Annotated in this window: 52 protein-coding genes, 1 tRNA gene and 1 riboswitch (1 of these 54 cut by a window edge); of the genes, 24 read left to right on the forward strand and 29 right to left on the reverse strand. The window is 57.3% G+C overall.

The genetic code is table 11. The features are described 5' to 3' along the window. Positions 1–141: 141 nt before the first annotated feature. On the reverse strand, positions 142–900 hold the full coding sequence (locus ABUA09_RS00005; protein ID WP_208319056.1) for a helix-turn-helix domain-containing protein: 759 nt from the start codon (positions 898–900) through the stop codon (positions 142–144). 300 nt (positions 901–1,200) lie between these two features. Between ABUA09_RS00005 and ABUA09_RS00010 the strand changes: the two genes are divergently transcribed. The 3 genes from ABUA09_RS00010 (at position 1,201) to ABUA09_RS00020 (ending at position 4,030) form a co-directional block, all read left to right on the forward strand. Then, positions 1,201–1,398, forward strand: coding sequence for a DUF6514 family protein (locus ABUA09_RS00010; RefSeq protein ID WP_147586249.1), 198 nt, complete (start codon positions 1,201–1,203; stop codon positions 1,396–1,398). Between the two features lie 132 nt (positions 1,399–1,530). Then, complete coding sequence (locus ABUA09_RS00015) at positions 1,531–3,369, forward strand: TIGR03960 family B12-binding radical SAM protein (protein WP_279202506.1); 1,839 nt, start codon at positions 1,531–1,533, stop codon at positions 3,367–3,369. Further along, positions 3,362–4,030: a TIGR03936 family radical SAM-associated protein gene (locus ABUA09_RS00020; RefSeq protein WP_279202507.1), complete on the forward strand. Its 669-nt coding sequence runs from the start codon at positions 3,362–3,364 to the stop codon at positions 4,028–4,030. The genes ABUA09_RS00015 and ABUA09_RS00020 overlap by 8 nt, the downstream gene beginning before the upstream one ends. 38 nt (positions 4,031–4,068) lie before the next feature. Here the strand turns inward: ABUA09_RS00020 and ABUA09_RS00025 are convergent, their stop codons facing one another. From ABUA09_RS00025 to ABUA09_RS00035, 3 genes are read right to left on the reverse strand one after another with little or no spacing between them, the layout of a single operon-like run. Beyond that, the gene (locus tag ABUA09_RS00025) at positions 4,069–4,698 is read right to left on the reverse strand and encodes a peptidoglycan-binding domain-containing protein (RefSeq protein WP_052082577.1); all 630 of its coding nucleotides are present in this window, start codon (positions 4,696–4,698) and stop codon (positions 4,069–4,071) included. Next, complete coding sequence (locus ABUA09_RS00030; protein WP_033117105.1) at positions 4,698–5,918, reverse strand: peptidoglycan-binding domain-containing protein; 1,221 nt, start codon at positions 5,916–5,918, stop codon at positions 4,698–4,700. The genes ABUA09_RS00025 and ABUA09_RS00030 overlap by 1 nt, the downstream gene beginning before the upstream one ends. Before the next feature lie 12 nt (positions 5,919–5,930). Continuing rightward, a complete protein-coding gene (locus ABUA09_RS00035; protein ID WP_279202508.1) occupies positions 5,931–6,320 on the reverse strand; it encodes a spore cortex-lytic protein in 390 nt (129 codons plus the stop codon). A 111-nt stretch (positions 6,321–6,431) separates the two neighbouring features. Between ABUA09_RS00035 and ABUA09_RS00040 the strand changes: the two genes are divergently transcribed. The 3 genes from ABUA09_RS00040 (at position 6,432) to ABUA09_RS00050 (ending at position 8,087) form a co-directional block, all read left to right on the forward strand. Further along, positions 6,432–7,577 (forward strand): hypothetical protein, encoded by a 1,146-nt coding sequence (locus ABUA09_RS00040; RefSeq protein ID WP_058117601.1) that lies wholly within the window; start codon positions 6,432–6,434, stop codon positions 7,575–7,577. Positions 7,578–7,675: 98 nt separating this feature from the next. Continuing rightward, the gene (locus ABUA09_RS00045; protein ID WP_081959824.1) at positions 7,676–7,858 is read left to right on the forward strand and encodes a hypothetical protein; all 183 of its coding nucleotides are present in this window, start codon (positions 7,676–7,678) and stop codon (positions 7,856–7,858) included. Positions 7,859–8,010: 152 nt separating this feature from the next. Next, positions 8,011–8,087: transfer RNA gene (locus ABUA09_RS00050), tRNA-Arg, on the forward strand. Positions 8,088–8,388: 301 nt separating this feature from the next. On the opposite strand, the gene ABUA09_RS00055 is transcribed toward ABUA09_RS00050, so the two are convergent. From ABUA09_RS00055 to ABUA09_RS00100, 10 genes are all read right to left on the reverse strand, one after another. After that, positions 8,389–10,359 (reverse strand): MATE family efflux transporter, encoded by a 1,971-nt coding sequence (locus tag ABUA09_RS00055; protein WP_349948978.1) that lies wholly within the window; start codon positions 10,357–10,359, stop codon positions 8,389–8,391. Between the two features lie 660 nt (positions 10,360–11,019). Continuing rightward, a complete protein-coding gene (locus ABUA09_RS00060; protein ID WP_349948979.1) occupies positions 11,020–12,456 on the reverse strand; it encodes a sigma-54 interaction domain-containing protein in 1,437 nt (478 codons plus the stop codon). Between the two features lie 144 nt (positions 12,457–12,600). Further along, complete coding sequence (locus ABUA09_RS00065; protein WP_033117144.1) at positions 12,601–13,740, reverse strand: acyl-CoA dehydrogenase family protein; 1,140 nt, start codon at positions 13,738–13,740, stop codon at positions 12,601–12,603. Positions 13,741–13,762: 22 nt separating this feature from the next. Further along, positions 13,763–15,001 (reverse strand): CaiB/BaiF CoA transferase family protein, encoded by a 1,239-nt coding sequence (locus tag ABUA09_RS00070; RefSeq protein WP_033117145.1) that lies wholly within the window; start codon positions 14,999–15,001, stop codon positions 13,763–13,765. 104 nt (positions 15,002–15,105) lie between these two features. Beyond that, complete coding sequence (locus ABUA09_RS00075; protein WP_349948980.1) at positions 15,106–16,422, reverse strand: GntP family permease; 1,317 nt, start codon at positions 16,420–16,422, stop codon at positions 15,106–15,108. Between the two features lie 51 nt (positions 16,423–16,473). Further along, positions 16,474–17,280: an enoyl-CoA hydratase-related protein gene (locus ABUA09_RS00080; RefSeq protein WP_349948981.1), complete on the reverse strand. Its 807-nt coding sequence runs from the start codon at positions 17,278–17,280 to the stop codon at positions 16,474–16,476. Positions 17,281–17,843: 563 nt separating this feature from the next. Then, the gene (locus ABUA09_RS00085) at positions 17,844–17,996 is read right to left on the reverse strand and encodes a hypothetical protein (RefSeq protein ID WP_156113737.1); all 153 of its coding nucleotides are present in this window, start codon (positions 17,994–17,996) and stop codon (positions 17,844–17,846) included. Positions 17,997–18,063: 67 nt separating this feature from the next. Then, a complete protein-coding gene (locus ABUA09_RS00090; RefSeq protein ID WP_158453370.1) occupies positions 18,064–18,219 on the reverse strand; it encodes a hypothetical protein in 156 nt (51 codons plus the stop codon). Positions 18,220–18,458: 239 nt separating this feature from the next. Further along, on the reverse strand, positions 18,459–19,766 hold the full coding sequence (locus tag ABUA09_RS00095; protein ID WP_349948982.1) for a LysM peptidoglycan-binding domain-containing protein: 1,308 nt from the start codon (positions 19,764–19,766) through the stop codon (positions 18,459–18,461). 3 nt (positions 19,767–19,769) lie between these two features. Further along, the gene (locus tag ABUA09_RS00100; RefSeq protein WP_349948983.1) at positions 19,770–20,510 is read right to left on the reverse strand and encodes an N-acetylmuramoyl-L-alanine amidase; all 741 of its coding nucleotides are present in this window, start codon (positions 20,508–20,510) and stop codon (positions 19,770–19,772) included. Positions 20,511–20,677: 167 nt separating this feature from the next. On the opposite strand from ABUA09_RS00100, the gene ABUA09_RS00105 reads away from it, so the two are divergent. Further along, positions 20,678–21,493 carry a helix-turn-helix domain-containing protein gene (locus tag ABUA09_RS00105; RefSeq protein ID WP_033117151.1) on the forward strand — a complete coding sequence of 272 codons (816 nt, stop codon included), beginning with the start codon at positions 20,678–20,680 and terminating at the stop codon, positions 21,491–21,493. 46 nt (positions 21,494–21,539) lie between these two features. Here the strand turns inward: ABUA09_RS00105 and ABUA09_RS00110 are convergent, their stop codons facing one another. The 14 genes from ABUA09_RS00110 to ylxM form a co-directional block, all read right to left on the reverse strand. Further along, entirely contained in the window at positions 21,540–22,736 is a 1,197-nt protein-coding gene (locus tag ABUA09_RS00110) for an MFS transporter (protein ID WP_349948984.1), read from the reverse strand. Further along, positions 22,733–23,296 (reverse strand): ArsR/SmtB family transcription factor, encoded by a 564-nt coding sequence (locus tag ABUA09_RS00115; protein WP_075703758.1) that lies wholly within the window; start codon positions 23,294–23,296, stop codon positions 22,733–22,735. Before ABUA09_RS00115 ends, ABUA09_RS00110 begins: the two co-directional genes overlap by 4 nt. A gap of 227 nt (positions 23,297–23,523) precedes the next feature. Then, positions 23,524–24,681, reverse strand: coding sequence for an esterase/lipase family protein (locus tag ABUA09_RS00120; RefSeq protein ID WP_052082600.1), 1,158 nt, complete (start codon positions 24,679–24,681; stop codon positions 23,524–23,526). Positions 24,682–24,932: 251 nt separating this feature from the next. After that, positions 24,933–25,787, reverse strand: a complete 855-nt coding sequence (gene rsmA / locus ABUA09_RS00125; protein ID WP_058117611.1) for a 16S rRNA (adenine(1518)-N(6)/adenine(1519)-N(6))-dimethyltransferase RsmA — start codon at positions 25,785–25,787, stop codon at positions 24,933–24,935. A 161-nt stretch (positions 25,788–25,948) separates the two neighbouring features. Further along, a complete protein-coding gene (locus tag ABUA09_RS00130; protein WP_058117612.1) occupies positions 25,949–27,184 on the reverse strand; it encodes a zinc ribbon domain-containing protein in 1,236 nt (411 codons plus the stop codon). Beyond that, entirely contained in the window at positions 27,175–27,696 is a 522-nt protein-coding gene (locus ABUA09_RS00135; protein ID WP_279203096.1) for a GNAT family N-acetyltransferase, read from the reverse strand. Before ABUA09_RS00135 ends, ABUA09_RS00130 begins: the two co-directional genes overlap by 10 nt. Positions 27,697–27,802: 106 nt before the next feature. Then, positions 27,803–28,639, reverse strand: a complete 837-nt coding sequence (locus tag ABUA09_RS00140) for a DegV family protein (protein WP_058117613.1) — start codon at positions 28,637–28,639, stop codon at positions 27,803–27,805. Positions 28,640–28,843: 204 nt separating this feature from the next. Further along, positions 28,844–29,743 carry a G5 and 3D domain-containing protein gene (locus tag ABUA09_RS00145; RefSeq protein WP_279203094.1) on the reverse strand — a complete coding sequence of 300 codons (900 nt, stop codon included), beginning with the start codon at positions 29,741–29,743 and terminating at the stop codon, positions 28,844–28,846. 458 nt (positions 29,744–30,201) lie between these two features. Beyond that, positions 30,202–30,963 carry a tRNA (guanosine(37)-N1)-methyltransferase TrmD gene (trmD, locus tag ABUA09_RS00150; protein WP_279203092.1) on the reverse strand — a complete coding sequence of 254 codons (762 nt, stop codon included), beginning with the start codon at positions 30,961–30,963 and terminating at the stop codon, positions 30,202–30,204. After that, positions 30,956–31,459, reverse strand: a complete 504-nt coding sequence (rimM, locus tag ABUA09_RS00155; protein ID WP_058117616.1) for a ribosome maturation factor RimM — start codon at positions 31,457–31,459, stop codon at positions 30,956–30,958. Before rimM ends, trmD begins: the two co-directional genes overlap by 8 nt. A gap of 51 nt (positions 31,460–31,510) precedes the next feature. Next, a complete protein-coding gene (locus ABUA09_RS00160; RefSeq protein WP_033117161.1) occupies positions 31,511–31,741 on the reverse strand; it encodes a KH domain-containing protein in 231 nt (76 codons plus the stop codon). Positions 31,742–31,752: 11 nt separating this feature from the next. Further along, positions 31,753–31,989 carry a 30S ribosomal protein S16 gene (gene rpsP / locus ABUA09_RS00165; protein WP_033117162.1) on the reverse strand — a complete coding sequence of 79 codons (237 nt, stop codon included), beginning with the start codon at positions 31,987–31,989 and terminating at the stop codon, positions 31,753–31,755. 67 nt (positions 31,990–32,056) lie between these two features. After that, positions 32,057–33,415: a signal recognition particle protein gene (gene ffh / locus ABUA09_RS00170; RefSeq protein ID WP_208319072.1), complete on the reverse strand. Its 1,359-nt coding sequence runs from the start codon at positions 33,413–33,415 to the stop codon at positions 32,057–32,059. Between the two features lie 4 nt (positions 33,416–33,419). After that, positions 33,420–33,788 (reverse strand): YlxM family DNA-binding protein, encoded by a 369-nt coding sequence (ylxM, locus tag ABUA09_RS00175; RefSeq protein ID WP_227151565.1) that lies wholly within the window; start codon positions 33,786–33,788, stop codon positions 33,420–33,422. Positions 33,789–33,975: 187 nt separating this feature from the next. Between ylxM and ABUA09_RS00180 the strand changes: the two genes are divergently transcribed. The 8 genes from ABUA09_RS00180 to ABUA09_RS00215 all read left to right on the forward strand — a co-directional run bounded on the left by ABUA09_RS00180 (position 33,976) and on the right by ABUA09_RS00215 (position 48,287). Beyond that, the gene (locus tag ABUA09_RS00180) at positions 33,976–41,175 is read left to right on the forward strand and encodes a GH36-type glycosyl hydrolase domain-containing protein (protein WP_349948985.1); all 7,200 of its coding nucleotides are present in this window, start codon (positions 33,976–33,978) and stop codon (positions 41,173–41,175) included. Between the two features lie 99 nt (positions 41,176–41,274). Beyond that, positions 41,275–42,561 (forward strand): EF-P 5-aminopentanol modification-associated protein YfmF, encoded by a 1,287-nt coding sequence (yfmF, locus tag ABUA09_RS00185; RefSeq protein WP_033117166.1) that lies wholly within the window; start codon positions 41,275–41,277, stop codon positions 42,559–42,561. 3 nt (positions 42,562–42,564) lie between these two features. Beyond that, positions 42,565–43,845 (forward strand): EF-P 5-aminopentanol modification-associated protein YfmH, encoded by a 1,281-nt coding sequence (gene yfmH, locus ABUA09_RS00190; RefSeq protein ID WP_195607589.1) that lies wholly within the window; start codon positions 42,565–42,567, stop codon positions 43,843–43,845. Then, the gene (lgt, locus tag ABUA09_RS00195) at positions 43,842–44,780 is read left to right on the forward strand and encodes a prolipoprotein diacylglyceryl transferase (RefSeq protein WP_058117622.1); all 939 of its coding nucleotides are present in this window, start codon (positions 43,842–43,844) and stop codon (positions 44,778–44,780) included. Before yfmH ends, lgt begins: the two co-directional genes overlap by 4 nt. Beyond that, positions 44,761–45,603 carry a bifunctional methylenetetrahydrofolate dehydrogenase/methenyltetrahydrofolate cyclohydrolase FolD gene (gene folD / locus ABUA09_RS00200; RefSeq protein ID WP_033117169.1) on the forward strand — a complete coding sequence of 281 codons (843 nt, stop codon included), beginning with the start codon at positions 44,761–44,763 and terminating at the stop codon, positions 45,601–45,603. Before lgt ends, folD begins: the two co-directional genes overlap by 20 nt. 60 nt (positions 45,604–45,663) lie before the next feature. After that, entirely contained in the window at positions 45,664–46,035 is a 372-nt protein-coding gene (locus ABUA09_RS00205) for a DUF2500 domain-containing protein (protein WP_334249479.1), read from the forward strand. An 87-nt stretch (positions 46,036–46,122) separates the two neighbouring features. Further along, a complete protein-coding gene (locus tag ABUA09_RS00210; RefSeq protein WP_349948986.1) occupies positions 46,123–47,397 on the forward strand; it encodes a replication-associated recombination protein A in 1,275 nt (424 codons plus the stop codon). Between the two features lie 41 nt (positions 47,398–47,438). Then, entirely contained in the window at positions 47,439–48,287 is an 849-nt protein-coding gene (locus tag ABUA09_RS00215) for a YwqG family protein (RefSeq protein ID WP_058117623.1), read from the forward strand. 52 nt (positions 48,288–48,339) lie between these two features. Here the strand turns inward: ABUA09_RS00215 and ABUA09_RS00220 are convergent, their stop codons facing one another. Next, complete coding sequence (locus ABUA09_RS00220) at positions 48,340–49,272, reverse strand: S1 RNA-binding domain-containing protein (RefSeq protein ID WP_227151560.1); 933 nt, start codon at positions 49,270–49,272, stop codon at positions 48,340–48,342. 203 nt (positions 49,273–49,475) lie between these two features. Between ABUA09_RS00220 and ABUA09_RS00225 the strand changes: the two genes are divergently transcribed. The 9 genes from ABUA09_RS00225 to cbiE all read left to right on the forward strand — a co-directional run. Beyond that, a complete protein-coding gene (locus ABUA09_RS00225) occupies positions 49,476–49,670 on the forward strand; it encodes a DUF951 domain-containing protein (protein ID WP_033117172.1) in 195 nt (64 codons plus the stop codon). Further along, positions 49,667–50,734: a histidinol-phosphate transaminase gene (gene hisC / locus ABUA09_RS00230; protein WP_279204165.1), complete on the forward strand. Its 1,068-nt coding sequence runs from the start codon at positions 49,667–49,669 to the stop codon at positions 50,732–50,734. Before ABUA09_RS00225 ends, hisC begins: the two co-directional genes overlap by 4 nt. Positions 50,735–50,736: 2 nt before the next feature. Continuing rightward, entirely contained in the window at positions 50,737–51,609 is an 873-nt protein-coding gene (locus ABUA09_RS00235) for a B12-binding domain-containing radical SAM protein (protein WP_033117174.1), read from the forward strand. Positions 51,610–51,694: 85 nt separating this feature from the next. Then, a riboswitch (cobalamin riboswitch) is annotated at positions 51,695–51,889 on the forward strand. Positions 51,890–51,980: 91 nt separating this feature from the next. Further along, positions 51,981–53,120, forward strand: a complete 1,140-nt coding sequence (gene cbiD / locus ABUA09_RS00240; protein WP_058117626.1) for a cobalt-precorrin-5B (C(1))-methyltransferase CbiD — start codon at positions 51,981–51,983, stop codon at positions 53,118–53,120. Positions 53,121–53,151: 31 nt separating this feature from the next. Continuing rightward, positions 53,152–53,910, forward strand: coding sequence for a precorrin-4 C(11)-methyltransferase (gene cobM / locus ABUA09_RS00245; RefSeq protein ID WP_195614243.1), 759 nt, complete (start codon positions 53,152–53,154; stop codon positions 53,908–53,910). Next, positions 53,907–54,941, forward strand: coding sequence for a cobalamin biosynthesis protein (locus tag ABUA09_RS00250; RefSeq protein ID WP_195614242.1), 1,035 nt, complete (start codon positions 53,907–53,909; stop codon positions 54,939–54,941). Before cobM ends, ABUA09_RS00250 begins: the two co-directional genes overlap by 4 nt. Next, positions 54,938–55,675 carry a precorrin-3B C(17)-methyltransferase gene (gene cobJ / locus ABUA09_RS00255; RefSeq protein WP_195607584.1) on the forward strand — a complete coding sequence of 246 codons (738 nt, stop codon included), beginning with the start codon at positions 54,938–54,940 and terminating at the stop codon, positions 55,673–55,675. Before ABUA09_RS00250 ends, cobJ begins: the two co-directional genes overlap by 4 nt. 23 nt (positions 55,676–55,698) lie before the next feature. Continuing rightward, positions 55,699–56,445, forward strand: coding sequence for a precorrin-6A reductase (gene cobK / locus ABUA09_RS00260; RefSeq protein ID WP_033117179.1), 747 nt, complete (start codon positions 55,699–55,701; stop codon positions 56,443–56,445). Then, positions 56,442–56,665 carry the 5' portion of a precorrin-6y C5,15-methyltransferase (decarboxylating) subunit CbiE gene (gene cbiE / locus ABUA09_RS00265; RefSeq protein WP_082636029.1) on the forward strand. Its footprint extends 988 nt past the window's final position, so the window shows 224 of its 1,212 coding nt (coding positions 1–224); it begins with the start codon at positions 56,442–56,444; the stop codon falls past the right edge of the window. Before cobK ends, cbiE begins: the two co-directional genes overlap by 4 nt.

Here is a 56,665-nt window from a genome sequence, read left to right on the forward strand (position 1 = left end):
GTCTACACAGTGCTTTTTACTCTGTTTCGCTTAAAATTTTCTTGCATCACCTACTTGACTTCATACCATTGGACTTTCGAGAGCAGTATAGCACAAATCAGACGAATCGCAACGCTTGGATATCAGACAGCCAGAAGAAGCCTATTCCCAGCGGTAGTTCCGGACCGCACCCAGGATCGTTCCAAGGCACAAAAACTCGTCATGTGCCCCAACTGTGAGTGTTTTGAACTCCGTATTCAGAGACATCAGTTTACACGTGCCCCGCCTGCAGCAGAACTTCCGGAGAAAACCCTCCTGATTCAGAGAGAAGACGCCGAGCTGATTCTGCTCTGCGGCTTTGTGCGTTACGGCCAAGAGGGTACCTGGGGAATAGGCGGGCTCCAGAGCGGTATCCACCACCGTGATCACATAGTCGGCCTCTCGTGTGATGGTACAGACAGGCGCAGATAGGGTGCGGAAGGAGAGACTGTCCATATAAAAGCCGCGTTCACCCCAGGCCACAGGCGTATAACACAGCAGCCTCCGCTCGAGCAGGGAGTTTTTCTGCTTGGAGGACTGGCGGGCAAGCGCACGTGTGATCCATTCGATTGTCTGCTTATTATGCTCGTCAAGTTGGCGAAAAAGATCAAAAAGCTCGCCCTCGCGCTCGGACAGCATCAAAAGTCCCTGCGATTCCACATAAGCGCCTATGCTGCAGCCGACAGGGATCTCGTCGTCGATCAGATAGTGGGAAGGCACATGAAACAATGTACTGAGCCGATCAATGATTTTCAGAGAGGGACTCAGCGTCTGGCCGGAAAAGATCTTATTCAAGGTCCCTACCGGAAGGCTGGTACGCTGGGCGATCTCTAAAGTCGTAAGTTTTTCTTTATGCTTAAGGTAGCTCAACTTTTTTGACAAAGACATTCTGTCACCTGATTCAATGGGAATTGACCAGAGATGGTAAAATACACGATAAAAAGTGTAAATCCTTTCTATTTTCTTGACAAACAAATAAAAATACAGCATATTGGGGGAGCGGCAACGAGATCCACAAAATAGAGGGTCCCAGTGCTGTAAAACGTATTGCAATACGAGAGCCGGACTCACTTATCACTTATCTAAAGTATAGCACATTTATGAGAGACTGTGTTTGCTTACGCCAAAATAAGTAATGAGCAAGACGTTTTTAGTAAAAGGAGAGAGAGAAAGTTGAAGAGGATGAATCCGAGCTTCCGCGTATGCCAAGAGAGTGCCGCCGGTATCCCCATGTTCGGAATCCGGTGTGGGGACGGCACCCACGCCAGAGGAATATCCACGGACTATCAGGAGGTGTACCGACTGGCCCAGACCTGCAACCGGTGCCGGCTCTCCCCGGTCCATTTAATGGATGTGGTTGAGGATTTTCGCCGTTCCTGAGGGAGATATTCCGCCAAAAATCGGAAAAGGACTGTTTTAAGAGAATTTGGGCTTGCCAATCCTTCGCGCAGAGGTTAAAATATTAGACTGCACATAATGAGAGTGAACGCGCGAAGTGAGCGGAGGATTGGAATGGACCGGACGATGGAGATGATCCTTTCCCGGGTGCAGAAGCCTGCACGCTATACCGGGGGGGAGTACAATGCGGTGGTAAAGGACCGCAAACAGGTTGATACCCGTGTAGCGCTCTGCTTCCCGGACACCTATGAGATCGGTATGTCCAATCTGGGGATACGGATTCTCTATGGCCTGATGAATGAACTGGAGGGCGTCTGGTGTGAGCGAGTGTTCGCCCCATGGGGGGACATGGAGGATGAGATGCGCCGCGAAGGGCTGCCGCTCTATGGCCTGGAGAGCGGAGATCCCATCGCAGACTTCGACGTCATTGGTTTTTCACTGGGCTATGAGATGGCCTATACCAATGTCCTCAATATGTTGGACTTGGCTGGGCTGCCTCTGCGGTCTGAGGACAGAGACGAGGACATGCCCCTGATTATAGCGGGAGGGACATGCGCCTATAATCCGGAGCCGCTGGCTCCCTTTGTCGATATCTTTTCCCTGGGAGAGGGGGAAGATGTGACCGTGGAGCTCATCGCCCTCTCACGGCGGGCACGCCGCGAGGGCTGGCAGCGCTGTGAGCTCCTGGCAGCCGCTGCACGGATTCCGGGCCTCTACGTCCCCTCCCTTTATCGCGTCACCTATCGGGAGGACGGCGCGGTGTCGTCCGTTACGCCGCTGGAAGGCGCGCCGGAGCTGGTCACCAAACGGATCGTCCAGGATCTGAACCAATCCTATTTTCCAGTCAAAACCATTGTCCCCTCTACGGAGATCGTACACGACAGGGTGATGCTGGAGGTGTTTCGGGGCTGTATCCGGGGCTGCCGGTTCTGCCAAGCGGGGTATGCGTACCGGCCTGTACGGTCAAAGGACCCCGCGCTTCTGGTGGAGCAGGGGATCGCGGCCTGTAAGGATTCAGGCTATCAGGAGATGACGCTTTCAAGCCTGTCCACCAGTGATTATCGCCCCTTGGAACGCCTCTGCGACGGCCTTCTGGAATGGTGTGAACCCAACTTGGTTTCGATGTCGCTCCCCTCTCTGCGGGCGGACAATTTTTCTATGGGGCTCATGGAGCGGCTCCAGCATGTCCGCAAGAGTGGTCTCACCTTCGCGCCGGAGGCGGGCACACAGCGCCTGCGGGACGCCATCAACAAAAATGTCACAGAGGCGGATCTGATAAAATCCTGCCGGACGGCGTTTTCCGGCGGCTGGAACTCGGTAAAGCTGTACTTTATGCTTGGACTCCCCACCGAGACGGACGAGGATGTGCTGGGGATCGCGGAGCTGGCAAAAAAAGTGCTCCAGCTCTGGCGTGAAACGGCGCCCGACAAGCGCAGGGGCTGCCGGATTACTGTGTCCACGGCCTGCTTCGTGCCCAAACCTCATACTGCTTTTCAGTGGGAACCCCAGGTGACACGGGAGGAATACCTCCGTCGGGTGAAGCTTCTTCGGGACAATATGCGGGACAAATCCATCGTCTATCACTGGCATGACCCGGACACCTCCTTTCTGGAGGCGGTTTTCTCCCGGGGGGACCGCAGGCTGGCCGACGCACTGGAAGCGGCATGGCGGGATGGGGCTAAATTTGACTCCTGGAGCGAGTACTTCTCCTTGGACCGCTGGATGTGTGCCTTTGAGGCCTGCGGTCTGGACCCGGCGTTCTATGCAAATCGCGCGCGGGAGAAGGATGAGGTGCTGCCCTGGTCACGGGTCTCCACCGGTGTGCGTCCAGAGTTCCTGTGGAAGGAGAGGGAGGCGGCTTATCAGGCCGTGATCACCCCGGATTGCCGCAGGCAGTGCACCGGCTGCGGGGCAAATCTTCTGTTGGAGAAGGGGAGGGTGTGCGATGCCTGACCAGCGGATTCAGTTTGTCAAAACGGGGCGGGCCTGCTATATTTCTCACCTGGACCTGATGCGGACCTTCCAGCGGGCTTTCCTGCGGGCGGGAATCCATATCCGCCATACGGAGGGCTTCAACCCGCACGCATATGTATCCATTCCACTTCCGCTCTCCGTGGGCTTTTCCAGCCAGTGTGAGATTCTGGAGTTCGGGCTTCCGGAGGGGGCGGACATGGAGGCGGTGCCTTGGCGGCTCACCAGGGTGCTTCCGGAGGGAATTACGGTCACTAAATGTTATGACGCGGAGCGACCCTACAAGGAATTGTGTTATGTCAACTATATCATCACTCTGGAGTATGATGCCGGCGCTCCGGTGGGGGCGGAAAACACGATCCGGGCGCTGCTGGGCCGAGAGAGCCTGGTGGTCAGCAAAAAATCCAAGAAGGCCAAGAGCGGGCAGACACAGGTGGACCTCATTCCGCTGATTCAGCGGGTGGATTACGAGGGGCGACGGGATTCCATCGTGCTGGACACCATTCTGCGCGCCCAGAATCCGGGACTAAATCCGGCGTTGATTGTGGCGGCGATCCGGGAACAATGCCCGGAAATGGCGCCCGATTATGTCAGCTATCACCGCAAGCAAGTGCTGGATAGAGATCTGAGGCCTTATGAATAAGAAGACAGCCGGGCGTTGCCGTCCGGCTGTCTTCTTATTTATAAACAGGAGCCTCCCGGTTCGAAGGGTTCCCAGGGGAAGCCGCCCCGGGGGATGACGGAACCGCCTGAGGGCGTCTGAGGGGCTGTGGGACACAGTGCTCCGTGAATATCGCGGTAGAGAAAAACATCGTAGAGCCGTGTGAGCGCGTTCCAAGTCTGTTTTTCCATCGTGCCGGTCTCCGGAAGGCCCGCGCGCCCTTGGAGCCATATCACATTGCGGACAGAAGCCCCTGTGTGCAGCGCGTTGACAGGGGCGGGCTCGATCTCTTCAATCACTTGGGAAAGCGCCAAGAACATGGCCTGAACGAGACACATGTGGACACAGCACTGGCCTGCCCGCACTTCAAAGGCCTGCTCCCGGAAAGCGCGGACGGGCCGTGGCGGCATGACGGAGGGGAGTGCGCTCCGGTAGGCGGCGGCAATGGCATCCCATGTGTCGTTGTCCACCCGACCTGTGATGGGCATCCCGGCGGACTGTTGGAAGCGCATGACCGCTTCCAAGGTCACTTCACCGAAAACACCGTCCGGGATGGGGCAGGGGAGGCCGGGCGCACAGCGGGAAAGCGTCCGCAGCATGGTTTGAAGGCTCCGAATCGGGAGCCCCAGATAATCTCGTTCCGGACGCATCAGCGATCACTCCTCTCCGTATCCCGGTCGCCCAGCCCCAACTCACGACCGGGATATTGGGTCTGGCGGGTACTTAGGGCGAAGACTTCCGGGGCGTTTCCCAACCCCTGAAGCTCGGCGGGAAACAGGATATCCTGGGATAGGACAGTGGTGTCGATCCCGTCATAGGCATTGTAGAGACTGTTCCAGGTCTCAGCATTCACCCGACCCGTGGCAGGCAACCCCTGAGAGACCTGGAACGCCTGGACAGCCTGCTCTGTCTGGGGGCCGAAAATGCCATCCAAAGTTAAAAATGGAATGGAAGAATCAAACTGGGCCAAAATGGAGAGAAGGTATTGCAAAAGCAGAACGGATTCTCCTCCGGGTCCGTTGGCATCAGCGCCATCAACCGAAAAGTTGAATCCAAAGAACCGCTGCCCCTCGCTGACCAGTTCAGAGAGCCCGGATACACCCACATAGAGGAACACCAACTTATACCAAGTGACCTTCCCCACCACACCGTCCACCGGAAGGTTGAAAATCTGCTGAAACTGCCGGACAGCACGTTCCGTCTGGGGACCGAAAATGGCATCCACCGGAGAGATCTTGGGAATAGCGGGATAATTTTGGCTGATGCGGTTGAGTTCAGCTTGGATTACGCCGACCTCAGGGCCCCGCGAGCCCAGGCGGAGCGGAGTACCCGGGTAAGAGGTACGGACATCTTGTACCGGGGCATCCATGACAAGCTCGATATCGTCTCCGTAATAACGGCGCAGAATGGATACGCTGTCCAGCCCCTGGAGGGCGAGCTCCTGGCTGCCCCATTGGGAGAGGCCGTCACAGGTGGTAGTGGTCCCGTTGCAGAATTTGGCCGACAGAGGTTCTGCATAGCCCTGGCGGCGGATGTAGTCGTCGAAAAGCTCATCCACGATGCGTTCAATGTTCTCAAAAATATTTCTGCCCCGGATAAATTTTTGATCCATAGCAGTTGTTGAGGTAATCTGAAAGGGATAGCCGCGGCTGGGGTAGTATTCGGTATAGACCCGATTCAGGGCGAACGAGACCTGGGCTAAAATATTGGCCCGGAGCGCGGATGGTTCCCATGTGGGGTAGATTTCACTGGAGGCCACATTTTTGATATAGTCCGGGAAGGTGACGGTGACGTTTTCCGCATTCTGCCCGGGCGCGCCCAAATGGACGGTGATATATCTGGGGATATAAGGGGTGATCGTAACGGGCATGATAGTTCTCCTTTACAGCGGCTGGGAGGTAAGGTGGACAATGCGGGTCATATCCCGCTGTTCCGGGAACTCGGGCAACGGGAGCAGCTCGGCATCCTGCAAGGTCTCCACGCCGGAAAAAATTTGGACGTTCTCCATATGCAGCATCTGAAAATCAGGATGCTCCACCCAGAGGTCGCATAGGGTATAGGGCGCTGCGGTGCCCGGATGCTCACTCTCTGCGGCAGGAGGCGTGGGGAGTGTAACGGGCTGGGTATGACCGCTCTCATCGGTGACCCGCAGGGCGACAAGCAGATGCTTCCCACCTGCGGAGGGATGGGTGACGGCAACGGTGGCTCCGGTGACGGGGATCTGTGCCCGGGACGTATAGGCCCGGACGACGACGGTTCCTTGTTCTGCCACGGCGATTCCTCCTTCTGATAATCCAGTTTATGCAAATGAGAAGGAAGGATTGCAAGAAATGCGGTAATTTGATATACTATTCCACACGGAACCCAAGATAAGGAGCTTGTTATGAAAAAAAGAGTCATTGCGGTGGTGGCGGCCTCCGCCGTTACGTTGTGTACGGCGGTGACGATCGCCGTAGGGGGGACTGCTGGGGACCCGATGCTGTCAAAAAGCTATATCGATGGGGCGTATACAGTTCAAACGATTTCCAAGGCGGAAGAGAAGATCACGTTGCGCCACGACACGCTGTATCAGAGCGCCGAGGAAACACTGAAGGCCAAAAATGATGATTACCTGACCCGTGGGGGGCTGGTTACAGGAGATGGGACTTATCAGGCGGCATTCTCTGATCTACGGGTAAAGGAGGGAGATACGGTCCGAATCGAGACGGGCTCCGGATTCTTGCTCTTGGCGGGAGATGTGGAGCTGAGCTGTACTGGAAACAAGACCATAGATCTCTCTAACGGCTGGGAGAAGGGAAACGGCGCGCTAACAGCCGGACGGCGCTATCTGGTGGTGGAGGATACAGTGGCGGTCCTCACGGTAACCTCACCTACGGCGGTTCTATCACTGGAGGGGTATTATACGCTTACGGAGAGCAGCGCCACCGATTATAACGCCTTGGCGGACGGGCTCAAAGCGCTGGGACTTTTCAAAGGCAGTGATACAGGATACGGCTTCGGCTATGATTTGGAGGCCAAACCCACTCGCATCCAAGCGCTTATCATGTTCTTGCGTCTCATTGGAGAGGAGCAGGCGGCGCTCTCCACGACCGCTGCCTGCCCGTTTACCGATGTGCCCGCCTGGTGCCAGCCTTATGTGGCCTATGCCTATGAACAGGGTCTCACAAAAGGGGTGGATGACGCGGCCATGCTTTTTGGAACGGCAGATTACGTGACAGCGGGACAGTATGTCACCTTTATCCTCCGGGCGTTGGGCTATCAGGACTCCGGAGACACCCCCGACTTTACGTGGGATACTGCCTTGCAGCGGGGAATGGACTTGGGGATTCTGACGGCCGGAGAATACAAAATGTTGATGGAAGAGCCGTTCCTGCGGGCACAGGTGGCCTATCTTTCTTACTTTGCGCTGGAGCATACCTACAAGGACCGTGCGGAGACCTTGCAGACGCAGTTGACCACCAGCGGCGTCTTGGATGCCGCCGACGTTGCGGCGGTGCGTGGAGGCATAGACGTATCACGCCTCACCTAATTTATAGGCGCGCCTGAACCAACTATCTCCTGATGCATAAGATGGGGTGAGGCCGGAAAACAACCGGTCCACCATTTTTAATCAGGAGGTACTTCGTTATGGGGTGCAATAACGGTTGTGGCTGGGGCGGCGGTAGCTGCCTGTGGATTCTCGTCATCATTATTGTCCTGTGCTGCTGCTGCGGCGGCTGGGGCGGCAATTGGGGCAGCGGTTGCAATAATGGCTGTGGCTGCAACAGCGGCTGCGGTTGTAACGGCGGCTGTGGCTGTAACGCTTGCTGAGCCGGGACATACCATAGAGCGGAAAGAGGGCGGGACTTGTGTCCCGCCCTCTTTCGAAAAAATACGAGGTTTCAAAAAAAGTTCTTGCATTCTTTACGCGAATGTGGTAATATAATCTAGCTGTCAGGAATACAAAGAGTCCAAAACAGTATGCGGCTGTAGCTCAGCTGGATAGAGTGACTGGCTACGAACCAGTAGGTCGGGGGTTCGAATCCCTTCAGCCGTACCACAAAAAGCCGTGAAATCATTGGTTTCACGGCTTTTTTATAATCTCTTTAGAAAGTTAGCGGGGCCGCAGCTCACCCGTTTCCGCGCCATTTTGCAAAAAGGCTCCCCGCCCGGTTCGCATCCAGGCAACACGCACGAGGTGGTTCGCATCCCTTTTGTGCAGTTTATCAAGGTAGTTTGTCGCTTGAGCGATCGATGGGTTTGGGCTGGAGTTCCTGTTGTCATCCATTCAAATCTAAAATATGTGTAAAGCAAAAGATACGCCCACTTCTGGGCGTATCTTTAATATTTATAATGAAGCTTTAATACGTACCCATCCGATTGATATAGTCACAAATCAAATTTGCGGCAGCGTCCTCACCAATCGAGGCATCAATGCACAATTCGTAGCCGTGCGGGTCTCCCCATTCCTGACCGGAAACACTTTTATAATAGGAAGCCCTGGCATTGTCAGAGCGAACGATGCTTTTTCGCGCAGCGTCTGGGCTGTCTCCGTACATTTCCATTACTTTATTTGCACGGTAATCCTTGGGGGCATAGATAAAGACGCGCACTACATTCTGATAATTCCGTAACACATAATCCGCCGAACGACCAATAATAACACAGGCCCCCGCGTCTGCAATCTGGCGGATCGCCTTGCCCTGTGCCGAAATCGCACGCTCAACAGGATCGGACGAGAGGTAAAGTTCGCGCATCACGACATTTTCATCCGAATTGATCCCGGAGATAAATTCCCTTGCCAAGCCACTTTCTTGGGCGGCAATCGCCACAAGCTCTTTATAATAACACGGAACATTCAGCTTTTTAGCGACCAGTTGACCGATCTGCTTTCCAGCAGAGCCGTGTTCCCTGGCAATCGTGATGATCACCCCCCGACGGGAGAACTGGATTTCCGCCACAGACTCTTTCTTCCTGCTTTCGTGTGACAGTTCTTTCCACACATGGACCATGACAGTAGCAGTGACCAAAATAGCCAGTATATCGGCAATGGGCGCAGCCCAAAAGATGCCTGTAACGCCCAAAGCAACCGGGATCAACAGGGATAGTACGATCAGCAGCGCATCACGCAAAATAGACAGCGGAGCAGCAGCTTTGGCTTTGCCGATGGATTGCAGGAAGATAGCGCATACTTTCTGGACACAGGTAAACAGGATTAGGGCCAGATAAATTCTTAGACACAGCACGGCAAACTCGAAATAGGCCGGGTCATTTGCCGCCCCAAACATACGGATAAACACGCCGGGGAGAAGTTCGAACAGCGCGGTGAAGATCAGACCAACAATGGCGGTCCACTTTATCATCAATTTCAACAGTTGCCGTACACGGTCGTAATTTTTCGCGCCGTAGTTATAACCGACTATCGGCTGTGCGCCGGCAGCAATACCAATCGCAATATTCAGCACGATCTGGAAAAGTTTCATAATGACAACAAATGCCGCCAGAGGAATATCCGCACCGTAGATCGATTGAGCGCCATATTTTACCAATAGGATATTATTCACTACTGTGATGATCACAATGGACAACTGGGCCAAAAGGCTGGATGTTCCCAGCGCCATGACCGACCTCAAAAGGGACGCCTTCGGCTTAAAGCTGGCAGCACTCATTTTAAAGGTCTTTGGGTGCCTCAAATATGCAGCACAGATAAGGAAACTGATAAACTGGCCGAGGATAGTTGCCCATGCTGCGCCCTTGATGCCCATGTCCAGCACAAAAATTGCCAAAGGATCACCAATAATATTGATGATCGCGCCGGTGAGCATCGCCGCCATAGCATATTTGGGGCTGCCATCTGTCCGGATTATGGACGCAAGAGTATTCTGCGTCATAGCAAGGGGCATCATAGCAAAAATAATCATTCCATAGTCATGAGCCATTTGAATATTGGCATCTGTTGCGCCAATCAGCCGGAGCAATCCATCTCCCCACAGGTAGGCAATGGCAATCACGGCCAAGCCGGAAAGAAAGGAACTTAAAATAGCTCCGCCAGCGCTTCTGTGAATTTCTTTTGTCTCACCACGCCCCAGAGAAACACTCAGAGCAGCGGCGGCTCCATCACCAAAGAATAGGCTCAGGCCCCAGCCGATTACCGTAATTAGGGAAATTACGCCAGTAGCGGCGTTGCCAAGATACCCAACGCCGTTTCCAACAAATATCTGATCCACGATATTGTAAAGGCATGAGATCATGGGGGAACAGATACACGGGATTGCGAATTTTCGCAAAAGGGTTCCTACTTTTTCTGTTCCAAGATAATTACTGTTTTCCATGATGACCTCCTTGGTTTAGGCAAAAAAACAGCACACGCAAACGCATGTGCTGTAAGTAAACAACTAACAACACGCTGCGCATCCGTACCGTAATCAGACTTACGCGCAAATGCGCTGCATGTGTCGTCAATTGCCTATTAGATTTATCAAAGTATAACACAGTCTTGTAAACTGTTCAAAGCACTTTTTGCATAAAGTTTGACACATATATGTGTAGTGCATTTTTAACAAACCATTCGGAGGCAAATTACTTTTTCTTTATCGCGAAAACGCAAGAAAAAAGCGGCAGGACCGGAAAACGTTTCGCCGCAGGCCCTTGGGGCGCGCATCCTTTTTGTCGTCACAAAACAGCTCGTCACAAGCGACATAACGCTTGCGACGAGCTGTTTTATATCATGGGAAAGCCGAGCACGCATTCGTTTTGCCGCTTACGAGTCCTCTTCGCCCAGCAGAGCCCGCTGCGCTGGGCTCCGGTTTGGCTTGGGAGTGGACCTGGGCACCTGTCTCTTTTTTGGCAGGGCAGAACAGGCCGGAGCAGGTGTGATAGTACTTGCTCCGCGCTGTTTCCCCTGGCGGTGAAATCATGCAGAAATGCCCCTGCATCACAATAGCCGGCAGAAGGTCGGACACGGCAGGCAGGCGGGTGGGGAACGAATCGAGTCACTCCGGGAGCAGTTTGGAAGTCTGCCTGTGGGGGATTGCCGCCGGATCGATGCCCAGCTTGTTCATTTTTTTATAGAGTGCGCTGCGGTGGATTCCCAGTTCTTCCGCTGTGCGCTGGCAGTTGCCTCCTTTATCGCGTAAAACGGCTAGAATGACTTCACGTTCATAGTCATTCATCAACTCGGCCAACTGCTTCCTGGAATCCATGAGCAGGGAGTCTTTCGGCAGGGACATTTTACCGGGCAGATCTGTTAAGTCAATGGTGAAGCCATCACAGGTAGCATAGGCGCCTTTGATCACGTTATCAAGCTCGCGCACGTTGCCGGGCCACTGGTAGCTGACAAAGCAACGCTTCACCTCCGGGGAGAGAACGGTTGTACGCTGAAATTCCTGGTTGAGCTGAGAGAGAAAATGGTTGGACAGATCCAGAATATCTCCCCGGCGTTCACGCAGAGAAGGTATTTCGATGTTGATGACGTTGAGGCGATAATAGAGGTCTTCACGGAAATCGCCTGACTCGATGAGCTTGGGAAGGTTTTGTCTTGTGGCGGAGATGACCCGCACATCCACAGGAACAGGACCGGATCCCCCTACGGGCTCCACTTCACTCTCCTGAAGGGTGCGGAGGATTTTGGCCTGCATATTAAGAGGCATATCTCCGATCTCATCCAGAAAGAGAGTGCCGCCATTGGCCAGTTGGAATTTACCGGACTTCCCGCCTTTCCGCGCACCAGTAAAGGCTCCGTCCGCATAGCCAAACAGCTCGGATTCCAGAAGCTCACTGGGGATCGCGGCACAGTTGATACTGACCATGGGCTTATCCGCACGATTGCTGGCGTTGTGAATGGCGCGGGCAAAAAGCTCTTTGCCTGTACCCGTCTCCCCGGTGAGCAAAACAGCAAAATCCGTCCAGGCGGCCTTCAGGCCTAATCGTTTTTTCTCCAGAAAGGCTTCACTGGTCCCGACGATGGAGTCAAAGCTGATTTTGCAGTTACCTGCTTTTCGGTATTCCTCTTTATAAAATTCCAACTCTGCGTATTCGCTCATGAGGCGCTTGGCGGAGTCCAGCGTTTGGAGCCGAAATTTTACCTGGGCCACACCGGCCACTGCCCGGTCCTCGCTGTCACATACACAGGAGCGGCTGACCAAGAGAAAATTGTTGTCATTTTCTTTGCTCTCCCCGGGTAAAAACTTGTGGAGGGCCAGTTCCTCGCGATATCGACGATTTACGATATCGACCATTTTGGAATTGCTGATGGTTTTTTGGATCGGGTAGCCTACGATCTCATCTCTGGGTTTTCCCAGAAAGTCACAGTATTGGTCGTTGATATCTGTCACGATGCCGTCTCGGTCCACAACGATAAAGCCGTCGTCAGTCATCCGGAGAATTTCATCAAAGATGTATTTATAGCGCGCGATGCCCTGTTCCGGCATACCGGCTCTCTCCTTTCCAACATGGAACTTCCTTTCCGAGAAATACATTGTATCATAAAAACGTGGGGAAACCGCCGGTTCAGATAATTAATTTTCTGAACCGGCGGTTTTCGTTCTGTTTTTCGTAAGCTTTGCCCGTTGGACTTATTTTAGCAGCTCGCGTGCGATGACAACCTTCTGGATCTCAGAGGTTCCCTCGTAGATGGGGACGATACGGGCGTCGCGGTACATGCGTTCGATGGGGTAGTCACGCATATAGCCGTAGCCGCCATGGATCTGAAGCGCCTTATTCGTTACCCATACAGCGTTTTCAGAGGCATAATACTTGCACATGGCGGCCAGCTTGGAGAGTGGCTCTCCGCTGTCGGCGGCACAAGCGGCCTCAAAGACCAGCGCGCGTGCGGCTTCAGTGCGGGTGGCCATGTCGGCCAGATACCACTGAAGGCCCTGGAGCTTGGCGATGGGCTTGCCAAACTGGACGCGCTCACCCATGTATTTGATGGTGGCCTCGATCGCCGCATCAGCGATGCCAAGCCCCTGAGCGGCCATGCCGATGCGGCCGCCGTCCAGAGCCTTCATGGCAATCCTGAACCCGTCGCCCTCCTTGCCGATGAGATTAGCGCGGGGGACCCGGCAGTCTTCAAAGATGAGCTCGGAAATGTCAGCACCGCGGATGCCAAGCTTCTCTTCCCGCTTGCCAATGGTGAAGCCGGGGGTGCCACGGTCCACCACGATGGCGGACATACCCTTGGTGCCCTTCTCGGGCTCGGTAAGAGCAATTACCACGACATAATCGCCCTCGGTGGGGCCCATGTTGGAAATAAAGCACTTATTGCCATTGATGATATAGTCGTCGCCATCCACTACAGCTTTGGTTTTGGCGGCGGCGGCATCAGAGCCGGCTCCGGGCTCCGTGAGTGCGAAGGCGCCGATTTTTCCCTCCACAGCGGCGGTGAGGTACTTTTGCTTCTGCGCTTCGCTGCCGTGTTCCAGAAAGATGTCATTTACCAAAGTGTGAACGGCAATGACCTCTGCGGTGCTGGCGCACTGCTTGGCCAGTTCGCTGACCACCAGCACCTTGCACACGGTATCCAGTTCGGGACCGCCGTAGGCCTCGGGGACATTGAGGGCGGTGAAACCGATTTCCGCCATTTTCTCGATGATCTCCTTGGGAATACGCTCCTCCTGGTCGATTTTCGCGGCGATAGGGGCCAGCTCACTCTGGGCAAAGTCCCGGGCCAGCTGCTGGATGGTGGCTTGATCTTCTGTCAGATGAAATGTCATGGCTATATTCCTTTCCGCTGGCTTACAGCTTTTCGATGTAAACTACTTTGGAATCGACAAGCTTCTGAATGTCCTCATCGGTATATCCGTGCTCCTTCAGGATTTCAGCAGAGTGCTCGCCGACTAAGGGGGCCTGCCGTTCCATGGTGGGGGCGATGTCCTCGATGCGGGCGGGTTCGGTGGTGGCAAACCGAATGGGAGTCATCGGCTGCTTGGTCACAGTGCCATCCCGGTTTTCTACGGGAATGATATACATGTTCTCCAGCGCCTGGGGGTCATCCAGAACCTCCTTGATGTGCTGAACTCGGTCATAGGCGATATCGGCCCGAGCAAACATGGCGGCGATCTCGTCCATGGTGTGCTTGGCAAACTCTGCGCTGAGAATCTCCACCAGCTCGGAACTGTGTGCCTTGGCAGCGGCGGCGGTGCAGTACCGTGGATCGCCAACCAGGTCATTGCGACCTAGCTCCTTCATAAGCGCATCGTTGTAGCGGTCGGGTTCCAGAATGCTCATGTAGAACCACTTGTCGTCAGCACTCTTAAACGTGTCCATGACGGGGGAGCCGGGGTTCAGGCGGGTCTTGGGGTACTCGTCGCCGTACTGGGTGGAGACCATGCCTGCGCTTTCACTCCAGATGGCTTGGGCAAAGAGGGAGACCATGACCTTGCAGCCCTTACCGGTTTTGGCTTTCTGATAGAGGGCGGCGCAGATGCCGCCGGAGAGGGAGCAGGAGGTGGTGGCGTCGCCGAAACCGATGAGGGGATTAACCGGGGAAGTATCCTTCTCAGTGATATCGATCATAGCGCCGGAACGGGCCCAGAAGGCCACGGTATCAAAACCGGCGTTGTCCTTGGCAGGGCCAAAATCTCCGAAGCCGTTGATCTGGGCCCAGATGAGGTGGGGGAACTTTTTGCTCAGAGAGTCATAGTCCAGCCCCAGCCGCCTGAGGGCGCCAGTACGGTAGCTGGAGACAAAGACATCGGCGCTCTCGAGCAGCTTATACAAAACAGCCTTCCCTTCGTCACTCTTCAGATTGAGGGAAAGACCGCGCTTGTTGGCATTATAGGCGGTATAAAATGGGTTGCAGTCCTTTACGGTAGGGCAAGACATAGTTGCTCCGGTGCCGCGGCCGGGGTCGCCGAAACTGGGCTCCACTTTGATGACATCGGCGCCCCAGTCGGCGAGAATACGGGCGGCGCCGGGGCCGGCGACAAAATAGGTCAGATCGATGACCTTAACACCATCCAACGGTTTGAACATAGGATTCCATACTCCTTTCAATAATAAGGGATTTGTGGGCGGCGCGGCAGGAATGCCGCACCGATGCAGAAATACTGGAGCAGCTTATATTTGCGGCTAAGCCATCAAGGCAGGTTGGGGAAGAGGGTAAAGAGCGCCACACCAACCAGGGAACCAATAAAGGGAATGATAACGGTAAGCGCAAAGGTGAGGCCGTAAGAATCCTTATGCGTCTCGCGGCACAGGCCGTTGGTGACAGTAACGATATAGCCGTTGTGTGGAAGAGAATCCAGAGCAGAGGAGGAGAGGGCCATGACGCGGTGGACAATGCTGGGAGCAATGCCAAGCTGGGTATAGACTGGGCCGAGGATGGGTACTGCGATGCCCAGACCGCCGGAGGCGGAACCGCAGATGCCAGCAATCACAGTGGTGCCGATCACCAGTCCCAGCAGTTTGGGACCGGGGAGGTTGACCATGGCGCTTACGATGTCGCCAAAAACGGGGCTGTTGGAGGCGACGCCGCCGAAGCCGTTAACGGCGCAGGTGTTGGTGATGGAGAGAAGGGCCATGGCAGCGCCATCGGCAAAGTGCTTGGGGAGCTCTTTGGGATTGATGTACTTGATCATCAACACCACGGCGGACACCGCTCCGGCCAAAACGCCGGCCTCCACAGGGGCAATAGCCACACCGTTGAATTTGACATTGACCAGTACGATGGTGATGACCAGGGGCAGCAGAGAGACCAAAAAGTTGGGCAGATGGCTGTCGCCCTCCTCGCCAAAGTCATCACCCTCTTTGGCAATAAAATGCTCACCGTTCTTTTTGGCTTTGCTGAGCCAGAAGTGGAGATAGATGATACCGGCCACTAGCATAAAGCCACAGGCCATAAATCCGTTGACGGCGCCTGCCATATAAGAAGTACCCAACTCGGTAGCGGGTACATTGTTGTGGATCTGTACGGCGCCGGGCGCGATCATGGCAAAGGTGGAGCAGCCGAAGCACAGGGCGCCGGGGATGCCGCGCCGAGGCAGGTCGGCGGCGCGGAAGACCTGCAAGGCAATAGGAAAAACGGCAAAGGAGCACACGAAGGCGGACACGCCGCCGTAACAAAGCACGCCGCAGGCAACGGGAACGGAGATAAAGGCCCACTCGGTACCCATAACTTTGATGATAGTCTTGGCGATGGACTTGGCCGCGCCGGTGATGTCCATCGCCTTGGCCATCAAAGTACCCGTGAGGAAGATCAGATAGTTGTTTTTGAAAAAGGTGGTAAAGCCGGTCATGAAGTGGACTTTGTAGGCGTCATAGATATTCATCTGGCTCGTGACAGCTACAACCAGCGTACAGACGAACACCGTCAGATAAATATTGAAGCCTTTCATGATCATGTACATCAATAGGGCGAACGCCAGGATGATGCCGATGATACCCAGAGCGGTCATAGGTTCTCCTCCTTAAGTCATATCTGTCTCTCCATTAGGATCGGGAGATACTTACCGATTATGGAACACGGCGGGACGCTTGCCCAGGAAAGCGTCCATGCCTTCCTGCTTATCCTCGGTTCCAAAGGTGATGGCGGCCAAGTCTTTCTCCAGCTCTAGACCGGCGCGCATGTCGACGTCCATGCCGCGGTTAATGGCGACCTTGGAGTAGCGAATGGCCATGGGGGCCTTTTCGAGAATGGTGCGCAGCATAGACTTGGCCTCGTCCAGAAGAGACTCGGCCGGGACGACTTTGTTGACCAGGCCAATGCTCTTGGCCTCCTCTGCTTTTACCTGACGACCGGTATAGATGAGTTCTTTGGCGATACCCGTGCCCACCAGCCGGGGCAGACGCTGTGTACCGCCAAAACAGGGGATCACCCCCAGATTGGCCTCGGGTTGACCGAAGACAGCCTTTTCGGAGGCGATGCGAATATCACAGCTCATGGACAGCTCGCAACCGCCGCCGAGAGCGTATCCGTTGACTGCGGCGATGACAGGCTTCTCCAAGGCCTCGATTTTGTTAAACAGAGCCTGGGCCCGGTTGGCGTAATTGCGGCCCTCTTCGCTCTTGTAGGACTGCATCTGAGAGATATCGGCCCCGGCCACGAAGCCTTTTCCCTCGCCTGTAATAATGACGCCCAGAATGCTTTCCTCACGTTCCAGACAAGTGAAGATACGGTCCAGTTCCTCCAAAGTTTGATCATTAAGGGCGTTGAGGGCCTTGGGACGGTTCATGGTCAGAATGGCGATGGCGCCGTCCAGTTCTGCCCTGATGTTCGTTAAACGCTCTGCTACCTGCTGGAATGTCTCGCTCATAAAAATGACCTCCTTTGATTTCTCAAGAGAATAGACGTCGCGCCGGCAACGCCGTCCAGTCCCGTCAGACGATTTTGGTATAAGCAATCCGAATGCCAATTCGTGATTTAGGCATAAAATGGCCTCCTTGGAAAGGAAAATGGCCAATATCTTGGAATAATCAGTGGAAATATGTAAGAGGGTGCGTCTCCAAACAAAGAATTATGTCTCCGTTTGGAGACGAAAGAAAAAAGCCCTTTGTCACAAGATAAATCGGGATTTTAACAAGAAGGGGTCCGGCAGAGTGTGGGTGCGTAAAATATTGAGAAATGAAGGGCGGTGGAGCCCACGGGAAAAGAAGAAACCGGAGGAGAGAGAAAGCCGTGTGGGGCAGGTAAAATGCTAAATTTAAAACGCATGGTGTCTCTATATAGAGACACCATGCGTTTTAGCGGCAGAATATGCTTTTGGGCATAGAGAGTCGACAGAAACAAAAGGAGAAGAGATTCTACAGCCTTGTGGTCCGGAACTGTTTTTGAACGTTGTAGCGATAGAAGGTCATTCCTTTTTGCTGTTTCCGACGGTCATTCTGAGTCCAGCTCATCCAAAAGCTGATTAGAGGGGACTGCGGGCTCCGGCAGGACCTGATAGAGCACATCGCCGGATCGGGGCGACATCCGGGCGCAGAATTCCTGAAGCTCCTTCAGACTTTGCAGCGAAAGATTGCTTTTTAGCATTGTCAGTTGCTCCTCTTTGGGGAGGCTGTCAAAGTACCTGCGGGCATCCGCTGGAAGGGAGGAGGGGTCAACCACGGCCTTCCCCCTCCGCGATGATCTGCTCCAGAACGGACATCAGGTCGTTCATATTTTCCAGATGGACGTTACGGGCCAGGATGGCGTTTTTCAGGTCGAGGGGCATAGATTCAAATTTTTCTTTGATATGCGGAGAGACATAAGACATTATCGATCACCTCACCCATAGTATGGCCCGAATGGGACTAAAAAACGCCGGTCAGCCAAAAGCTGCCGGCGGAAAATTTGGTCTGCCTCCCTGGAGGAGCGACTGCCCCTCCAGGGAGTACAGCGATGTTGCAAAGAGAGAGGGAGGAGGTTGGAATTGGTTGTTTGAGTCTTTGCAAATATAGGATATCACATCGAGTTGGGAATTGATGGACAGTTTTATAACTTGATGTGAACTTTTTATGAACGCAGGAGGCCGGCAGGCAGGGGCGTCTCCCGGATGGTAAAGAGACTATCCAGCACCAGCCAGTTCTGGGGAAAGGGGCGCATGAGATTCCAGTAGCCGGCCCCGTCAAGGCCGTATTCGGGGATCAGGGAAAGCTTGGCGCGGATGCTGCGGGCATCCTCGAACCAGACCTCATGTTCGGTGCCGTTTTCGTCGGTATAGCGGAACCAAGGGGCCTGCGCAGTTTCATCATAGGAAATGGAGGAGCGATAACGGGCGGCCAGACTGACAGCATACTGTGGCGAGATAGAGGTGGCCCGCGTTTCCCCCTGGAGAAAGGGAAGCGGCCAGTCGTAGCCGTAGTTTGGCACTCCAAGCCATAGCTTCTCCGCCGGTATTTCGGTAAGCGCATATTCTACGACGGCCCGAACATTGGGAAGCGGGGCCACGGCCATGGGCGGGCCATAAGTATAACCCCACTCATATGTCATGAGGAATACACGGTTGGCGGCCTCGCCAAGGTCACGGTAGCTGTGCCCCTCATATAAAAGGCCCGGCTGGTCGCTGGAGGTTTTGGGGGCCAGGGCAACAATGACAGGATAACCCAGGGGGTTGAGACGATCCCGCAGACGACGGATAAAAGCGGCATAGGGGAGGGCGTCCTGCGGGAAGACAAACTCAAAATCCACATCCAGCCCGGAATAACCTTTTGTCTGGAGTGTGGTGAGCACGTTGTCAATAAGAACCTCCTGAAGGGAAAGGTCATTGAGCACCAAGTTGGCCAAGTCATTGGAAAAATTTCCTGATTCAGTCAGGGTAGACAGATGCATCAGCGCCGCTGTGCCTACCGCACGGCCCATGGCGATCAGCGGCTCGTCGTCCAGCGATACCAATTCCCCATCCTCCTGTATGCCATAGGTGAAGGGGGTGAGATAGGTAAGAAAAGGCAGGGTCCGCTGCAGCAGGCTTTGATTGATAAAAGGATAGGCATAGCTATTTACGGTAACAGACGGCCCGGGACTCCCCTGATAGCGGAGTACCAGAGTCTGACCGGGGTAAAGGGTGGGCTGGCCCTCCAGAATGGGATTGTTCCGATAGAGCTGCCGGAGACTGAGGCCTGACTGAAGCGCGACAGAGACGAGTGTATCCCCTGGCTGCACCGTATAGACCTCTTCCGGAAAACGGATCACCAAAGTCTGCCCTACGACCAGAAGCGAAGGGTTGGGGAGGCGGTTGTCCTCCATAATCTGGGACATAGGCACGCCGAATGCCTGGGCGATGCCAAACAGATTGTCACCAGGCTGTACAACATAAATTTCCATCGATCATACCAGCGTGATATACTCAGAACTGGCATAGCCCACCACGCCGTCAAAGCGCACCAGATACCAGCCCTGCCACTGGTTGAGCACAGTGAGTCTGGCGCCGTCATAGGCACGGGCCACGATGGGGGCGCTCCGGTCAGGTCTGGAACGGATGTTCAGGGCGCCCCATTCCACATCCACCACGGCCTGCCGGGCGGGGCGGGGTTCCAGGAAGGGGATACCAAAGTACTGGCAGAGAGACTCCACAAGATTGCGGGCGATGGCATCCAGATTGTTTTGGACCCAAGCGGCATCATCCGGATTGTCGTGATATCCCAGCTCCAAAAAAACAGAGGGTGCGCGGACCTTGCGGACCTCCCCTATGGTAGTGGTCGGCTCTGTACGGACCTTGGAGGGAAGGGGATAGATTTTTTTGAGATTTTCAGCCACAATTTCTGCTGCACGGCGTCCTTCCGCACTTCCTGGATAATAAAATACCAGTACGCCGCGTATTTGTCCATACTGCCCCTCCGGCACTCCATTGGAGTGGAGGGCCAGATGAAGATCAAAATTTCCGCTGTTGGAGGCGAGGATAGAGGAGGCGGCCGTCATTTCCGGCGTATTGCGGACGTATTGGATCCCACTGGCGTTCAGATAGGGGACCATAGCGTCGGCCAGACGGTTCATCCAATACTCTTCACTGCCGCCACTTACATAAAAATTGTTCTCCTGTGTGGAAGGAGAGAGGTAGATGATAGGCATAGAGATACCTCCTTTGGTGTCCTATCCTATGCCGGCTTTTTTAAAATGGAGACAGACGGACGGTGTAAAAAGGGCGAGGAGGGCCGTGCGGCGGAAAAAGTCCGCAAGTTTGGAAATGCGGAGTTGGCCGCGTCCTGTTATACTTGGAGAGGAAGGGGGGCAGGGGCATGCGGCATACGGAGACGATGGAAGATGTGCTGCGGTATATTGATGAGCACATCTCTCGAGGCCTGACAGCGGAGGAACTGGCGCGGGTATCCGGGTACTCTTTTTATCATTTTTGCCACTTGTTTGCCATCGATATGGGGCTGTCGGTGGGCGCATATCTTCGACGCCGGCGCCTGGAACTGGCGGCAGGGGAGATCCTCCAGGGGGGAAGCATTACGGAGATCTCGACAAAAAGTGGTTTTGAGACCCCGTCCGGTTTTTCAAAAGCGTTCCGCAGGCACTATGGAATGGCCCCCACGGAATACAAGAGCAAGAAAGGAGAGATAGATGTGATGACACCGGAAATCAAGTATGTGGAGGGCTTTTCGGCAGTGGGGTATTGCCTGGCTCCTCCGGAGGGAGAATTTGATGTCTTAGATGCCAGCGCGTATTGGCTCGGAAAGGACTTTTCCTCCGTCAGCAGGGCGGATTACGCCAAGCTCACCTATCCGGGATATGCGGAGATCGGCGCGTGGATGCACCCGGATCAGGTGGCAGGAGAGTTTTATTACTTTTTTGGGCCTCAAGTAAAGGAGAAAAGCTTTATCCCGGATGGTATGGTGCCGCTGGACATCCCGTCGGCAGAATATGCGGTATTTCTCGTTCCAAGAGGGGCGTCGGTGGAAGAAGTCGGGGCAAATGTTCGCAAGACCTGGAAATACATTTTTTCGGAGTGGTTTGACCAGAGCGAATACCAATTTGACTCCGCCAAGATCGACTTTGAATATTACCTGGGTGAGGATGCCTTTATTTATGTGCCGGTTGTGAAAAAATGAAAATACAAAGCCCCTCTCCGGCCGGAGAGGGGCTTTGTACAGGCGATTACAGTAGAGTATCAGAGGAGGACCACCGCCTGCCGCTGCGGTAAAGCAGTGCGGAGCCCCCGCAGACAAGCAGGAGAAGGAGGCCGGAGAGTCCCCAAAGGCCGCTGGCCCCCAGGGGGAGGACCAGCGCACCGCTGGCGGCATGGAGGGCCAAGTTCCCCAGTTGGCAGGCCAGAGAGGCAAGGCTCAGGACCGTCGCCCGATTTGAACTGTCGCTGAGGCCGTTGAGAAGGGTCTGTTCCTGAATGTTGCTGACGCTGAGCACAGTGTAAAAGAGAAGATAGGCGCCCGCAAAACGCAGAGGGGAGAACTGACGCGAGAGAAGGAGGAGGGCCAGTCCCAACAGAGACTGAAGGAAAAAGTAGCCTCTCCAGCGGCTGCGCTCCGAGGAGAAAGAGATCCGTCCGGAGGCGAGCCCTCCCACAGTGAGCAGCAAATAGCTTCCCACACACAGCAATCCCAGCCATACGCCGCTCCTGGAAAGGAGCATGGACTGGAAGGCGGGCTGCCAATACACATCTACCACACCTTGGCTTCCGGCCAAAACGGCCATGCAGAGGGCCAGGGCCCAGAAAGGGCGGTTGCCCCGAAGGAGCGCGGCGCTCGCGGAGAGCTGGTCGCACAGACGGGAGCGTGTGCCCTCCCGGGGAGGCTCGTGGAGAAAAAGGATGCACAGCAGGCCTTCGCAGATCAGCAGTGCCAGCCGCAGGAGCAGGTGGAGCGCATAACCTCTCACAGCCGGCAAAAGACCGCCGACCAGGGCGCCCAACGCGATCCCGGCGCTCCGGAGTACAGTGAGCTGGGCAGTTATCGGGGCCAAGCGCTCCGCCCCCTTTTCCTCCAAACAGGCGTCGATGATAAGCGCGTCCAGACTGCCAGAGGAAAAGGCGCGGCTTGCCCCCCAGAGTACCATGGCTGCGGCAACCAGAGGCAGACTTCCCGCTGAGAGGAGCAGCATGAATGCGGCCATGACCAGGGCCACGGAGAGCAGGCAGGTCGGCTTCCGGCCCCGCCAGTCGGCGAAAACACCGCTGGGGACCTCAAGAAACAGGGCGGTGAGAGAGTAAAGCCCCAGCATCAGAGGCAGTGTCTGCATGGTACAGCCCCTGGACAGCAGAAGTAAGCTCAGCACAGGCATAATAATTCCGGTGCTGAAATAGCTCAGCAGGAGGATGCCGCTGTGAAGGGGGCTCATGGGGACACCTCGGAGGATTCAGAAGCGTCATAGGCCAGCAGTGCGAATTCCCAGGGGCTGGTATCTGGGCCAGGCAGACTATGGGCATCAAAAAAAGCCTTCACCTGGGTGCGAAAGGCAAGCCAATCCGCTTCCGTTAGATGGAGAACGCCGGCCATGGCGTCTCCCCCTTCCTCCGGCATGGTGGGGCCAAGGCGGTGCATGGTCTCAAAATAGCCCTGAACAGCGGTTTGGACCACCTGAAAAGCCAAAGCTTCTCTGTCATTGCGCAGATCTGCCCGAGTGGCGCCGATACAAACGGTGGCCCCGGTGCAGGCGTAATAGGTTGCGACAATACCGTTAATACGCTCCTGATGGTCCACCTTGACCACGCCCAGCGGAAGGAGTTGCTTGAGATGATGCTGGACGGAGGAAGGTGAGACACCAAGGCGCAGGGACAGGGATTTGGGCGTCATAGGTCTGCCGGAGAGCTCCAGGATACGCAGCAGCTGCTGGCGGACTGGACTCATATAGACCTTTAGCTCCTGCATTGTGTTCAGTTCGATTACCGGATGATTCATAATGCTCCCACCTCCGGGGCGTGTTTGAAAGTCGTTGACCCACCCAAACGCCGGGCTCTGTACTCCCCGAGCGGCTTTCCAGGGGCCGAAATCTCTGACCGCCAGGCAGGTTGCCGATTATGAAATAAGCCTTATTCATTACAAAAATTATAACGTTTTAATATTTATAATGTCAAGAAGAAAAAGGGCCTGGGTCAAATCATTGACCCAGGCCCGAAAAAGAGGCGTCAATACCCTCTGTCTTTCAGATCCTTCACCAGGGAAACATAGAACTCCCGCACATCAAAACCATCGATATCCTCGCGCATCAGGTCGATAATATCGCCGTGAGAAATGCCTCGCCTGCCGGAGACGGTCTGATTGCCCAGAAAATCCCCCCACTTTGCTGAGGAAAGGGTCACCAGGCCATCATTGGCCTCCCTGTCATACTTTTTTACCAGAGGATAAGTAAGGTTGAGGGGGAAGGGGGCGCTGCCCGCTTTCCTCATAGTGGACATAACGCTCTGGTAGAGGATGCCGGGACGGTCCGGCGTGTCCTCATTGAAGCGGGCACAGGCGTCTGCACGCAGATCGGTGACGCCGGCAATGAAATTGGGGCTGAGGTCCCCCAGCTTCTGAAAGATGGCGTTATAGCGTATGCCGATCCAGCGGACCAGAGAGGCGGGGAGGCGATCCATCAGTTCCTGGGCAAAGACACAGCCCCGATGCGGGGTATTGATGGTGGTGAGGGAGGCCACATATCGGTCCATGCCCAAATGGGAAATGGCGTAACGGGAATCGAGACCTCCCTTGGAGTGGGCGATGATATTTACCTTGCCGCAGCCGGTCTCGGCGATTATTTTTTGAATCTGGTCTCGAAGCTCGGCGGCGCTTTCCGCTACCGCAGCGGAGGACTGCTGTTCGCCGTAATAGAGGACGGCGCCGTTGCGGGTGAGTTCTTTTGGGATTCGCCCCCAATAGTTGATGAGCTGCCAGTCCCGAAAGAAAATACCGTGGACCAACAGAATAGGATAGCGGGTGGCGCAGACCTCATTTTCTTTCCGCAGCGCATTGCACTCTTGCTTGGCAAGGTCGAAACGGTACTCTGCCTTCACCAGAGCGCAGGCCCTCCAAAGGAGAAAAAAGTTGACCACCGGGCACCACCACAGACAGATGAGCAGGACACGCAGCGCCAGCCGCAGCCGAGTGGAGGTAAAGACGATGCGGAAAAAGCCGTTGGCCAGAAGAAGAAAGAGGAGGAGCAGCGTAAGGGCAATGCTCCAAAGGGCACGTGGCGCGCTCACGCCTGTGGTGGAGATGATATGGGGAAGATAGACCAGGTAAAGCCCCAGAATGGCCACACTCAGCCAGGCGGAAGTCATGAAGAGCTCATAACCTCCCATCATGATCTTCAAACGCCGCGGGATACCAGGGCGGCGTTCCCAGCTGGGCCTGAGATTGAAGAGCAGAAAAAAGACGGTCAGAGCCACGAGAGCAGGTGCAGAAAGCCATGAAAAAAGAGGTGCGCTGCACAACAGCAGGAGAAGTGCCGTGGTCAAGAGCCGCAAGAGGAGGAGCATGGGAGCACGACCTTTCAGAAAAGAATGATTTTAAAACCATTCTATAGGGAAATCGGGGGATTTTCATTGAAATAGGATTAAAAATTACCCAGAGCAGCGGTCAAAGCGGCAAATTCAGGGATACCGAGGCGCTCTCCCCGTATATCCTCGGGCAGACCACAACTGAGAATGGCGGCACGGATGGAGTCTCGCTCCACACCGCCCAATCCTGCGGCGAGGGCGTTGAGGAGCGTTTTCCGGCGCTGACCGAAGGCCGCCTTGACCAGACGGAAAAAACGCTTTTCGTCCTGTACCGCTATAGGGGGCATATGCCGGGGTGTCATACGCACAACGGATGAGGTCACCTTGGGAGCGGGGACGAAGCACTCCGGACCGACATCAAACAAAAGCTCCGGCGCGGTATGGTACTGACAGTAGATAGAGAACGCACCATATTCGGCAGTGCCCGGCGCGGCACAGATGCGCAGAGCCACCTCTCTCTGGATCATAACTGCGATTTGGGCAAAGCGCCTGGAGTCAATCAGGGCGGAGAGGACAGGAGTGGTGATGTTATAGGGCAAATTGGCACACGCCATAGGAGTAAGACCGGAAAATTTTTCATCCACCAAGGCGCCAATATCCAATTTCAAAATATCGCCGGGGATGATCTCCACATTGTTCCGCCCTGCCAGAGTTTCGGCGAGCACGGGCAGGAGAGAGCGGTCCAGCTCCACCGCCACCACTTTAGTCGCGGCATTGGAGAGGCGCATTGTGAGGGGGCCGATGCCGGGGCCGATTTCCAGCACACCGTTTTGGAGGGATACGCCAGCCCCCTCCACCAAGCCGTCGGGCACCCAGCCCTCGATCAGAAAATTCTGCCCCATGGATCTGGAGAAACGGAAGCCGTGTCGGCCGAGCAGGAGACGAATGGTGTTGAGGTCGCAGAGGTCCATAACAAATACTCCTAAACAGTTTATTTGTGGATAGTATATCAGCTTTCCGGCAGATTGTCACCTCGGACGGCCCGAGACGGCACATTCTTTATTCCGAGATACAGAGTGAAGAAAAGAAAAAATGGCCCGGAGCGTGTAAAGCACCCTCCGAGCCTGATCAGTCAAGGCTGGTCCTTCCAGCGCAGGAGTTTGGGAAAGAACCCTCGCATCTGCGCCTTTGCCTGCTCCTCACTCATGCCGGGATGTTCCCGTGACAGAATGGGGGCACAAAAATCGATCATTTGATCCATCGTCATATCCGCGGTAAAAGCGCCGCCTTGGTAACAGTATTTGCAATAATGGCGACTTTCGCTGCCGTCGGCTTCTGTACCGAAAAAGGCCGGATCATCGAGGGGCATACCGCAGGACTGGCAGAATTTTCGTTCCATCGTGGAATCCTCCTTTTGTTTGGGTGATTCCATTGTAGCCCGAAAAACCCGACATCTTATGTCAGGTTTTTCGCAGTTTTTCCAGATCTGACGCCCCAACAGGCCCACCTGAAGCCGGACCTGGTCGGGGGAGAGGATCTCCAGACAGGTGCCGAAAGAGAGCAGGTATCCGTAGAGCCAGCCATCCTCGGGAAAGTCTATCGCTACCAGCAGGGATCCGTCCTTTTCCCGTTTTACACAGGAGAGATCAAACTCATCATAGACCCGATAGGCCACAAGAGGAGAAAAGCGCAGCCGCAGCGGGGTGCAGCGGGAGGAAGACAAGGGGGCGGCCTCGATTGCCGGTGGAGACAGAGAGAGGTCGAACCGCTCCTCTGTCACAGTAAGCTCCAAAATGCGGCTGAGGCGGAAGGTGCGGTAATCCCTGTTGGCAAGGCAGAAGCCCTGCAGATACCAGGCCCGCCCCTTAAAGACCAGCCGGGCAGGGAGAATGCGGCGTACGGAGGCACCTCCATAGGAAGCTGCATAGGAGAAGGTGGTGACGCGGCGCTCCAGGATCGCTCTCTTCAACTCGTCAAAGCGGCGCGCTCCACCGCCGGAGGCTCCCCAGGGGGTGAGGTCTACCTGGAGCCAATCCGGCTCCCTGCGGCCGAAAAGACCTGAGAGCTTGGTCAGGGTGGCGCGGCTCTCCGGTGAGTCCCCGCCCGGAAGGCTTTTCAGTGCGGTGAGGACTCTGGCCTGCTCCTCAGGGGAGAGCGCGGCTCGATCAAGTACGAAGCGGTCCGTCAGGGAGATGCCGCCGCCCCGCCCTTGTGAGGCGTAGATGGGAATGCCGGCGGCAGAGAGGGCGTCCACATCTCGGTAGATGGTACGCACGGATACCTCAAATCGTTCCGCCAGCGCTCGGGCGGTGATCTGCTTTTTCTCCAGCAGCAGATAGACGATTTCGAAAAGACGGCTTACCGACATGCTTCTGTTTCCCAGGCACCTGGCCGGAGGCGAGCCATGGAACACTCGTCGATGTACCTGCCGCGGCGGACGGTAGCCATCCGCCGCAGCCCCTCCCGCTGGAACCCCATCTTTTCATACAGGGCGATAGCGCGCTCGTTATCGGCATACACCTCCAACTCTACCCGGAGCAGCATCAGCCAATTGTCGGCCAGATCCAGCAGCGTCTCCATCAAGGCGGTCCCTACACCGCGTCCCTGCCAGTCGGTATGCACAAAGATCCCCACGCTGCCTACGTGCCGCATACGCGGGTTGGAGCAGACACAGAGTCCGGCCGCACCGATTACGGTTTCATCCTCTGCTGCGGCTACAAAATTGTGGTCGTTGGGGCCCAGGCCTTCAATGAAAGCCCGGCTGTCTGCGACCCGGCAGGAGGGCAGCCCCAGCGTGTTTTCCATTACACCGGGCATCCGTCTCAGGGCGGCGATCCCCTCCGCGTCCTGCGGCCCGATGGGGCGGATGATATACTCCATAAAGCACATCTCCCTACGATGGTTTTCGGCATTATACCACTCCGGCGATAAAATAACAAGCGGCCCGGCGGAGAAAACCGCCGGGCCACCTATAAAAGAAAAAGGATCAATAGGCCACAACAATGCCGCCGTCATTTGCATAAACCGTACTGATTCCTCCAGTCTCGGTGATGAGGATGTCGGAGAAATGACAGGACTTGCGCACCATCTCCTTGAGCTGAAAGGCGCGTTCCAGACAATTACAGTGGGCAATGGCCAAAAGCTTTCCGGCGTGCGCTGCATCCTTGGACATGATCTCCACCATTTTGGACAGGGCCTGTTTTACACTCATAGCCTGCCCACGTTTATAGATCTCACCTTCAGGCGTTGCGCCCATAAGAAGTTTGATACGCAGGGCACCGGTGACCACGGATTGGAGACCGGTCAAACGCCCATTTTTACGCAGGTTGTCCAACGATTCCAGCACAAACATAGTGGTCATTTCCGTACAAAAAGCGGTGGCCTCGCTTACGACGGTCTGAAAGGGGAGTCCTTTGGCGGCCAGCTCTCTGACCTTCAGCGCCAGAAGCACCTCGCCCGCAGAGGCGGAGCAGGAGTTAAAAATGTGGACACGAGCCTGAGGGTGCTCCTCCAGCCAGAGCTGGCGGGCCTGCTGCGCGCTGTTGTGAGAGCCGGAAAGAAGAGCTGAGAGCGTGATCACATACAGATCGTCGGCCCCGCAGGCGAAAGCATCCAGATATTGAGCGGGAGCGGGACAGGAGGTTTGAGGCGCAGTCTCGCACTCCTTCATCCTCCAGAGCAGGTCCGCTTGATCGAAGCTCGCATCGTCCACGACTACATGGTCCCCAACGCGAATGGTAAGCGGTACACTGAGAAAATCCTCTTCCCGGAGCAGGGAGGGTGTCAGATCGCAGCAGCTATCCACAATCACTTTAAAACTCATACAAATTATCCCCTAATCTGATTTTACAAATTAGATTTTACCATACAACTGTGGGAAAGTCAACGATGCAAGGACAATTATAAGACGTTATTCAAAAATTGTTAAAACACTTGGTTAGTGGCCGTTCACCGGTTATATATACCCCAACCTGGTCAGATATCAGATAGAAAGAGGAGCCACCCCGACTGGGAGCGGCTCCTTCGATTACGTAAGGATGTAGACGGTGCAGCTCCGTACGCCGAACTGAATACATTCGTAGTAGGTATCGAAAAAGAGGTCGATACGGTTCCCCTTGATGCTGCCGCCGCAGTCCTCAGCGGTGGCCACACCGTATGTGATAGAGCCATCGGAGGAGACGATATACATACGGGTGCCATAGGGAATCACTTTGGGGTCCACGGCGATAGCGCCCACGCGGGCGGTGGTGCCGGTGGCGGTTCTTTTCCAGGACTGCCGCTCGGTGGTATAGGCGGTGGCCACGCAGTCCAACGCCCTGGAGTAGGAGAGGGACTCGCCGGAAAGGGTAGTGAGCACGCCGCCCCCGTCCTCCCGCACATTGATATGGGTAAGCACGTCGTCACTTATGCTGAGCCAAGAGGCGGCCACAGCATCCACCTTTGTGCCGTAGGACACGATTTCATCTACAGGCAGCCGGGCTACGTGCTCACCCAAGTCATACCGATGAACAGTGCCGTCCGGATCAGTGACGATCTTGACGGTGTGTTCCACAGAGCCATCGACCCCCTTCTGGACCACGCGCTCTTCCCCGATGGGGAGTTCCGGATCCTCTTCCCGAAGCTGGGCAAAGGGCAGTATCCGGGTGGTCGTCCGCTCGAAGTGAGTCACCGGGCGCTGTACGGTGACGCGCACTACGTCATTTTCCTGAGAGATCGCTATGCGATCTGCGCCGGAGAGAGAAACACCGGCATACTCCAGCGCACGGTCCACTTCACCGGCGTGGCCGGTGACCAAATAGCTCACCTCGCCGTCCACAATCTCAAAAGTGGTTCGGGTAGTGGCGGAACCGCTGACGAGCAGGATGGAGAGCAGAGCGAGAGCGAGCAGGGCGGTGATTTGTCCGCCCCTGAGTAATCGATCCAACATGAGAGAGAGACCTCCTGAATATCACTGGTGCAGTTTGTAATCTTTTGCGTGGCTGGGACATTTCCAGGATTATAGCCACTTTGGAGGCAAAAGTCAAACAAACACTGTGGATTCAGGAAGAAAGGGCGGATCCAGAGTACAAAAAGGGACGTCAACTTTCGTCGGGACGGAAAGAAAAAAGAAACAAAAGATTACAAAAGGTTACAGGACGGAGCCGTTGGGACACAAAGCCTGGGGCGATTTAGCAGGAAATGTGTCACGCTGCGGTCGGCGCACAAAAAAGTATGTCCCTTCATCAGAGGCAGTACACCCATAATTACCTGAAATAGGGGAAAATACAACCATATTTTAAAATAAAAAACAAAAATATGGTATAAAACTTTGTATTTTATGCCTGAAAAACACAAAAAATGTCCTACGAAACTTTGTGCAGACATACGAGGAAAATAAATGCCTTCCTACCTTCGGGGCTGAAAATCGGCCTCCTCTTCCATCAGCTCCTGGAGCAGTTTTTGGTCCTCCTTGGAGGAGAAATCCAGCTTTTCGTACAGATCGGGCCGCCTGCGAAAAGTGCGGAGGATGCTCTGTTTGCGGCGCCACCGGGCGACCAGGGCATGGTTCCCGGAGCGGAGGACATGGGGGACGGTACGTCCATGCCAGGTCTCGGGGCGGGAATACTGGGGGTACTCCAGCATACCGCTCCAATGGCTCTCGTCCTCAAAGCACTCCGGGTCGGGGAGAACGCCCGGCACCATGCGGGCGACGGCGTCCGCCACGACCATGGCAGGCAGTTCTCCGCCAGTGAGTACGAAGTCACCGATGGAGAGCTCTTCATCCACACAGGCCTCGATAAACCGTTCGTCGATCCCTTCGTAGTGTCCGCAGACGAGGATTAGGTGCTCATAATCCCGGAGCAGGCGTTTGGCCTCACATTGGGTGAAGGTTTTGCCGGCCGGAGAGAGGTAAATGGTATGTCCGGGGCCATAGGCATCCGTAATATGCTTCCAGCATTGGTAGAGAGGATCTGCCTGCATAACGGCGCCATGTCCGCCTCCATATGGGTAGTCGTCCACCTGCTTCTGCTTATTTAAGGTGTAGGCGCGAATTTGATGGGCCTCGATGCGGATCAGATCCCTCTCCTGGGCGCGGCCCAGGATGGACTCGTTCATCATATCGCCCACGGTCTCGTCAAAGAGCGTCATAATGTCGATCCTAACCATCGCTTGCCATCCCTTCGATCAGACGGACGCGGATGTACCCGTCCTCTACGTTGGTCTCGGCTAGAAATGCATCCACGGCGGGGATCATGTACTCGTGTGCGCCTCCGCGGACCACGTAGACCTCATGGGCGGGAGGCGTGAGAATATCGGCGATGTGCCCAAGCACGGCGCCAGTGTCCGCGTCCCGGACCTCCAACCCCATGAGATCGGCCAAAAAGTGTCGCCCATCCGGAAGCTCCACGCCGGTGCGGTCGATGGAAACCGTTTTTCCTTTGAGGCGCATGGCGGCGGCGACATCATCCACGCCCTCCAGACGGGCAAGGACATTTCCCTTGTGGGGCTTGGCGCTGAGGACCTTGATGGGGCTTCCGTCCAGGTACAGAAGATCGAAGCTGCAAAGGAATTCGGGTGAGTCGCACCAGGGAACGATTTTGACCTCGCCCTGAATGCCGTGCGTGTTGACGATCTGCCCGGCCTCAAGAAACCGATTTTTCATTGGTGTTCCTCCTACAGATGAAAAGCGGCGGGGGACAGCCCCCGCCGCTTTTTAGTCGACGATCTCGACGGAAACTCTCGTTCCCTTGCGCTGGGCCACGGAGCGCATCAGGGTGCGGATCTCCTTGGCGATGCGGCCTTGACGTCCGATGACCTTGCCCATATCCTCGGGGGCGACCCGAAGCTCCAGCACGGTCTCGCCGTCTGTATGGGACTCGGTGACCGAGACGGCCTCCGAGTGCTCCACCAGGTTTTGGGCCACGTAGGTAAGAAGCTCTTTCATTGATATTCTCCTTACATGCCAGCCTTTTTCAGCAGAGCTTTCACGGTCTCGGTGGGCTGTGCACCAGTCTTGATCCAGGCCTGAGCACGCTCCACATCGACCTTCAGCTCGGCGGGATCGGTGGTGGGATTATAGATACCGATTTCCTCGATGAAACGACCGTCGCGGGGATAACGGGAGTCGGCCACCACGATGCGGTAGAAAGGAGCCTTCTTGGCGCCCATACGACGCAGTCTGATTTTAACCATGTATATTCACCTCCAAATTTTTCACATTCTCTATATGGAAGCGCCCCAAGGGACGCCTGCCAACGGATCAGAAGGGAAAACTGCCCTTCATTTTGCCCAGACGAGCCATCTTACGTGCCATTTTTCCACCGGACATCCCGGCCATCTGACGGGTCATCTGCTGCATCATTTCAAATTGCTTTAAAAGACGATTCACGTCGACGACTTGCGTACCGCTGCCAGCGGCAATGCGTTTTTTCCGGCTGCTGTTCAAAAGTGCGGGGTTCTCACGCTCCTCCGGAGTCATGGAGAGGATAATGGCCTCTGTCTTGCCCAGGGCATTCTTGTCCAGATCCGCGCCCTCCAAAGCCTTGGCATCCACGCCGGGAAGCATGCCGGCCAGATCCTGCATAGAACCCATACCCTTGAACTGAACGAGTTGATCATAAAAATCCGTCAGGGTGAGACGGTTTTTCTTCATTTTTTCCTGGAGCTCGGCGGCCTTTTTCAAGTCAAAGTTCTGCTGTGCCTTTTCAATGAGGGACAGCACGTCGCCCATGCCCAGGATACGGGAGGACATACGGTCCGGATGGAAGACTTCCACCTGGTCCAGCTTTTCCCCCACGCCCACAAATTTAATCGGCTTTCCAGTGACCGCCTTGATGGATAGGGCCGCACCTCCCCGGGCGTCACCGTCCAGCTTGGTGAGCATTACGCCGGTGATATCCAAGGCTTCGTCAAAGGCCTTTGCGGCGTTTACCGCATCCTGGCCGATCATGGCGTCCACCACCAGAAGAATCTCATCGGGGTCTACCGCGGCCTTCATGACCTTGAGCTGTTCCATCAGCTCCTCGTCCACATGCAGGCGGCCTGCAGTATCCAGAAACACCAAGTCGTTTCCGTGCTTTTTTGCGTGTTCGATGGCGGACTTGGCGATGTCGACCGGATCACTCTGCCCCATCTGAAAGACGGGGATGCCCAACTGCTCTCCCACGACCTCCAGCTGGTGGATGGCGGCGGGACGGAAGGTATCGCAGGCGGCCAGGAGAGGCCGTTTGCCGTTCTGCTTTTTCATGAAGCCGGCCAGTTTGGCGCAGTTAGTGGTCTTGCCGGCGCCGTTGAGGCCCACCACCATGACCACCGTTGGGGGTCTGGAGGAGAGATTGAGCTTGACGCTGTCGCCGCCCATCAGGGCTGTCAGCTCTTCGTTGACAATCTTCACGATCATCTGGGCGGGGGTCAGGCTCTCCAGCACGTCTGCACCCACGGCCCGTTCCGTGACCCTGGCAATAAAATCCTTTACCACCTTAAAGCTGACATCGGCCTCCAGAAGAGCCAGCCGGATCTCCCGCATGGCCTCCTTCACGTCTGCTTCCGATAGGCGGCCCTTTCCGCGCAGCTTTTTAAAGGCGTTGGAAAGCTTTTCGGTCAGTCCTTCAAATGCCATTCTATTACTCCTGAATCAGCTTGTCGGTGAGGGACTGGATACGGGAGGCGAGTACTTCCAGCTCGTCGCTGCCCAACCTCTTGTCATTCAGATCTGTGACCTGCCGGACGCAGTCCGCGATCTCCCTGAGCTGACTCTGCATGGTGTGGAACCGGCGGATCAGGCCGGTCTTGTCCTCGATCTCTGTGAGATAGGCCTCGGCCCGAACGATAACGTCCCGGACCCCCTGACGGGTGATGCCGTAGTTCTCGGCGATCTCAGCAAGGGAGAGGTCCTCGTTATAATAGAGATCGTAGAATTCCTTCTGCCGGTCGGTGAGCAGGTCTCCATAAAAGTCATAGAGCATGGCCATCCGGTATGCCTGATTCTTCATCCTTCCACCTCCAGCTGCTTATTGTAAAGCTGTGATGCTTTACACGATGAGTATCATACAATATTTTGGGGCGATTGTCAAGATGGAATCGGGGATGTGGACGAGAAATTTGGAAGGGCTGCCGGAAGCGGCGCATAGCCGGCGGCGCTTCCGGTAACCCTATTGGAAAGAATAGGGGGAAGCGTGGATGGAGCACACTTCGTTTGCGCCCATGGACGATAAGCACTTGGGGCAATTTGGAGAGAATACAGCCCGCGCGATGCGGGCGGAGGGAAATATGCGGGGACGGGCCGTCTGGCGGGACACGTTGGGACAGCTCCGGGAAATCCGGCGTGTGAGAGACCGGATTTCAGCGCGCAGAGGGCCCGAGGAGGGGGCCGCGGAATGGCTGCTGGACAACTGGTACCTGGCACAGCGGGAAGGAAGAAATGGCGCGGAGGCCTTTCGACGGGTGCGGCGTATCCGGTACGTGCTGCGCGGCGGGCGGGTCCCGCTGATCATGGAGCTGGCGCGGGCCTTTGTGCGGGCCGCGGGCAAGGAAGCGGGACCGGAACGGCTGGCTATTTTTTTGGAACGGGCTCAGGAGGGGCAGGCGCTGACAGAGCAAGAGCTGAGCCTGCTGATCCCAGCGCTCAAATGTGCATTGACAGAGCGGTTGGCCACGCTCTGCCGGGAGCTGGAGCACCTGGAGGATGCCGATGAGGCTGCGCTGCGAGCCGGAATGGAGGCGGTCTTTACCGCCCTGCGTATGCTTGCTACCGCAGAGCTCACCGGGCTTTTGGAGGACTCCAGCCGGGTGGAGCAGACTCTGTGCCGGGACCCGGCGGGCGTCTACCCGGCGATGGATGACGAGACTCGGGCGCGTTACCGTGCCCAAGTCTGCCGGTTGGCCAGACAAGAGGGCGTTGGAGAGGCGGAACTGGCCGAGCACATACTCCTCCGGGCGGCACAGAGCAGCGGGAGGGAACGCCATGTAGGGGCCTGGCTTTTTCCGCCGCGCCGCCAAATTGCTTCCCGTTATCTGTATATCGGAGGCATTGTTCTGATGACCGGATTTCTTGCCTTGCTGGCCGGATTTCTTCTCCACAGCCCATGGGCGGCTGTACTGTTGGCCCTGCCCATCTCCGATATCGTGAAAAACAGCGCCGATTTTCTGGCGGTACGCATGGTGCGCCCACGCCCGGTCTTTCGCATGGCGCTGGAAGAGGGGATCCCCAGGGAGGGCAGGACCCTGTGTGTGATTGCCTCTCTGCTGACAGGGGAGAAAAGCGGAGGAGAACTCGCGGCGCTGCTGGAACGCTACCACCTGGCCAATCGAGACGCCGGTCGGGAGCTGCGTCTGGGTCTGCTGTGTGATCTTCCCGATCGAGACCGTCCCATGGGGGAACGGGAACAGGCGTGGGTGGAGACTGCATCGGCGGCTGTGGAGCAGCTCAACAAAGCGTATGGCGGCGGCTTTTATCTCTTTTTTCGGGTGCCGGTCTTTCATGCGCCGGATCAACGCTATATGGGGTGGGAACGGAAACGTGGGGCGCTGGTGGAGCTGGTGCGCCTTCTGCGGGGAAAGAGGACAGGTTTGCGGACGGAGGCCGGGGACTCCACTTGGCTGCGCGGCGTACGGTATGTCGTCACCCTGGATGCGGATACCGCCCTCAGCGTAGGCTCTGCGAAAGAGCTGGCCGGGGCCATGCTCCATCCCCTCAACCGGCCCGTGATAGACCGGCGGAGGGGCGTTGTGGTTTCCGGCTATGGGCTGCTGCAACCCCGGGTGGCGGTGGATCTGGAGAGTGCCAACCGCTCCCACTTTTCCCGCATCTTTGCCGGCCAGGGAGGCGTAGATCCCTACGGCTCCGCCGCAAGCGACGTCTATCACGATCTCTTTGGAGAGGGAACCTATACGGGGAAGGGCATCTTTGACGTGGATGCCTTTCTCGCCTGCCTGGACCGGCGTCTCCCCCAAAATTCCGTTCTCTCCCACGACCTTCTGGAGGGCTCTTACCTGCATGCCGGACTCATTGGAGATGTGGAGCTGACGGATGGCTACCCTTATCAGGTGTCATCCTATTTTTCCCGGCTCCACCGCTGGGTCAGAGGGGATTGGCAGCTTTTGCCCTGGCTGGGGCGGAGCGTGCGGAATGAAGAGGGGGAGAGGATCAAAAATCCGTTGGGGGATCTCCCCAGGTGGAAGATCGTGGACAATCTGCGCAGGAGCCTTTCGCCGGTGGGTACTTTGACGGCCCTCCTGCTGAGTATGTGCATTTCCGGGCCGGTATTTGCCCTGGCGGCCGGTACGGCGGTACTCTCCGCCGCTTCCAATTTGCTTCTGACCGGCGCGGATCTGGCCGCCCGGAGGGGGCGCGGACTTGCAGAGCGGTATCACTCCACAATTATCGCCGGGGTCGGCGGGGTCCTTCTTCAGACGCTGGTGCAGCTCCTGTTTCTGCCCCAACAGGCCTGGACATGTGCCAGCGCAGCTGGCACAGCGCTGTGGCGCATGGCCGTGACCCGTCGGGGCATGCTGGCCTGGACTACGGCGGCAGAGGCGGAGCGCAGGGCGGGAGACAGTCTGTGGGCCCATTACCGCAGGCTGTGGCCACTGGCGGCAGCCGGGGTCTTCTGCGTATTCTTTTCGCAGTTTCCGGCAGGAGCGGCGGCAGGCCTGGTCTGGCTGGCGGGCCCCTGTTTTGCCTGGAATATGAGCCGGCCCATACGGCAAAACCGCGCCGTGCCGGCAGGGGAACGTCCTTTCCTACTGCACCAGGGGGCCATGATCTGGCAGTATTTCAGCGACTTCCTCCGTCCGCAGGACCACTATCTGCCGCCGGACAACTACCAGGAGCAGCCGGGAGTGGGGCTGGCCCGGCGGACCTCGCCGACCAACATCGGCATGGCGCTCTTGAGCTGTATGGCCGCCGCCGATCTGGAGTTGGTCCCCCAAAAACAGGCGCTCGCTCTGATGGAACAGACGCTGTCCTCCGTGGAGCGGCTGGAGAAGTGGAGGGGCGGCCACCTGTACAACTGGTACGACACCGCCACGGAAAGACCGCTGGAGCCGCGGTATGTGTCCTCGGTGGACTCGGGCAATCTGTGCGGTTGCCTGATCGCTCTGCGGGAGGGGCTGTTGGAATGGGGAGAAGAGGGACTGGCCCGGCGGGCGGACGCCCTGGCGGCGGCTATGGATTTTTCTCTTCTGTTTGACGAAAGCCGGAGACTTTTCTATATCGGATTTGACTGCGGCAGGGGGGAGTACACCCAGGGGTGGTACGACCTGCTTGCCAGTGAGGCCAGGCAGACAAGTTATCTCGCCGTGGCCCGCGGCGAGGTGCCGCGCCGCCACTGGCGGCGACTAAGCCGGGCGCTTGTGGGACAGGACCATTACTGCGGTATGGCCTCCTGGACGGGTACCATGTTCGAGTACTTTATGCCCCACCTACTGCTTCCGGCAGAGCAGAACTCCCTGCTCTATGAGTCGCTGGCCTTCTGCCTGTACGCCCAGAAAAAGCGGGTCCGGGGGACAGGCGCCCCCTGGGGGATTTCCGAATCGGCGTTCTACGCCTTTGACGGGGCTATGAACTACCAGTATAAGGCCCACGGAGTTCAGCGCCTGGGCCTGAAGCGGGGCCTGGACCGGGAACTGGTGGTCTCCCCCTACTCCACCTTTCTTACCCTTCCGCTTGCGCCGGAGAGCGGGGTGAAGAATCTGAGAGCGCTGGCAGCCATGGGCCTGGAGGGGCGCTATGGCCTTTGCGAGGCGGCGGACTTTACCCCGGGACGGGTGAACGGCGCGGCAAAGTATGAGCCGGTGCGCTCTTATATGGCACATCATCTGGGCATGAGCCTGGTGGCGCTGGATAATGCACTGAACGACGGCATCATGCAAAAACGCTTCATGCGGGACGCGGCTATGGGCGCCTATCGGGAGCTCCTCCAGGAAAAAGTGCCTGTGGGAGCGCAGGTCCTCCACTCACCCCGGGACGAGGTGCCGGACAAGCCGGGACGGCGTGGCGGAGAACCGTTCCTGCGGACAGGGGAGGGCTATGATCCGGTATGCCCTGCCTGTCACCTAATGACAGGCGGGGCATGGCAGGTTCTGTGCACCGATGCGGGGGCGTCCTGGTCGAGAATGGGACGGACCACGCTGACCCGCTGTATCTGGAACCGACAATACCAGAGCGCAGGGGTGTCGTTTTTCCTTCGGACGCCGGAGGGCCTGCTTCCGCTCACGCCTGCGCCACTTTACCGCGAGGGGCCGGAATATACTTGGCGTTTTCAGGGAGGCGGAGCTTGCTGGTCCGCTCAATGGCAGGGATACGCTGCAAGCGTGGACCTGCGGGTGCCGGAGCGGGAAAATGGAGAGCGCAGGGAGGTCACCGTGCGCTGGACCGGGGAGGGGGAGAGGGAGGTAGAACTCCTCTGTTACCTAGAACCGGTTTTGGCGCCGCGGGAGGATTATGAGGCCCATCCGGCCTTCTCCAAACTGTCCCTGGAGAGCAAGGGAACTGGAGACGGCGTGCTCTTCACCAGACGGAACCGGAGGCGGGGGGAGAGCCGCCCCGCCTTGGCAGTGCTGTGGGACCAGCCGGAGGCGACCTTTGATACCGCACGTGAGACCGCCTTGGGCCGGGGAGGGCTGCAGGCCTTGGAAGGGGCTGTGGAACGGCCTGCAACGGAGCGTGAGGGAGCAGTGCTGGACCCCTGTCTCCTGGTGCGCTTCCCTGTCAGCCTGCGGAGCGATGCGCCGGTTCAGATCCGACTGGCGCTCTCCGCCGCGGACAGCGGAGAACAGGCGACAGAGGGAGCTCTGCGCCTTCTGCGCATGCGCGGCGGAGAGGCGGCCGATGGGTTGGAGCGGATCAGAGGACGTCTCCAATTGACGGAAGAAGAGACTCGAAGGGCATTTGAGCTGCTCAGGAATCTTCAGTTTCCGGCCCACCCATGGGTGTCCAGGGGATCACCGGAGCAGCGCGCCCTTTGGCCCTTCGGGATTTCCGGAGATCTGCCCATAGCCGCCCTTCGGGTGGAGGAGGAGCGGATGGAGGCCGCCCTTTCGTTGGAGCGGATCCATCAGTTTTTGGTACAGGGCGGATTCATGTTCGATCTGGTATTCCTGATGCGGGAGGGGGGAGACTATCTGCACCCGCTGCGGGATACTCTGGAAGAGAGGCTGCGGTCTGACGGGTGGGAGCATCGCTTGGGAGCGCGGGGAGGCATATTCCTGGTGGAAGAGGAGACGGCAGCGGCGGTGTGTGCTGCCGCGCTGCTGCTGGATGAGGTGGGAAACGTACCTCAGGAGAATAGAAGCGCCAGAATATATGAAAAGCAAAATGCCTTCACACAATTGCCGGGTATCCCTCCCTTTGGATTCTTGGAGAATGGGTCCTTTTGGTTTGATACGGGCGCACAGCTCCCACCTTTGGGCTGGTCGACGATCCTTTGCAACGATGCGTTCGGCTGGAGGACGGATGAGACTGGGAGCGGACATCTATGGATCAACAATGCAAAGGAAAATCCCCTTACAGAATGGGTCAACGATCCGCTGGCAGTCACAGGGCCAGAACGTGTTCTCTTTTCTGCCGGCGGAGGAGAAGTATCCTGTTTTGCGGCGCCGGACGGCCTCCCCTGTACGGTGACCTACGGCTTTGGAGAGGCGATGTGGGAAAAACATGTGGCGGGAAGCCCGCTCCGCTGTACGGCCTTTGTACCGCCGGATGAGGATGCACGGTATCTTCTACTGGAGGCGGCGGGACGGACCGGAGAGGTGATCTATCGTCTGGAGGGAGCAGAGGAGCAGAGGTGGCCGATTCGGGGGAACCTCTGTCTGCGGACGGTTCCGGCGCCGGGAGGCCGTTGGCCTGAGACCGGCCCTGCGGATTTCAACCGGGCGCGGGAGCGGCTGGAGCGGACCAGGGCGTGGTGGAGTTTTCGCGTAAGCCCTTTGACGGTCCGGACGCCGGACGGGGCGCTGGACCGCTATCTCAACGGTTGGGCCCTCTATCAGGTGATTGCCTGCCGTCTTTTCGCCAGGACATCTCTTTACCAGAACGGCGGGGCCTACGGGTTCCGGGATCAGTTGCAGGATGTGTGCGCGGTGCTTCTTACCGCTCCGGAGTTGGCTCGGGCGCAGCTTCTTCGGGCCTGCGCCCACCAGTATGAGGAGGGTGACGTGCAGCATTGGTGGCACCCAGCCGCTGAGGGCGAGACGGAGCGCGGTGTGCGCACAAGGATCAGTGACGATCTGCTGTGGCTGCCCTATGTCCTGTGCGAATATTTGGAGAAAACGGGGGACCGGGACATTTTGGAGGTGCCGGTTTCCTTCCTCGTGTCCCCGACCCTGGCGGAGAATGAGCGGGAACGATATGAGGCGGCGGAGACTTCGGCGGAGAAGGCCGGGGTATTGGAGCATGCCAGGCGGGCGGTGGAACAGGCCCTGCGCCGGGGGGCCGGACCGCATGGACTTGCAAAGATGGGGACCGGAGATTGGAACGACGGCATGGACCTGGTGGGAGCCGCCGGAACTGGGGAGAGCGTGTGGCTCACTTGGTTTTTGGCGCTGGTATTGGAGCGATTCGCATCTCTCTGCAGCGGCGAAACCCGGGCCCGTTACGAGGCGGAGGCGCGCCGGTACGCCTCCGCCGCCAACGCTGCCTGGGATGGGGAATGGTTCCTGAGAGGCTGGTATGATGACGGCCAGACGCTGGGTGCCTCTGCAGATCAGGCGTGCCGCATTGATTCCATCGCCCAGTCCTTTGCCGTCCTGTGCCCATTGGGGGACAGGGACCGGGCATACCGGGCGGTGAAATCGGCCATGGAGCATCTTTTTGACCGGGAGCACCAGATCGTAAAGCTTTTTGCCCCGCCCTTTGACGAAGGAGAGAGGGACCCGGGCTATATTCGGGGTTATCTGCCGGGGGTAAGGGAAAACGGCGGGCAGTACACCCATGCGGCGGTATGGCTGGCGCTGGCGCTGTTCCGGCTTGGACGTGGGGACGAGGGGCACGAGGTGCTGCACGCCCTGCTGCCCGCAGCCCATGCTCCTGAGTGCTACCAAGCGGAGCCCTATGTCCTGGCTGCCGATGTGTACGCCAACCCACAGCATCCGGGCCGCGGCGGCTGGTCTTGGTACACCGGCGCGGCGGGCTGGTTTTACCGAACGGCGGTTGAGGAGCTTCTGGGCCTCCGGGTCCGGGAGGGCAGGCTGTATATGGAGCCCTGTTTGCCACAGGCGTGGAGCGGCTATGAGGCGGAGTGGGCGCTTACGTCCGGTCGTCTGCACCTGAAAATCGAGAGGACCGGGACCCGCGGTCTGCTGCTGGACGGCAAGCCTTGCGGGGATGGAATACCTTTGAACCAGCTCCGGGGAGAGCATCAGGTCCTTTTTTCGTTTTAAGGGTGTCAAAACGGGAAAAATATAGTATAATGATCTCATGCTCTCTCCGGACGACAGCTGGAGGGGAACCGGCATTTTGATAAGAAAGGAAGGCCCTATATGACCCATGTGACCCACAGGGAATTGATGCCCGGCGTCCGTCTGACGGCGGTACAAACCGATAAATTCAAAACCAATCTGCTCTCGGTCAGCCTCTTGGCTCCCATCTCGGAAGAGACGGCCTCCGCCAACGCGTTGCTCCCCTACGTGCTCCGCCGGGGTACCGAGCGCTGTCCTGATATGGAGACCCTCTCTGCGGCGCTGGATGAGCTCTATGGCGGCTCCATCGAACCCATGGTCCGCAAAAAAGGAGAGACTCAGGCGGTGGGATTTGCCGCCAGCTTTGTGGACGACGCCTTTGCCCCCGGAGATACCCGGATTCTGGAGTCCGCTGCAGGTCTGCTTGGAGATGTGCTTCTCCGGCCCGCCGTCAGCGGAGGCAGGTTCCTGGCGGAGTATGTAGAGGGGGAGCGCGCCAATCTGGTCGACCGTATCCATGCCCAAATCAACGAAAAACGGTCCTATTCTATCCTGCGACTCACGCAGGAGATGTGTGCAGGAGAACCCTATGGTGTGGATAAGCTGGGGGATGAGGCGCATGCCGCCGCCATCACGGTGGAAGGTCTTTGGAAGCGGTATCAGAGTCTGCTCGCCTGTGCTCCGGTGGAGCTTTACTACTGCGGCTCCGCCGGCGAGGAGCGGGTGGCGGCGGCCTTGACCAGTGCGCTGGCCGGTCTGCCCAGAGCGGAGGAGCTGGAAGAGCCGGAGTGCGGGGTGCAGACCGGCGCTGTCTGCGATGCGCCGCGGCTTTTCACCGAGTCTATGGATGTGACTCAAGGCAAGCTGGCCCTGGGGTTCCGGACGGGGGGCGGTTGCATCTGGTCGGAGGACTATCCGGCGCTTCTGGTGTGCAATGCGGTCTATGGCGGCACGCCCACATCTAAGCTTTTTCTCAATGTCCGGGAGAAGCTGTCCCTGTGCTATTTTGCAAGCTCCATGCTGGAAAAGTTTAAAGGTATCATGATGGTGTCCTCCGGAATTGAATTTCAAAACTATGAAAAGGCCAAGGACGAAATCCTGGCCCAATTGGAGAATTGCCGCGGAGGGAACATAGAGGCGTGGGAGTTGGAGGGGGCCAAACGCTCCATTATCAGCGGGCTCTATGCCACAATGGATGCCCAGGGCCGGCTGGAGGATTTCTGGCTGGGACAGTCGGTAGCCGGGCTTGCGGAGACGCCTGAGGAGCTCTCCCGCCGCGTGGAGACTGTGACTGTGGACGAGGTCGTGGCGGCGGCCGGTAAATTAGAGCTGGACGCCATCTATTTCCTGAAGGGCCTGGAGGACTGAATCATGGTATCAAAAGAATATTCCCGCATTGGGGAGACGCTGCATCACGCTGAGCTGGAGAACGGACTTCACATCTATGTGGATGTGAAGCCGGAGTTCTCCAAGAGCTTTGCATTTTTCGCCACGAACTACGGCGGTATGGATATGAGGTTCAAGTTGAAGGGGGAGTGGCACGACACCCCGGCCGGCGTGGCCCATTTCCTGGAGCACAAAATGTTCGATACCAAGGATGGGAATGCCCTTCAGGATCTGGCCGCCAACGGTGCAAGCCCGAACGCCTTTACCTCCACCGCCATTACGGGCTACTATTTTGAGAGCACCGAAAAATTTGAGGAGAACCTGAAGATCCTGCTCTCCTTTGTCTCTGTGCCCTGGTTTACGAAGGAGAGCGTGGACAAAGAGCAGGGCATCATCGGGCAGGAGATCCGCATGATTGAGGACGACCCTGAAAATCAAGTCTTTTACGGCATGTTGGAGGCCCTTTATGAGCACAATCCGGTCCGGGTGAGCATTGCCGGCACGGTGGAATCCATCGCGGAGATCACCGCCGAGACCCTCTATGCCTGCCATGCCGCCTTTTATAACCCCGGCAACATGACGCTGTGCGTGGCGGGGAACGTGGACCCCCGCAGGGTCTGTGAGATCGCACGGGAGGTCCTTCCCAAGGAGGGACTGCGAGATATCCCGAGAGATTACGGCGGCGAAGAACCTGAGCAGGCATTTCGCCCGGAGACAGTGCAGGAGATGGCGGTCTCCACGCCCATTTTTCAACTGGGGTGGAAGGCGGACCCCGCTCCGCTGGGAGAAGAGCATATGCGCAGGCAATTTATAGGCGAGCTGTGCTGCGAGGCTGTTTTTGGCACCTCCACCCCCCTCTATGCAAGTCTCTACAGCCGGGGGCTGGTGAACAACAACTTCAGCTATGGCTACGAGGCATATCCAGGCTGTGCCATGCTCACGGTTGGCGGGGAAAGCCGCGATCCCTGGGCCCTGCGGGAGGCCATTGCCGCCGAGGCGGCAAGGATCGGCAGGGAGGGGATCGGCCAAGAGTTGTGGGACCGCCTGAAAAAGGCTGCCTACGGAGGGCGTGTGCGGGCGCTCAATTCCTTCGAGAACATCTGCGTGGGCCTGGCCCAGAGCCATTTTACCGGGGAAGAATTCTTCCGGTTCCCAGAGGTCTTTGAGGGGATAAGCAAGTCCGATGTGGAAGACTGCGTCCGCCGTTGGATGTCTCCGGAGCGCACAGCCCTCTCAGTGGTAAAACCCAAGGGGGAGAAGGTATGACAAGGACAGTGGCCTTTCCCGGTTTGGGGCTGGAGTTCCACCTGAACCGGGTGGCCTTTGAGCTCTTTGGTCTGCCCATCTACTGGTACGGCGTCATTATTGCCGCCGGTTTTTTGCTGGCGGTGCTGTTCTGCTATAAAATGGCCCCTCGGTTTGGCGTCAAGTCCGACGATATCATCGACCTTCTCTTTTTTGCCGTGCCCCTGGCGATCGTAGGGGCGCGGCTGTACTACATTGTGTTTTATCTGGACCTCTTCCGGAACGCAGGGGGAAGCCTGGATCTGGGCAAAATGCTGGATATCCGGGACGGCGGTCTGGCCATTTATGGCGGCGTTATCGCCGCAACGCTGACGCTGATCGTATTCTGTAAAGTAAAAAAGCTCAATTTTTTTGCCTTTGCGGATGTGGGCGTGTTCGGCCTTCTCATTGGCCAGTGTGTGGGACGGTGGGGCAATTTTGTCAATGTGGAGGCATATGGCGGTCCCACAGACCTTCCGTGGCGCATGGGGATTGACGCCTATGTAAACGGTGCGTGGCAGTATATGGAGGTCCACCCCACATTTTTTTATGAGTCTGCTTGGAATTTGCTGGGCTTTTTGCTGCTGCTGGTCGTTGTCCTGAGGGGAAAGAGAAAATTTGACGGACAGATCATGTGGGGGTATTTTTTGTGGTACGGCTTTGGAAGGGGAATGATCGAGGGCCTGCGGACCGACAGCCTTTATTTTTTCCATACCCCGATCCGGATCTCACAGCTCCTGGGATTTGCCTCGGCGCTGGTGGCGGCAGGATTCCTGATCTATCACCTGGTGATCCAAAAGCATACGCCGGAAGAACTCTATGTAAACCGTATGAAGCGAAAAGCAGAGGGGGCGGAGGCCCCAAGACCCCAAACTTTTCATGATGAGGAGGAGCAGCATGGCAGCGACAGTGATTGATGGAAAGGCCCTGGCAGCCAAATGCAAAGAGAGGGTAAAGGCAGAGGCAGGAGCGCTCTCCAAACGACCTGGACTGGCGGTTATCATTGTGGGAGACAATCCGGCCTCCCGTACATATGTCAACAGCAAGCGGAAGGATTGCGCCGAGTGCGGCATCTACAGCGAGGAATATGCCCTCCCGGCAGAGGCGGGCCAGGCGGAGTTGATGTCCATCATCGATACATTGAACCATCGTGAGGATATCGACGGAATCCTTTGTCAGCTTCCCCTGCCGGCGGGGTATGACGAGCAGCAGGTTCTGTTGGCCATTGACCCGGATAAGGATGTGGACGGATTCCACCCGGTAAATGTGGGCCGCCTTTCCACAGGGCAGAAGTGCTTTCTACCCTGCACGCCGGCGGGTGTGATGGAGATGCTCAAGGAATGCGGCATCGATCCTAAGGGCAAGGATTGTGTGGTGGTAGGCCGCTCCAATATTGTGGGCAAACCTATGGCGATGCTACTGCTGGCGGCGCACGGCACGGTCACAGTCTGCCATTCCCGCACCAGAGATCTGGGCGAGGTCTGCAGGAGAGCGGATATCCTGGTGGCCGCTGTAGGGAAGCGGAACATCATCACGGCGGATATGGTGAAGGAGGGAGCCGTGGTTATCGATGTGGCTATGAACCGCGACGAGGCGGGGAAGCTCTGCGGCGATGTAGACTATGGGCCTGTGGCGAAAAAAGCCTCCTACATTACCCCGGTACCCGGCGGCGTGGGGCCTATGACCCGGGCGATGCTGATGGTAAATACGCTGGAGGCGGCCCGCCTGCACGGGAAATAAAGAAAAAAGGTGTACGGCGCGTGTTCCGGAAAAACAGGGAGGAGGTACAGACGCATGGGAATGGGATTCATGTTCGATATTTTTCCGATCCTGTTCATGGTCGTATTTATTCTGATCTTGGGGGTTATTTTGATCAGCTTGGGTCGTGGTGTCTCCCAGTGGCATAAAAATAATCAGTCCCCCGTGCTGACCGTACAGGCGGAAGTTGTAACAAAACGGGCCGATGTGCGCCATCACCATCACAATACGGGCGATGTCGGCGCCATGCATACCACCAGCAGCACCTTCTATTACGCTACCTTCCAGGTGGAGAGCGGCGATCGAATGGAGCTTCATGTGCCCAGGAACGAGTACGGGATGCTGGTGGAGGGTGACAACGGAAGGCTGACCTTCCAGGGAACACGCTATCTGGGCTTTGAACGGAGCCGTTGAAATTGACCTCTTTACGGGCAGTAGAACATATGTTAGAATGGAGGGGAACTTTTCCCCTCCATTTTTATAGAAACGGGAGGTAATTCCATGGCGTATCGACCGCTTGCAGATGAGATCAGACCCGCATCTTTGGACGATGTGGTAGGACAAAAGCATATTTTGGGGGCGGACGGCCTTCTGCGCAGGATCATCGAAAGCGGAAGCATCCCCAATCTGGTCTTTTATGGCCCTTCCGGCACCGGGAAAACCACGGTAGCAAATATCATCGCCGCCCGTACCAACCGTACACTGCGGCGGATCAACGCCACAACGGGTTCCCTCTCGGATGTAAAAGATGTGATCGGCGAGGTGGGTACCATGATGGCACCCAATGGCATTTTATTGTATCTGGACGAGATCCAGTATTTTAATAAAAAGCAGCAACAATCTCTGCTGGAAGTCATTGAACGGGGTGACGTGACACTCATCGCATCCACCACGGAGAATCCATATTTTTATGTCTATAATGCTGTCCTCAGCCGCTCTACAGTCTTTGAGTTCAAGCCTGTGGAAGCGGGGGAGGTGCTGCCCGCCATCGACAGAGGGGTGTCGATCATGGCAAAACGTCTGGGAGGGGTGGCGGAATTTGAGAATGGAGTGAGGGAGGCCATCGCGAGTTCCTGCGGCGGCGACGTACGCAAGGCAATGAATGCGGTTGAACTGCTGATGAATGCCGCCGCCAGGCAGAGGGGTAAATTGGTTGTCAGTCTGGAAGACGCAAGACTGGTGGCCCAGCGCTCCGCCATGCGCTACGACCGGGCGGGGGATGACCATTACGATATCCTCTCGGCGCTGCAAAAGTCCATCCGGGGCTCGGATCCAGATGCCGCGTGCCATTATCTTGCGCGGTTGCTAGAGGCAGGGGACCTTATTTCAGCCTGCCGCAGGCTGATGGTCATTGCCTGTGAGGATGTGGGCTTGGCCTACCCTCAGGTCATTCCCATCGTCAAGGCCTGTGTGGATGCGGCCAATATGTTGGGGCTGCCGGAGGCGCGGATCCCGCTGGGGGATGCTGCCGTGCTCATGGCCACTGCGCCCAAATCCAATTCCGCCCATATTGCGCTGGATGAGGCCATGGCGGATGTGCGGACGGGAAAAACAGGAGATTATCCGCGGCATCTCCAGAACAAGCATGCCGATTCAGCGGGCATGGAACGTGAGCAGGGTTATCTTTATCCGCATGATTTCCCAAATCACTATGTAAAGCAGCAATACTTGCCGGATAGGCTGAAGGGCGTTCACTACTATGTATATGGAGAGAACAAGACGGAGCAGGCCGCCAAGCGCTACTGGGATGAGATCAAGGGGAAAGAAGAAGGATAGGTCGGAGGCCGAACAATATCGGCGGGAAATGGGGGAAATAAATGAACCTTCCGGAGTGGTTTCACAAAAAGAGACGGAATTCCATTGAGCTCTTGCCTGCGGACGGGCCTGGAAAAGTAGAGCTGGGGAGCAGTAAGGTGGGTGGAAAACCTCATCTCCCCAAAGAATTCGAGTGGTATCGGTATGAGGGCACGAATTATGATGGAGTGACTGCCAGGCGGCCGCTCTCCTTTTTGGCGCAGATCAATTTGGCGGAGATCGCGGACCTGGACATAGACGGTGTCCTGCCGTCCAGGGGGATGCTCTACTTCTTTTATGAATTGGAGACGATGGCTTGGGGGTTTGATCCAAAAGATCGAGGCTGTGCGCGGGTACTTTACTATGAAGGCGGGCCGGCCGGTCTCATTGAGACGGAACCTCCGGGAGATCTGAAGGCCGATTACCTGGTTCCGGAGATCCCGATCTCCTTCAAAAACAGGGACGAAGTGCCTGACTACGAAGAATTCCGGGAGCAATTTGGAGAAGGTATCGATTGGGATACCTATGAGGAAGAACGGACTCTGCGGGGGTGCAAGGCGTCTGAGGAGCCGGAGAAAGTCACCAAACTGCTGGGCTATGCGAATCTGATCCAGGGGAGCATGCTTTTGGAGTGTGAGATGGCGGACAGCGGAATTTACTGCGGCCACCCGCAGGAGTTGCCGCCGGAAGAGTGGGACCGCCTTCGGGAGAATAGCCGGGACTGGCGGCTTCTCTTCCAGATGGGGACCGTGGAGCGGGATGGATTTGAGCTGATGTTCGGCGATTGCGGCTGTATCTATTTTTATATCCGCGGGGAGGATCTGGCCCAGAGGAGATTTGACCGCATCTGGATGGTCCTGCAATGCGGCTGAGAAAAAAGCCCGGAGCGCCGACCGCTGATCGGAGCTCCGGGTTTTGACCGTTTTATAAGAATGTGGTTTCCACGCCTGCTTTTCGGCAGCCGTCCGGGGCATAACGCCAATGGGCAAGCCGCCCCTCACGGATAAAATAGTGCAGCGCAGCCGTTTCGGTGGCCGGAGGGAGCCTTTCGATGACCAGCAGTTTGATTTTCATTCGCTCCGGGAGCATCGCCTTCAGGAAGACAGAGACGCGGTCCCCTTCGCGCAGGTCGGTCCTTGGCTCTGCGAGCCCCGACAGGTTGGGGGTCAGCTCGATAAAGGCACCGTAGTCTTTCAGGCCGCGAACGGTTCCCTCCACTGTCATACCCGGCGCAAAATCCCTGGCGTTCTCTGCCCATGTGCCCAACAGTTCTCGGTGAGTCAGCTTTACGCGGCCCTGCTCCGGCAGCGTTTCCAGTACGGCGGCGTGGATCTCCTGCCCGACGGAAAACCGGCAGGAGGGGTGCGGGATGCGGGAGATGGAGATATGTTCAATGCCGATCATGGAGACCAGTCCGCAGCCGATGTCCACAAAAGCGCCGAAGGGCTCCATATGGGTGACTGTGGCGGGAATGACCATCCCGGGCTTGAGCTCAGACATCAGGGCCTGCTGCGCAATCTCCTGGGCTCGACGACGGGAGAGAACCAGAACGGGTTGACTGTCCGGACCGGAAACAGAAACGATCGTAAAGCAGACCGGCTTGCCCACGCGGGACAAGATGGCGATCTCCTTGGTGGTTCCTTCCGCCACGCCCAAAGCGGTGTCCTCTCGGGGAATACGGCCCGTAAAAGGGCCTACGGCAACGGTCAAATCGTGGTCCGTGCTGCAGGAGAGGGCGCGGCCCTCTAAAATCATGCCCCGGTCCCGGGCGGAGCGAAGCGCGGACACTGTGGCGCAGGCGGCCAGATTGTCCGGAGCGGTCAAGCGTCTGCCCTCGGGGAGAAAATGACTGATCATCCCGATCATTCCTTTCCGATACTCCGTTTTTTTGCTGATAAGCCACTATATGCGGGGGGACACCCGGAATTGACAGGGAGACCCGGGGAACCTATAATAATACCATCCGTTGTGGCGGCCCCGGAAGAGGATGTCTTTGTCCGTAGGGGTGAGCGCTTTGTCATTTTGCGGCAAAAGGGGAATCTTTTCAGGAGGCGATAAGCATGGATGTCCGACTGGGCGATGTGTTAGAGATGAAAAAGGCGCATCCCTGTGGAAGCAGACACTGGTTGGTGCTGCGGGTGGGGATGGATTTTCGCCTCCGCTGCCAGGGGTGCGGGCATGAGGTCATGCTTCCGCGCAGCAAGGCGGAGAAGAATATCAAAAAAATCCTGCACAGTGAGGGGAACGAAGCATGAAAGAGTATTGGAGCAGGCGAATCCGGGATGCGGTGCCCTATGTGCCGGGTGAGCAGCCCAGGGGCAGGACGTTTATCAAACTGAACACCAACGAAAACCCCTATCCCCCTTCGCCCAAAGTAGTGGAAGCCGTAAAGTCGGCGGCGGGGGAGGGGCTTCGGCTCTATCCGGATCCGGAATGTGCCGGGCTGCGTGCAGCCGCCGCCAAGCTCCATGGGGTAACACCGGAACAGGTTTTCCCGGGAAATGGTTCCGATGAGGTCCTGGCTTTTTGCTTTCAGGCTTTCTTTGATCCGGAGCGTCCGATTCTTTTTGCGGATATCACCTACACGTTTTATGCTGTTTATACCGACTATTTTGGGCTCAAAGCCTGGCAGATCCCGCTGGATGAGGATTTTTCTCTTCCGGTGGAGCGGTTCTGCAAGGCTGAAAACTGCGGCGGCGTGGTCATCGCCAATCCCAACGCTCCTACAGGCCGGTCGGTGGACCTGGAGGATATCCGGCGGGTGCTGGAGGAGCATCGGGATGTGGTTGTGCTGGTGGACGAGGCCTATGTGGACTTCGGCGGCGTATCGGCCGACACATTGCTGAAGGAGTATGACAACCTGGTGGTCGTGCGCACGCTCTCCAAAAGCCGCGCGTTGGCCGGACTGCGGGTGGGCTATGCGCTGGGCAGTCCGAATCTGATCTCCGGGCTCTGTTGTGTGCGGGACTCCATCAACTCCTATACAGTGGACCGTCTGGCGCAGGCGGGAGCCGTGGCGGCGCTGGAGGATGGGCCCTACTTTGAGGAGATGAGAGAACGCGTAATCCGCACCCGGGAGCGGACGGAGGAGCGGCTGCGTGCAATGGGGTTTGCTGTCCTGGAGTCCAAGGCAAACTTCCTGTTTGTCAGCCATCCGAAACGCACCGGAAAGGCGCTGTTGGACGGGCTGCGGGAGCAGGGGATTCTGGTGCGCTGGTTTGACCGGCCCCGTATCGGCAACTATCTGCGCATCAGTGTCGGGACGGACGATGAGATGGACGCCCTCCGTGCAGCCCTCAAGGCGCTGACGGAGGGCTGAATATGCGCTATGAAGGTGATATCTACCGTCCGCCCGGAGAGTGGAAGAGCTATCTCCTGCAGACCACGGTGGGGTGTTCTCACAACACCTGTACGTTTTGCCGGATGTATCGGGGGAAACGGTTCCATATCCGCCCTTTGCCGGATATCCTGGAGGATATCCGCATGGCAAAAGCCTGCTATGGGGACCTTCGTCGGGTGTTCCTCTGTGACGGAGATGCGATCATCATGAAAACGGAGGAACTGCTTTCGATTCTGGACGCCCTTTATGACGCCTTCCCATCCCTGGAGAAGGTGACCACGTATGCTGGGCCGCTGAGCACGCTTTCCAAAACACCGGAAGAACTGAAAACCCTGCGGAAGGCCGGGCTGACCCGTGCCTATCTGGGAGTGGAGAGCGGAAGCGACGCGCTTCTGCACGCGGTCAAAAAGGGGGCGGACGCGCGGCAGATGCTGGAGGCGGGAATCCGTCTCAGGGAGGCGGGCTTTGACCTCTGGGTCATGGTGATCCTGGGTCTGGCCGGCCCTGGTGAGGCTGGGCGGCGGCATATTCTGGATACTGCGGCCATGATCAATGAGATGCGCCCCAGGCATCTCTCGGCGCTGACGCTGACGCTGTATCCGGGCACAGATCTCTATCAGGAATGGAGAGCGGGAAGATTTCAGGCGGCCACGGCGCGGGATACCCTGCGGGAGGCACGATTGCTCATTGAAAAGCTGGAGGTGGACCCGCTCCACTTCACCTGCGACCATGCCTCCAATTACGTGCCTCTGAAGGGAAGCCTGCCCGAAGACCGTGCATACTTTCTATCCCGTCTGGACCAAGCGCTGGAGAGCGGTACTGGGATGCGGCCGGAGTGGAGCCGGGGACTCTGATGGAGGGACGGAAAAATGGGAGGGACAGGTGGAGAAGAATGCCTTTACTTCCTGCGGGTTACTTGTTATAATAGATAGGAAAACAAAATACGGAGTATCGCATTGGTGCAGCGACGCAGCTGCTGAAAAGGGAAGTCCGGTGAAAGACCGGCGCAGTCTTACCTCTACTGTAAGCGTGGACGACGGCGTACAAAAGCCCATTGGTAATGATCGATTGCCGAGAAGGGACGCCCGAGGGAGAAGCGCAAGCCAGGAGACCTGCCGTGCGGAATACACAAGCATGACTCTTAGGTGGAGAGCGGCAGTGCCATGCCCGTTTTCATGGTCCCTCTCCGCCCGGAGAGGGACCATTTTTTGTCGGGAGGCGGCGTATGGGCACCTTTGAACACTATATCTCCGTTGGCCGCGGCCGTCTCCGCTGCGGGTATACGACCGGTACCTGTGCCGCCGCTGCGGCACGGGGGGCGGCGGAGCTTCTGCTCACAGGGGAGATGCCCGCTCTGGTCCGGGTGGAGACGCCCGCCGGCATCCCTGTGGAAGCCGAGCTCTTAGAGCCGGCGTCGGGATGCGGATGGGCCTCCTGTGCGGTCCGGAAGGACGGGGGAGATGACCCGGACGCCACCCATGGCACCTTGATTTTTGCCAAGGTGGAAAAGACGAAAGCCCGCGAAGTCACCATCGAAGGCGGGGTGGGCGTAGGGCGGGTCACCCGGCCCGGACTGGACCAGCCGGTAGGCGAGGCGGCCATCAATCATGTGCCCCGGGAAATGATCCTTCGCCAGATGGAGGAAGTACGCCGGAAGGCGGGGTACTCCGAGGGGCTCCGGGTGGAGATCTCCGTTCCGGCAGGGGAGGAATTGGCAAAAAGGACCTTTAATCCCCGGCTGGGGATCACAGGGGGCATTTCTATCCTGGGGACCTCCGGCATTGTGCGGCCTATGAGTGAAGCCGCACTTATAGATTCCCTGCGTCTGGAGCTGGACATGCAGGCTGCGGCGGGGGCGGGAGACATCGTGGTGACTCCTGGTAATTACGGCGAACATTTTTCAAGGGAAGTTCTCCACCTGTCGCTGGACCACTGGGCCACCTGCTCCAACTATATTGGAGAGGCCATTGATCACGCAGCAGGGTTGGGATTTCGCAGCTTTCTGCTGGTGGGCCATCTGGGCAAGCTGTGCAAGGCTGCGGCGGGAAACATGAATACGCACTCCAGGGTATCCGATGCCCGGCGGGAGACCCTGGCGGCGCATACGGCCCTGTGCAGTGGGGACCGTACTGTTGTGGAGGCGGTGTTTCTGGCCATCACCACAGACGAAGCAGTTGATATTCTGGACCGCGCCGGACTGCGGGAGCCTGTAATGGCATCCCTGGCCGGTGCACTGGACCAGAGGCTCAAGGCACGGGCGGGAGAGGATATGGACATCGAGGCCATTTTTTTCTCCAACAAGCATGGGATACTGGGCCGGACGCCGGGAGCGGAGCGGCTGGCCGCGCTCCACGCCCCGGACTGAGACCATTTCAAACGGAAAGGAAGAGGAAACTATGATCCACTTTATTGGCGCGGGCCCCGGAGCCGCGGACCTCATCACTGTCCGCGGCGCACGGCTTCTGCGGGAAGCGGATGTGATCATCTATGCCGGCTCTCTGGTAAATCCGGCGCTTCTGGAGAACAAGAAGGAGGACTGTGCCGTCTATGACAGTGCCTCCATGACCCTGGAGGATGTGATAGATGTGATGAAGGCCACGGAGGCATCCGGAGGCACCACCGTTCGGCTCCACACCGGAGACCCCTCTCTTTATGGGGCCATCCGGGAGCAGATGGACCGCTTGGACGAGCTGGAGATCGCCTATGACGTAACACCGGGCGTATCCTCTTTTTCCGGTGCGGCGGCCGCGCTGGAGGCGGAATATACCCTTCCGGAGGTGTCGCAAAGCGTCATTATCACACGGATGGCAGGCCGGACGCCGGTCCCCGAAAGGGAAAAGCTGTCTAAGATGGCCTCGCATGGCTGCACAATGGTGCTGTTCCTCTCCACAGGACTCCTCGAAGATGTGGAGAGAGAGCTGATGGAGGGCGGATATGAACCCGATACCCCGGCCGCGATTGTCTATAAGGCCACTTGGCCGGAACAGCGGGTATACCGCTGTACGGTTTCCACCCTGGCCCGGACGGCAAAAGAAAACCAGGTTACCAAGACGGCCCTTATTACCGTGGGAGGCTTCCTGAGCGGCCAGTATGAGCGCTCCAAGCTCTATGATCCCGGATTTACCCACGGCTACCGGGTGGGGAACGAATCGTGAGACTGGCGCTCACCGCCTTTACCGCGCGGGGAGCGGCACTGGCCCAGGCGCTGGCGGAGAAATTGACGGGACTGGGAAACCGCTGCATGATAGCGGTTCCCGCACGGCTGAATTTGGCGGTCCCGACTTACGAGAATCTGGGCGCGTGGACGGGAGAACGCTTTGCCGACTGCGAGGGAATCCTCTTCATCGGTGCCAGCGGCATTGCGGTCCGGGCCATTGCTCCCTATGTGAGGGACAAGTTCACCGATCCCGCCGTTGTCTCGGTGGATGAGGCAGGGCAGTTCGCGGTACCGCTCCTCTCCGGACATGTGGGAGGAGCAAACGACCTTGCCAGGACTGTGGCGGCGATAACCGGCGGCAGGGCGGCTGTGTCCACTGCCACGGATGTAAATGGAAAATTTGCCGTGGATCAGTGGGCAAGGGAGCAAGGTTTTTTCCTTGACGGGAAAGAGGCGGCAAAGTGTATTTCGGCGGCCCTGCTGAGCGGTAAACCAGTGGGACTGAAAAGTGATTTTCCTATACAAGGAGAACTGCCGGACGGGGTGATAGAGGGTGTAGCGGAGTTGGGGGTTGCCATCACGCTGGACGTTGCCGCCGCGCCCTTTCCCATGACGCTGAGGCTGATCCCCAGGGTGTTGAATCTGGGGATCGGATGCCGCCGCGGCGTGACGCCGGAGGCCATCGCCGGAGCGGTGGGGGAGGTGTTGCGTGCTCACCGGCTTTCACCGAAGGCGGTCAGGCAGGTATGTACCATTGACCTCAAAAAAGGGGAGGCGGGACTGCTGGCCTTTTGCCGGCAGTGGGGACTGCCTCTGCGGACCTTTACTCCACAGGAACTGGCGGAGATTTCCGGCGAATTCACGCCTTCGGAATTTGTTCGGGGCGTCACGGGCGTGGACAATGTCTGTGAGCGTGCCGCTGTCCGGGCGGGCGGTGAACTGATCGTCAGGAAGCAGGCTGGGGGAGGCGTTACCGTAGCGGTGAGCCGTGAGCCCCTTGTGATATCATTGGAAGGAGAGAGCGCATGAGAGTGACCGTAGTGGGTTTGGGCCCCGGCGCGGGCCGGGACCTGACTGGTCGGGCGCGGGAGGCGCTGGAACAGGCCGAACTGATCATAGGTTATACCGCATATATCGAGCTGATTCGGGAGGAGTTTTCCCACAAAGAGATGCGCTCTACCGGTATGCGCAAAGAGGTGGACCGCTGCCGCGCGGCGGTGGAGGAGGCTGTGGCTGGAAAGGATGTGGCCATGGTGTGCTCCGGCGACTCCGGCATTTATGGTATGGCCGCACTGGTCTATGAGGTGGCTCAGGAATATCCCCCCATCGAGATCGAGGTTGTTCCGGGCATTACCGCCGCCTGCGGCGGAGCCGCTGTGCTGGGTGCCCCGCTGACCCACGACTTCGCGGTGGTATCCCTGTCGGACCTCCTTACGCCGTGGGAAAAAATCGAGCGGCGGCTCATCTGTGCGGCCCAGGCGGATTTTGTGCTCTGCCTCTACAATCCGGCGAGCCACAGCCGGCCGGACCATTTGAGGCGTGCCTGCGATATCCTGCTTGCGGCGGGAAAGGCGCCGGACACGGTCTGCGGCTTTGTGCAGAACATCGGCCGGGAGGGAGAGTGCGCCGTGCTTACGACGCTGGCGGCGCTGCGGGACACGAAGGTGGATATGTTCACCACGGTCTTTATTGGCAGCAGCCAGACCCGGGTGCTGAATGGGAAGATGGTAACGCCGCGTGGCTACCTCCAGCGGGAGAATTGAGCGGAAGGAGAGGGGAAACACCCATGCATATTCTGCTGTTCGGAGGCACTTCCGAGGGACGTGAGCTTGCGGAATGGCTGGCGGGAGAGGGCGTGGGCGTTACGCTCTGTGTGGCTACGGGATATGGGGCCTCTCTGATCCCCAGTGATCCCCGCATCCGTGTCCATACCGGCCGGTTGGACCGATCCGGCATGGAGGGGCTGATGAGGGAAGGTCGCTTTGAACGGGTGGTGGATGCCACACATCCCTATGCCGTGGAGGTCACCCGAAATCTCCGGACTGCGGCAGAAAACGCCGGGCTTCCTTATCAGCGCCTCCTGCGGGATGGCGCGGTCAAGGGGGACTGGATCTGCGTGTCGGATCTGGCAGGAGCGGCGGAGCGGCTCACAGCGGTTGAGGGCGGCATTCTGCTCACCACCGGGAGCAAGGAGCTTGCCCCCTTTGCCGTGCCGGGGCTGCGGGATCGCTGCTTTCCACGGGTACTGCCCAGCCTGGACTCTCTGGGGCGCTGTCTGGAGTTGGGCTTTTCGCCCGCGCATGTTCTGTGTATGCAGGGGCCCTTTTCCAAGGAGCTGAACCTGGCGATTATCCGCCAGTATGGGATTGGGGCGCTTGTGACCAAGGCGTCGGGCGGGGCCGGCGGCTTTTGGGACAAGGTGGAGGCCGCACGGGAAGCTGGCTGCGCCCTCGTGGTGGTGGAGAGGCCCTGTCAGGAGACAGGAAGGAGCCTGGAAGAGTTAAAAACGGATTTCAAGGAGGCGCTGCGGTGAAACCAAAAGTATGCCTGATCGGCGTGGGAATGGGGAACCCCGCCACGCTGACAGCAGAGGCGGAACGGGCGATTGAAGCCTGCCCTGTGCTGGTCGGGGCCCCCCGCCTGCTGGAGCCCTATCAGAAGGGAAAGAATTGTGTGCCGCTCATTGCGGCGGCGGACATCCTTGCCTATATTGAGACCTGCGGCGAGAGTCCGGTGGGGGTGCTGCTCTCCGG

Origin of the sequence: Intestinimonas sp. RTP31139st1_F5_RTP31139_211217, from assembly GCF_040226735.1 — a bacterium.
GTDB lineage: Bacteria > Bacillota > Clostridia > Oscillospirales > Oscillospiraceae > Intestinimonas > Intestinimonas butyriciproducens.

Bases quoted from the DNA above. Each gene is read 5' to 3' on its own strand.
- ABUA09_RS00145 (WP_279203094.1), bottom strand. From the start codon at position 29,743: ATGTTGGATCGATTACTCAGGGGCGGACAAATCACCGCCCTGCTCGCT.
- ABUA09_RS00010 (WP_147586249.1), top strand. From the start codon at position 1,201: ATGAATCCGAGCTTCCGCGTATGCCAAGAGAGTGCCGCCGGTATCCCC.
- ABUA09_RS00180 (WP_349948985.1), top strand. From the start codon at position 33,976: ATGGAGCACACTTCGTTTGCGCCCATGGACGATAAGCACTTGGGGCAA.
- trmD (WP_279203092.1), bottom strand. From the start codon at position 30,963: ATGGTTAGGATCGACATTATGACGCTCTTTGACGAGACCGTGGGCGAT.
- cobJ (WP_195607584.1), top strand. From the start codon at position 54,938: ATGAGAGTGACCGTAGTGGGTTTGGGCCCCGGCGCGGGCCGGGACCTG.
- ABUA09_RS00220 (WP_227151560.1), bottom strand. From the start codon at position 49,272: ATGATCAGTCATTTTCTCCCCGAGGGCAGACGCTTGACCGCTCCGGAC.
- rsmA (WP_058117611.1), bottom strand. From the start codon at position 25,787: ATGGACCTCTGCGACCTCAACACCATTCGTCTCCTGCTCGGCCGACAC.
- ABUA09_RS00205 (WP_334249479.1), top strand. From the start codon at position 45,664: ATGGGATTCATGTTCGATATTTTTCCGATCCTGTTCATGGTCGTATTT.
- ABUA09_RS00120 (WP_052082600.1), bottom strand. From the start codon at position 24,681: ATGATGGGAGGTTATGAGCTCTTCATGACTTCCGCCTGGCTGAGTGTG.
- ABUA09_RS00040 (WP_058117601.1), top strand. From the start codon at position 6,432: ATGAAAAAAAGAGTCATTGCGGTGGTGGCGGCCTCCGCCGTTACGTTG.
- ABUA09_RS00235 (WP_033117174.1), top strand. From the start codon at position 50,737: ATGCGCTATGAAGGTGATATCTACCGTCCGCCCGGAGAGTGGAAGAGC.
- ABUA09_RS00100 (WP_349948983.1), bottom strand. From the start codon at position 20,510: ATGCCTATCATCTACCTCTCTCCTTCCACACAGGAGAACAATTTTTAT.
- ABUA09_RS00065 (WP_033117144.1), bottom strand. From the start codon at position 13,740: ATGACATTTCATCTGACAGAAGATCAAGCCACCATCCAGCAGCTGGCC.
- ABUA09_RS00020 (WP_279202507.1), top strand. From the start codon at position 3,362: ATGCCTGACCAGCGGATTCAGTTTGTCAAAACGGGGCGGGCCTGCTAT.
- cobM (WP_195614243.1), top strand. From the start codon at position 53,152: ATGATCCACTTTATTGGCGCGGGCCCCGGAGCCGCGGACCTCATCACT.
- ABUA09_RS00110 (WP_349948984.1), bottom strand. From the start codon at position 22,736: ATGAGCCCCCTTCACAGCGGCATCCTCCTGCTGAGCTATTTCAGCACC.
- hisC (WP_279204165.1), top strand. From the start codon at position 49,667: ATGAAAGAGTATTGGAGCAGGCGAATCCGGGATGCGGTGCCCTATGTG.
- ABUA09_RS00130 (WP_058117612.1), bottom strand. From the start codon at position 27,184: ATGTCGGTAAGCCGTCTTTTCGAAATCGTCTATCTGCTGCTGGAGAAA.
- ABUA09_RS00095 (WP_349948982.1), bottom strand. From the start codon at position 19,766: ATGGAAATTTATGTTGTACAGCCTGGTGACAATCTGTTTGGCATCGCC.
- ABUA09_RS00135 (WP_279203096.1), bottom strand. From the start codon at position 27,696: ATGGAGTATATCATCCGCCCCATCGGGCCGCAGGACGCGGAGGGGATC.
- rimM (WP_058117616.1), bottom strand. From the start codon at position 31,459: ATGAAAAATCGGTTTCTTGAGGCCGGGCAGATCGTCAACACGCACGGC.
- ABUA09_RS00090 (WP_158453370.1), bottom strand. From the start codon at position 18,219: ATGTCTTATGTCTCTCCGCATATCAAAGAAAAATTTGAATCTATGCCC.
- ABUA09_RS00225 (WP_033117172.1), top strand. From the start codon at position 49,476: ATGGATGTCCGACTGGGCGATGTGTTAGAGATGAAAAAGGCGCATCCC.
- cobK (WP_033117179.1), top strand. From the start codon at position 55,699: ATGCATATTCTGCTGTTCGGAGGCACTTCCGAGGGACGTGAGCTTGCG.
- ABUA09_RS00070 (WP_033117145.1), bottom strand. From the start codon at position 15,001: ATGTTCAAACCGTTGGATGGTGTTAAGGTCATCGATCTGACCTATTTT.
- ABUA09_RS00160 (WP_033117161.1), bottom strand. From the start codon at position 31,741: ATGAAAGAGCTTCTTACCTACGTGGCCCAAAACCTGGTGGAGCACTCG.
- ABUA09_RS00210 (WP_349948986.1), top strand. From the start codon at position 46,123: ATGGCGTATCGACCGCTTGCAGATGAGATCAGACCCGCATCTTTGGAC.
- rpsP (WP_033117162.1), bottom strand. From the start codon at position 31,989: ATGGTTAAAATCAGACTGCGTCGTATGGGCGCCAAGAAGGCTCCTTTC.
- ABUA09_RS00060 (WP_349948979.1), bottom strand. From the start codon at position 12,456: ATGCCGGAACAGGGCATCGCGCGCTATAAATACATCTTTGATGAAATT.
- yfmF (WP_033117166.1), top strand. From the start codon at position 41,275: ATGACCCATGTGACCCACAGGGAATTGATGCCCGGCGTCCGTCTGACG.
- ABUA09_RS00045 (WP_081959824.1), top strand. From the start codon at position 7,676: ATGGGGTGCAATAACGGTTGTGGCTGGGGCGGCGGTAGCTGCCTGTGG.
- lgt (WP_058117622.1), top strand. From the start codon at position 43,842: ATGACAAGGACAGTGGCCTTTCCCGGTTTGGGGCTGGAGTTCCACCTG.
- folD (WP_033117169.1), top strand. From the start codon at position 44,761: ATGGCAGCGACAGTGATTGATGGAAAGGCCCTGGCAGCCAAATGCAAA.
- ylxM (WP_227151565.1), bottom strand. From the start codon at position 33,788: ATGAAGAATCAGGCATACCGGATGGCCATGCTCTATGACTTTTATGGA.
- ffh (WP_208319072.1), bottom strand. From the start codon at position 33,415: ATGGCATTTGAAGGACTGACCGAAAAGCTTTCCAACGCCTTTAAAAAG.
- ABUA09_RS00080 (WP_349948981.1), bottom strand. From the start codon at position 17,280: ATGAGCGAGACATTCCAGCAGGTAGCAGAGCGTTTAACGAACATCAGG.
- ABUA09_RS00085 (WP_156113737.1), bottom strand. From the start codon at position 17,996: ATGCTAAAAAGCAATCTTTCGCTGCAAAGTCTGAAGGAGCTTCAGGAA.
- ABUA09_RS00025 (WP_052082577.1), bottom strand. From the start codon at position 4,698: ATGCGTCCGGAACGAGATTATCTGGGGCTCCCGATTCGGAGCCTTCAA.
- ABUA09_RS00030 (WP_033117105.1), bottom strand. From the start codon at position 5,918: ATGCCCGTTACGATCACCCCTTATATCCCCAGATATATCACCGTCCAT.
- ABUA09_RS00140 (WP_058117613.1), bottom strand. From the start codon at position 28,639: ATGAGTTTTAAAGTGATTGTGGATAGCTGCTGCGATCTGACACCCTCC.
- ABUA09_RS00055 (WP_349948978.1), bottom strand. From the start codon at position 10,359: ATGGAAAACAGTAATTATCTTGGAACAGAAAAAGTAGGAACCCTTTTG.
- ABUA09_RS00115 (WP_075703758.1), bottom strand. From the start codon at position 23,296: ATGAATCATCCGGTAATCGAACTGAACACAATGCAGGAGCTAAAGGTC.
- yfmH (WP_195607589.1), top strand. From the start codon at position 42,565: ATGGTATCAAAAGAATATTCCCGCATTGGGGAGACGCTGCATCACGCT.
- ABUA09_RS00215 (WP_058117623.1), top strand. From the start codon at position 47,439: ATGAACCTTCCGGAGTGGTTTCACAAAAAGAGACGGAATTCCATTGAG.
- cbiD (WP_058117626.1), top strand. From the start codon at position 51,981: ATGGGCACCTTTGAACACTATATCTCCGTTGGCCGCGGCCGTCTCCGC.
- ABUA09_RS00015 (WP_279202506.1), top strand. From the start codon at position 1,531: ATGGACCGGACGATGGAGATGATCCTTTCCCGGGTGCAGAAGCCTGCA.
- ABUA09_RS00105 (WP_033117151.1), top strand. From the start codon at position 20,678: ATGCGGCATACGGAGACGATGGAAGATGTGCTGCGGTATATTGATGAG.
- ABUA09_RS00075 (WP_349948980.1), bottom strand. From the start codon at position 16,422: ATGACCGCTCTGGGTATCATCGGCATCATCCTGGCGTTCGCCCTATTG.